The sequence below is a fragment of the Streptomyces sp. DSM 116795 genome (assembly GCF_055792905.1).
In genome coordinates this window covers 5954703-6012373 of record NZ_CM147707.1, presented here as the reverse complement: position 1 = coordinate 6012373, position 57671 = coordinate 5954703, and the positions used below count along the sequence as shown (strand labels likewise).

The window sequence follows — 57671 nt, the reverse complement described above, 5'->3', positions numbered from 1 at the left end:
TCATCGGCTTCCTGATCCTCGTGGGCTGCGGCGCCACCGCCCTCGCACGCGCCGGGCTCAGCCAGCGCCTGTCCAAACTCACCGCGAAGCACCGCAACATCACCTTCACCGCGGCATTCGTCGCAGCGGCCTGCTTCCCCTTCACCCAGAGCAGCGACCAGTACACCTCCGTCGCAGCCAACATCCTCATCTTCGCCACCGTCGCACTCGGCCTCAACGTCGTCGTCGGCCTCGCCGGCCTTCTCGACCTCGGATACGTGGCCTTCCTCGGCGTCGGCGCCTACGCGGCGGCGCTCGTCTCCGGATCCAACACCTCCGTACTCGGCGTCCACTTCCCCTTCTGGGCCGCCGTCCTCACCGGAGCAGGCGCGTCACTCGTCTTCGGCGTCGTCATCGGCGCCCCCACCCTGCGGCTGCACGGCGACTACCTCGCCATCGTCACCCTCGGGTTCGGCGAGATCTTCCGCATCGGCATGGAGAACCTCGACGGCTCCTCCGGACCGTCCGTCACCAACGGCGCCAACGGCATCGCCAACATTCCCGATCTGGTGATCTTCGGCTTCAACCTCGGCGAGGACCACACGGTCCTCGGCGTCGAACTCGGCCCCTTCGCCAACTACTACCTGCTGATGCTCCTCTTCACGATCATCATCGTGACGATCTTCCGCCGCGCCGACCGCTCCCGCATCGGCCGCGCCTGGGTAGCCGTACGCGAGGACGAGACAGCCGCACGCGCAATGGGCATCAACGGATTCCGCGTCAAGCTCATCGCCTTCGCACTCGGAGCCACCCTCGCCGGAATGGCCGGCACCGTACAGGCACACGTCACCTCGTCCGTGACACCCGAGCAGTACCAGTTCGTCGAAGTCGTACCGCCCAACTCCGCCTTCCTGCTCGCCGCGGTCATCCTCGGCGGCATGGGCACCGTGTCGGGACCCCTCATCGGCGCCTCACTGCTCTACCTCATCCCGGCCAAGCTCCAGTTCATCGGCGACTACCAACTCCTCCTCTTCGGACTCGCGTTGGTGCTCCTCATGCGCTACCGCCCCGAAGGCCTCATCGCGGACCGCCGCAAGAAGCTCGAATTCCACGAAACCGGCCAGCTCGACGTGCCCACCGGCGGCCCCGGCCTCAGCAAGACGGAGGCATAGACGATGACCACCACGACCACCACCGGCACACCGCAGACCCCACCCGCAGGACGCACCGACGTACTGCGGGCCAGCGGAGTCACCATGCGCTTCGGCGGGCTCACCGCCGTACGCAACGTCGACCTCAACGTCGACAGCGGCGAGATCGTCGGACTCATCGGCCCCAACGGCGCCGGCAAGACCACCTTCTTCAACTGCCTCACCGGCCTGTACATACCGACCGAGGGCCAAGTCGCCTACAAGGGGAAAGTGCTGCCGCACCGCTCCCACCTGGTCACCCAGGCAGGCATAGCCCGCACCTTCCAGAACATCCGCCTCTTCGCCAACATGACGGTCCTCGAGAACGTCCTCGTCGGCCGCCACACACGCACCAAGGAAGGCCTGCTCTCCGCACTCCTGCGCGGGCCGGGCTTCCGCAAAGCCGAACGCGGCTCCGAGGAACGCGCCATGGAACTCCTCGAGTTCACCGGCCTCGCCGACAAGCGCGAACACCTCGCCCGCAACCTCCCCTACGGCGAACAGCGCAAGCTCGAAATCGCCCGCGCGCTCGCCAGCGAACCAGGACTGCTGCTCCTCGACGAGCCCACCGCGGGCATGACCGCGAGCGAGACCAGCGCCACCCGCGACCTCGTCCTCGCCGTACGGGAAGGCGGCACAGCCGTACTCGTCATCGAGCACGACATGCGCTTCATCTTCAACCTCTGCGACCGCGTCACCGTCCTCGTCCAAGGCGAGAAACTCGTCGAAGGCTCACCCGAAGCAGTCCAGGCCGACGAACGCGTCATCGCCGCCTACCTCGGCACACCCTTCGAAGGGGAACCCGGCGAAGCCGAAGCCGCGGAGGTCCGCGAAGCAGAAACACGCGAAGCCGCAGCGCACGACGGCGAAGATACCGGGACGGGCGAGAACCCGAAGGGAGAGGGACCCTGATGCCACTCCTCGAAGTCGACGACCTCCGCGTCGCCTACGGCAAGATCGAAGCCGTCAAAGGCATCTCGTTCAGCGTCGAAGCCGGCCAGGTCGTCACGCTCATCGGCACCAACGGCGCGGGCAAGACAACCACCCTGCGCACCCTGTCCGGCCTGCTCAAACCCCTCGCCGGAAAGATCACCTTCGACGGCGAAGTGATCAACGACATGGGCGCACACAAGATCGTCGCCAAAGGGCTCGCACACTCCCCCGAAGGCCGCCGCATCTTCCCCCGCCTCACCATCGCCGAGAACCTCCAACTCGGCGCCTTCCTCCGCAAGGACGCCTCTGGCATCCAACGGGACATCGAACGCGCCTACACCCTCTTCCCCATCCTCGGAGAACGCCGCGGCCAAGCCGCCGGCACCCTCTCCGGAGGCGAACAGCAGATGCTCGCCATGGGCCGCGCCCTGATGTCCCAGCCCAAACTGCTCATGCTCGACGAACCCTCCATGGGCCTCTCGCCGATCATGATGCAGAAGATCATGGAGACCATCACCGAGCTCAAGGCACAGGGCACGACGATTCTCCTCGTCGAACAGAACGCCCAAGCGGCGCTCTCCCTCGCCGACCACGGCCACGTCATGGAGATCGGCACCATCGCCCTCTCCGGCACCGGCCAGGAACTCATGCACGACGAGTCCGTACGCAAGGCCTACCTCGGCGAGGACTGACCCCGACACGAAAACGGGGCCGCCCCAACCGGGACGGCCCCGTTTTCGCACGCTCGGCTACTTCTGTTCGGCTACTTCTGCTGATTCTGCCCCTTGCGCTCCTCGCCGTCCGCGATCACAGCCTCCGCGACCTGCTGCATCGACAGCCGCCGGTCCATCGACGTCTTCTGTATCCACCGGAACGCCGCCGGCTCCGTCAGCCCGTACTGCGTCTGCAGCACACTCTTCGCCCGGTCCACCAGCTTCCGCGTCTCCAGCCGCTGCGAGAGGTCCGCGACCTCCTTCTCCAGCGCCCGCAACTCCGTGAACCGCGACACCGCCATCTCGATCGCAGGCACCACATCGCTCTTGCTGAACGGCTTCACCAGATACGCCATCGCCCCCGCGTCCCGCGCCCGCTCCACAAGCTCACGCTGAGAGAACGCCGTCAGCATCAGCACCGGCGCGATGCTCTCCTCCGCGACCTGCTCCGCCGCCGAAATCCCGTCCAGCACCGGCATCTTCACATCGAAGATGCACAGATCCGGACGGTGCTCCCGGGTCAGCTCCACCGCGCTCCGGCCGTCACCGGCCTCGCCGACGACGGAGTAGCCCTCCTCCTCCAGCATCTCCTTGAGATCCATCCGGATCAGCGCCTCGTCCTCCGCGATCACCACTCGCGTGGTCAGCGGCGGCACATGCGCGTTCTCCTCCTCGGCACCGGAGGCGCCGGCGCCGGAGTCGTCAGGCTCGGGGATGTCCGCGGTGCTCACTGGGCTCCTCGTTTCCGCACAGGTGGGAGGTACGAGGGTAATCGAGTGCCTCCCGACAGCTGTCACCCGGTACACTCCTCATCGGAGCGACTCTGGCCGGGTTGGCGGAACGGCATACGCGGATGCCTCAAAAGCATCTGTCCGAGAGGGCATGCGGGTTCGAATCCCGCACCCGGCACCTTTCCCCTTGATCGGCCACTCTTTCGAGTGATCGATCAGCTGTTCCCAGCACACAAAGTCATGGGTCCTTTCACGCTGCGTACATGGAACAGCACAATCTTTCGGTGAAGAGCGAAGCTCTCGCCCTCCTCAGGCTGGGTGTCCGCAACTGGATCGTGGCAGACAGGTTCGGCGTGCCAAGAGGCACCGTCGGGTGGTGGCTGCACGAGGACCGCAAGGCACGCGGTGTCGTCGTCTTCGAGCGTCCCCACAGTTGCCCACGTTGCTTGAACCTGCCGATCGACCACCCTGCGTACGCCTATCTCCTGGGCCTCTACCTCGGCGACGGCCACATCGTCGCGAAGGGCAAGCAGAACCATCTGTCGATCTACTGCTGCGACGGCTATCCAGGCCTCATCGATGCTGCGCAGGATGCGATGCGGAAGGTGCTCACCGGGGCGAGCACGGGACGGCGCCCCAAGATCGGCTGCACGGAGGTGAAGTCGTACAGCAAGCACTGGACATGTCTCTTCCCGCAGCACGGCCCCGGAATGAAGCATCAGCGGCGCATCGTGCTCACTGACTGGCAGCGGGAAATCGTCGACGAATGCCCATGGGATCTCGTGCGCGGGCTGATTCACTCCGACGGTTGCCGCTTCACCAACTGGACAACCCGCATGGTCGGCGGGGAACGCAAGCGCTATGAGTATCCCCGCTACTACTTCACCAACAAGTCCGACGACATCAGGAAGATCTTCAGCGACACGCTGGACCGGCTCGGCGTCGAGTGGACGACTCTCGCCCGTGGGACCGACCCGTACAACATCTCCATAGCCCGACGCGCGTCCGTCGCGCTGATGGACGCGCACATCGGGCCCAAGTACTGAGCTTTTGCAACCTCCCACGTCACACAAGTAGCGCTTCCACTACTCCGTGTCCTCCGGCAGCAGGCGCTCCGGCAGCCCGAGCCGCGGGAACTGGTCGTCGTGGAATGTGACGATCTCGGTGATCGCCCCGCCGGTGACGCGCAGGACGTCGATCGTCAGCGGCAGGTACGCGCCCTCCCGCTTCCGCCAGAGATAGAAGGCGACGGCGGGCTGCCGGTTCACGGAGGTCAGGACGCCGCGCAGGCCCTTCATGCCCTCGAAGCCATCCTCGACCCAACTGTTCACCACCGTGTCGCGGCCGACGTGCAGGCCCGGCGTGGGCGGCATCGAGCAGCGGACGTCGTCCCGCAGCATGGCAGCGAGCCCGCCGACGTCCGTGGCCACGCTGAGGTCGGTAAAGCGGCGCACCAGCTCGCGCGTCCCGGTGTCCTCCTCGCCGCCGGTCCAGTCCTGCCGCTCGGCGGGCAGGTGCTCCCGCATGCCGGCGCGGGCCCGCTGCAGCGCGCTGTTCACGGAGTTGACGGAGTCCCCGAGGAGCTCCGCGACGTCCTTCGCCGGCCAGCCGAGCACGTCCCGCAGGATCAGCACGGCCCGCGGGCGCGGCGCGAGGTGCTGCACTGCGACCAGGTACGCCAGCTCGATCGTCTCCCGCGCGACGGCGACGGTCTCCGGCTCGTCCGCGTCACCCGCGGGCAGCTCGTCGAGCAGCCGGTCCGGGTATGGCTGCAGCCACAGCACCTCGCCGCCGGTCGCGGGCTCCGGGCGGCGCTTGGCCAGCAGGTCCAGGCAGGCGTTGGTGGCGATCCGGTACAGCCAGGCCCGGAACGTCGACCGCCCCTCGAAGGTCTCCCGTCGCCGCCAGGCACGGAGGAACGTCTCCTGCACGGTGTCCTCGGCGTCCTCGAACGACCCGAGCATCCGGTAGCAGTGCACGTGCAGCTCCCGCCGGTGCCGCTCCGCCAGGCCCGAGAACGTCGGCTCGTCGACCTCGCCCAGCCCGCTCACGCCCAGTTCCTCCAGCCGCGTGTCCGCACTCATCACGTCATCCTTCCGCAACGTCGTGTCCCGTCGTAGGTGTGACGGGTGCGGGCGCGACAACTCATCACCAGGTCGGTCGGCATGGCTGATCCAATGACGGAGCTCATCAATGTCCGGGCCTGCCACACCCGCCTTGACCGGCACGATCAGGTTGGAAGGCTCACGGAGCCGGAGCGGCGAATTACTGCGGTGCGCCCGGTGAAGCGGGTGCGGGAGCATGGCCCGCATGTCAGCACTGACGCGCGATGAGGCGCGGACGCGAGCCGGGCTCCTCGATGTGGAGCGGTATGTCATCGATCTGGATGTGACGTGCGGCGAGGAGGTGTTCGCGTCGGCCACGACCGTGCGGTTCTCCGTGAAGGAGGGCCGGGGCGGGGCGGATTCGTTCGTGGAGGTGCGGCCCGAGGAGTTGCTGAGCGCGGAGCTGGACGGAGTGGCGCTGGAACCGGCAGCCGCTTTCGCGGACGGCCGGCTGTGGCTGCGGGGCCTGGCGGAAGGGTTCCATGAGCTGCGTGTCGAGGCGCGGATGCCGTATTCGCGGGTCGGTGAGGGGATGCACCGGTTCACGGATCCGGCGGACGGTCGTGTGTATCTGTATTCGATGTGTTTCCTGGCGAATGCGCCGCTTGTGTTCGCGTGTTTCGACCAGCCGGATCTGAAGGCGGTCTTCGAGGTCGCGGTGACGGCGCCGGAGGAGTGGACGGTGCTGGGGAACGGTGTGGCGCGTAAGGCGGACGGGCGGCGTTGGGAGTGTGCGCCGACGCGGCCGGTGAGTACGTACATGGTTGCGGTGGTTGCGGGGCCGTACCACTCGGTGCGTACGGAGCATGCGGGGTTGCCGTTCGGTCTTCATGTGCGGCGTTCGCTGGCGGAGTTCATGGAGAGGGATGCCGAGGAGCTGCTGGACATCACGCGGCGGTGTTTCGACCGGTATCACGAGATTTTCGACGAGCCGTATCCGTTCGACTCCTACGATCAGGCGTTCGTGCCGGAGTTCAATGCCGGGGCGATGGAGAATCCGGGGCTGGTGACGTTTGCGGACACGTACGTGTTCCGGTCGGCGGTCACGGAGCTGGACAGGCGTACGCGTGGTGTGACGGTGGCGCACGAGATGGCGCACATGTGGTTCGGGGATCTGGTGACGTTGCGCTGGTGGGACGACATCTGGCTGAACGAGTCGTTCGCGGAGTACGTGGGTTATCAGACGTTGTTCGAGGCGACGCGCTTTTCGGGGATGTGGACCGATTTCGCGGCCGAGCGGAAGAGCTGGGGTTATGACGCGGATCAGCGTCAGTCGACTCATCCGGTGGCTCCGGTGGCGGAGTCGGTGCCGGACACTGCTTCGGCTCTGCTGAATTTCGACGGCATCTCGTACGCGAAGGGCGCGTCGGCGCTGCGTCAGTTGGTGGTGTGGCTGGGTGACAAGGATTTCCTGGCGGGTGTGAACAGGCATCTGTCGCGCCATCGTTTCGGGAATGCGTCGCTTGCGGATTTCATCGATGCGCTGGCGGGTGCGTCGGAGCGTGATGTGTACGGGTGGGCGGAGCGCTGGCTTCGTACGACGGGGGTGGACCGGTTGTCGCCGCGTGTTGCTGAGGGCAGCGGGCAGTGGTCGGTGGCGCTGCGCCATGAGGGGAGCCGTCCGCATCGTGTGGGGCTGGGTCTCTACGATGTGGCGCCCGCGGATCCGGCGCGCCTTGTGCTGCGGGAGCGTCTTGAGCGTGAAGTGGCGGCGGACGAGGCGGAGTCGGTGGTGGTCGCCGTGGGGCCGCGTCCGGATCTGCTGCTGGTGAACGACGGGGATCTGACGTACGCGAAGGTGCGCCTGGACGAGGTGTCGTGGGGGGCGGTGCGTGGTGCGCTGTCGGGTCTTCCGGATGCGTTGTCGCGTGCGGTGATCTGGAACGCGGCGCGGGACATGGTGCGGGACGGTGAGCTGCCGCCGGGTGAGTTCCTGGAGGTGGTGCGTGTTCATGCTCCGGCGGAGTCGGAGGTGGCGGTGCTGGAGGGCGTGCTGTCGTTCGCGTGTGGCACGGTCGCGGACCGGTTTCTGCCGGCGGCGGGGCGTGGTGCGGCGCTGGAGCTGCTGGGCGGGGTGTGCCGTGAGGTGTTGTCGGGCGCGGGGGCCGCGGGGGCGGCGGGGGCTGCGGCGGCCGTGGAGGGGCGGCCGGGCCCGGGCGGTGCCGGGGCGCGGGCCGGCGGGGAGGCTGCGGGGCTGCGGTTGACGGCGGTGCGCCGGTTCGTCGACTGCGCTGTGGATCCGGTGGAGTTGTACGGCTGGTGGGAGGCGGGTTCGGTGCCCGGGGGGCCGGTGCTGGACGCGGAGTTGAGGTGGCGGTTGCTGCTGCGTCTGTCGGTGCTGGGTGCGGTGGGTGGTGCGGAGATCGACGCGGAGCTGGCTGCTGATCCGAGTGCTGCGGGCGAGGAGGGTGCTGCCCGGTGCAGGGCGGCGTTGCCGGATGCGGCGGGGAAGGAGGCGGCGTGGGAGTCGATGTTCTTCTCGGACGGTCTGTCGAACTATCTGCTGCGGGCGACGGCGCAGGGTTTCTGGCAGGCGGAGCAGCGGGAGTTGCTGGAGGGCGGGGGTTTCGCGGAGCGGTATTTCGCGGATGCGGTGCCGGTGGCTGCGCGGCGTGGTGCTGCCGTGGCGGCGATCGTGGGGCGGTCGGCGTTTCCGCGTACGGTCGTTGAGGAGTCCCTGCTGCGTCGTGGGGCGGAGTGTGTCGAGGGGGAGGCGGTGACGCCGGCGTTGCGGCGGGAGTTGGTGGATCAGCTGGACGATCTGCGGCGTGCGTTGCGGGTGCGGGGACGCGCTTAGCGGCGGCAGCGGGGACGGGGACGGGACGCTGGGGCCGGGTGCGGTGCGGGTGCGGGTGCGGGTGCGGGGGGCCAACTGCCCCTGGTTCCGCGGGTGTCGGGTCGGGCAGGGTCTGAACGGCGGTCGGCTGCCGGAACCCGTCGGGGGCCTTGCGACTGATCCCGCCGGGCCCCGCTGGGCCCGGTCGGACGCTGCGTGTGGGCTCCGACGCACTTTTCTCAGGTCTTAACTTTAGCCTTGACCAACGATTGGTCCAGGCCTACGGTCCTCTCACCATCCTGACACTGTCGAGGAGTTGGACCCCCCATGTCCCCCACTTCCCACTCGCCGCACGGCGTCGAGGAACCCGGTAAGCCACCGGCCGCCGCGGACGCCTCCGCTTCACCGCAGCGGCCCGCTGTCCGCCGCCGTACGGTGCTGGCGACGCTGGCCGCCGCCGGGCTCGGCGGCCTCGGCGTGGCCGCCGCTCCCCGGGCCGCCTCCGCCTTCGGTCTCTCCGCGGGCTCCGCGGGTTCGGCCGCGGAGCCCGATTTCGGTCCGAACGTGGCCGTCTTCGGCCCGGACACCTCCGCGAAGGACATCCAGGCGAAGGTCGACTCGGTCTTCAAGGAGCAGGAGGAGGCCCAGTTCGGCAAGGCCCGCCATGCCTTCCTCTTCAAGCCGGGTTCGTACGAAGTCGACGTGAACGTGGGCTTCTTCACCCAGGTCGCGGGCCTGGGGCTGACCCCCGACGACGTGAAGGTCTCGGGCGCGGTGCACGCCGAGGCCGACTGGTTCGACGGGAACGCCACGCAGAACTTCTGGCGTTCGGCCGAGGGCATCTCGGTGACCCCGTCGGGCGGCAAGGACCGCTGGGCGGTCTCCCAGGCCGCTCCGTACCGCCGCATGCATGTGAAGGGCGACCTGGAGCTGGACGACGGCGGCTGGTCCAGCGGCGGCCTGATGGCCGACACCGTGGTGGACGGGCAGGTGCGTTCCGGTTCGCAGCAGCAGTGGCTCTCGCGCAACACCGAGTGGAAGAGCTGGGAGGGCTCGAACTGGAACATGGTGTTCGTGGGTGCGAAGAACGCCCCGAGCGGCGACGGCTTCCCATCACCCCCGTACACGACCGTCGAGGCGACGCCGAAGGTGCGCGAGAAGCCTTACCTGTACGTCGACGGGGACGGCGGCTACCGGGTGTTCGTGCCCGCGCTGCGCGAGGGCGCCACGGGCGCGAGCTGGTCCGGCGGCGCCCCGGAGGGCGAGTCCCTGCCTCTGGAGGACTTCCACATCGCGAAGGCCGGCGACGATTCGGCGGCGACCCTCAACGCGGCGCTCAAGGACGGCAAGCATCTGCTGCTGACGCCGGGCGTCTACGAGGTGTCCGAGCCGCTCGCGGTGACGAAGGCGGACACGGTCGTGCTGGGTCTCGGCCTGGCGACGCTCATGCCGGCGGGCGGCCACGCCGTGCTGAAGGTGGCTGACGTGGACGGCGTCAAACTCGCCGGGTTCCTCGTCGAGGCGGGCAAGGAGAATTCGCCGACGCTGATCGAGGTCGGCCCGGAGGGCGCGGACGCGGATCACGCCTCCAACCCGACGTCGCTGCACGATGTGTTCATACGCATCGGCGGTGCCGGCGCCGCGAAGTCCGAGATCAGCATGGTCGTCAACAGCTCCCACGTCATCGCCGACCATCTGTGGCTGTGGCGCGCGGACCACGGCGACGGCGTCGGCTGGGACACCAATCCGGCCGACACGGGACTGGTCGTCAACGGGAACGACGTGACGGCGTACGGGCTGTTCGCGGAGCACTACAAGAAGTACCAGGTGATCTGGAACGGCGAGGGGGGCCGCACCTACTTCTTCCAGAACGAGATGCCCTACGACCCGCCGGACCAGGGCTCCTGGATGAACGGTGACACCCGTGGCTACGCCGCGTACAAGGTCGCCGGTTCCGTCACCGACCACCAGGCGTTCGGGCTGGGGAGTTACTGCTTCTTCAACGTCGACGAGTCGGTGGTCGCCGACCGTTCGTTCGAGGTGCCGCAGGCCGAGGGCGTGAAGTTCCACCACATGACGTCGGTGTCTCTCGGTGGCACGGGCACGATCCAGCACGTCATCAACAACACGGGCGGCCCGGCGGATCCGTCCAGCAACGTGGCGACGGTGACGGCGTACCCCTAGGCCGCGTCCGCCGCCGCGCGGCACGGGCGTTCGCGTTCGGGTGCCGCAGGGGGAAGGCTCCCCGGGATGTGGGTCCCGGGGAGCCTTCGTCATGAGCGGAACCCGCGCCGCGGGGCCCACCGGGTTCGCGCGGGACGCCCGGTTCGCGGGGAGCGCCGGGCTCGCAGGGAGCACCCGGGACGGCCGCCCTCATGCTCCGGTCACAGAGATCACCCCTTCGGGCGAACAAGCCCCGTAACTGGATCAACAGGCCGGGCACGCACGTAGGTTAGGGCCACCTCACCACTCCTCCCGGTCCGGCGGCACCGCTTGTGTGCGCGCCGGACCGAGGGGTTGTGGGACCACGACGGCGAAGGATTCCCGCTCATGCCGCTCCCGCCCGCCTCCGCGTACACCGACGGTGCCCGTGCCCCGCTGCTCGCGGGTGGCACCGAAGGGCCCGCCGCGCTGCGTCCGTTGACGGGCGTAGTGATCGACGCGCTGGAGGAGGGGGCGGCGCGGCGCTGTGGCCCCCTGCCGCGCGGCGGGCCACGGCGGGTGACCGCCGCCGTCGGTGCGGCGCTGGGCGGCGGTGTGATCCCGGAACGGGGCACGGGCCCGCACGAGGCGCTGGATTCGCTGGTGCGGATGGTGGCGGAGGGCGCGGCCGATCCCGCTGATCCGTTGTGCGCGGCGCATCTGCACTGTCCTCCGCTCGCGGTGGCGGCGGCCGCCGATCTCGCTGCGAGCGCGCTCAATCCGTCGCTGGACTCGTGGGATCAGGCGCCCGCCGCTTCGGAGTTGGAGGCGCTCACCTGCCGCGCGCTGGCAGGGCTCGTGTACGGGGAGGCGTACGGGGACGGGTCCGGCGGCGGGCGTGACGGCGATGCCTCCGGCGGCAGCGGGGCCGCGCGTCCCGACGCGCTGGTGACGACCGGCGGCACCGAGTCGAATCAGCTCGGTGTGCTGCTGGCACGTGAGCGGCTCGGCCCGGATGTCCGCGTCGTCTGCGGTGCCAACGCACACCACAGCGTGCACCGTGCCGCCTGGCTGCTGGGGCTGCCCGAGCCGGTCCGTGTCCCGGCGCCCGGCGGGGTGCTCCGCCCCCGGGCGCTGCGCGCGGCGCTGTCGGCTCTGGGGCCGGGGGCTCCGGTCCTCGTGGTCGCGACGGCCGGGACGACCGATGCGGGAGCGGTCGATCCGCTGGACGAACTGGCAGGTGTGGCCGCGGAGTTCGGTGCTCGGCTGCATGTGGACGCCGCGTACGGCGGCATGCTGCTCTTCAGTACACAGCTGCGCGCTTCCCTCGCCGGTCTGGAGCGGGCGGACAGTGTGACCCTCGATCTGCACAAGCTGGGGTGGCAGCCGGTCGCCGCGGGGGTGTTCGTGGTGCCCGACGGGCGGGACCTTTCGCCGCTGGACCACCGCGCCGACTATCTCAACGCAGGTGACGACAGTGACGCCGGGCTTCCGGATCTGCTGGGCCGTTCGCTCCGTACGACGCGCCGCCCCGACGTCCTGAAGGTCGCCGTCACGCTGCGCGCCCTGGGCCGCAGCGGGCTGGCGGCTCTCGTGGAGCGTACGTGCGCGGTGGCGCGTTCGCTGGCCGAGATGGTCGCGGCCGACCGGCGGATGGAGCTCTTCGCGATGCCTGAGCTGTCGACCGTGCTGTTCCGTCCGGCGGGTGCGGACGGTGCGGCAGTGGCTTCGGTCAGGCGCCGTCTGCTGGCGGAGGGCCGGGCCGTGCTGGGCCGGGCCGACATGGGCGGCTTCGCGCCCGGCGGAGACAGCGGGAGCGGCGGAGACAGCCGTCGCGGTGCAGGCGCAGGCGCAGGCGCAGGCGAGGATCTCTGGCTGAAGGCCACCCTGCTCAACCCCTACGCCCGTCACAGCGATCTGGAGTCCCTGCTCAAGCTCGTGCGCGACGCGACGGCGGACGCCCCTGCGGAGCCGGCCCGCTCACTTCCCTCACCGTCCCCGCCTGAGCCCGCGGCCCCGCCGTCCCCCCGGCCCGGGCCCGCCCCGAGCAGCACCGGCGCCACCCGCACCACGAGCACCACCGCAAGGAGTCACCGGTCATGACGACAGCCGACGAACCGCGCACCGCCCGCCCCTCCCTGGCGGCCGAGCTGACGTCCACGGTGCCGGGGCAGCGCCGCCCGGACGGGGCCGGAGACGGCCCCGAGGGTCCGGCGCTGGATCTGGTGGGCATCGGCGTCGGGCCGTTCAACCTCTCCCTGGCAGCGCTCGCGCACGGCGTTCCCGGCCTGCGCACGGCGTTCTACGAGCAGAGCCAGGGCTTCCACTGGCATCCGGGCATGCTCATCGAGGGCGCCACGCTCCAAGTGCCCTTCCTGGCCGACCTGGTGACCCTGGCGGACCCGGCGAGCCCCTGGTCCTTCCTCAGCTTCCTCAAGGCGCAGGAGCGGCTCTTCCCGTTCTACTTCGCCGAGCGCTTCCACATCGAGCGGGCGGAGTACGACGCGTACTGCCGCTGGGTCTGCGAAGGCCTGGGCGACAGCATCCGTTTCGGGCACCGCGTGGACGCCGTGCGCTGGCATCCCGAACTGCGCCTGTTCGAGGTCGACTTCACACGGCAGGACGCCGACGGCCCAGCCGCGCAGGGCCGTTCGTATGCGCGGAACCTCGTACTCGGCGTCGGCACGGAGCCGCATGTGCCCGAGCCGCTGCGTGCGCTGGCCTCGTCGGTGGGTGCGGGTGCGCCGGTCATCCACTCCTCCGCCTATCTCGACCACCGTGAGCGGCTGCTGGAGGCGGGTCACGTCACGGTCGTCGGGTCGGGCCAGTCCGGCGCGGAGGTCTTCCTCGATCTGCTGCGGCGCCGGCCCGCGGGCCGGGAGGGGCTGCACTGGATCACGCGCAGCGCGGCGTTCGCGCCCATGGAGTACAGCAAGCTGGGCCTGGAGCACTTCACTCCGGACTACACGAGCTACTTCCACGGACTCCCCGAGTCCGTACGGGACGAGCTCGTCCCGCGCCAGTGGCAGCTGCACAAGGCGGTGGACCACGGCACGCTGGCCGCCGTACACGACGAGCTCTACCACCGCACGCTCGGCGGCGGCTGGCCGGACGCGGTGCTCACGCCCGGTGTGGCGGTCCGCACGGCGGGGCGCATCGGAGCGACGCGGGTGGAGCTGCATCTCGAACACACCGAGCAGGACATGCGCACGCGGCTGGCGACGGACGCGGTGGTGCTCGCGACGGGATACCGCGAGCGTCCGCTGGGCGGCGTGCTGGCGTCGCTGGAGCCGTGGCTGCAACGGGACGCGGCGGAGCGGATCCGGGTCGACGAGCACCACCGGCTGGTGACGGACCGGTCGGTCTCGGGCGCGGTCTATGTGCAGAACGCGGAGCGGCACACGCACGGTGTCGGTGCTCCCGATCTGGGGCTCGCGGCGCACCGCAGCGCCGTGATCCTCAACTCCCTGACGGGGCAGGAGCGTTACCGGCTTCCGCGGCGTACGGCCTTCACGACGTTCGGTCTGCGGCCGGAGGGTGCGCTGGCCAACGGCTCCCCCGGCGTGGCCGTGCGGGCGGACCGGGCGCACGCGGACTTCCGTCCGCTGCGCATGACGTAGGGGGCGGGACCGATTCCGTGGAGCCGCTGACAGAGCGGCACCGGCCTGCAAGACTGCTGGGATGTTCGATCACATTTCGATTCAGACACAGGACCCTGCAGCCTCGGCTGCCTTCTACGACACCGTCCTGGCACCGCTCGGCGCCGGCCGCGTTCTCGATTTCGGTGACGTCATCGGCTATGGCAGCTCCCGCCCGGTCTTCTGGCTCGGCCCCACGGACGCGACGACCGAGGCCCGCGAGGTGCACATCGCCTTCGCGGCGGCGGACCGCAGGACCGTCGACGCCTTCCACGAGGCCGCGGTGAAGGCGGGCGCGGTGGTGCTGCACGCGCCGCGGCTGTGGCCCGAGTACCACGACTCGTACTACGGCGCGTTCGTCCGCGACCCGGACGGCAACAACGTGGAAGCGGTCTGCCACCGGCCCGACGGGTCTGAGTGACGAACCGGCGGGCCCGGGTGACCCGCTGTGATCCCGGGCGCACGCAGGGACCGTTCTGCGAGAGTGACCGTATGACGAACACACCCGGTCACTCCGCAGCCGCCGGCCCTCTTCCCTACGGCACTCCCGAGGAGCCGCGGGTGGCCGTGCGCGGAGAGGCGAGTCTCGAGTTCGACCCGGAGATCGCCCGCATCACGGTCACGGTCAGTGCGCGCGGCACGGACCGGCGGGAGGCGCTGAAGTCGCTGACGCGCCGTAACTCCGAGGTGCTGGAGCTGATCAAGGGGTACGGCGAGGCCGTGGAGAAGCTCGCGACGGGCACGTTCTCCGTCTCGCCGGAGCTGCCGGAGAAGGGCCGCCGCGAGCGCGTACGGACCTACAACGGACGCGTGCAGATCACGGCCACCGTCGGCGACTTCACGGCGCTGGGCGAGATGACCACACGCCTCGCCGATCTCGAGCTGACCCGGGTGGACGGGCCGTGGTGGGCGCTGCGAGAGGACTCCCCCGCGCACCGTGAGGCCCGGCAGCAGGCGGTGCGGGAGGCGGTGACGCGGGCCCGGGAGTACGCGGCCGCGCTGGACGCGGATCTGGTCGCGCTGGTGGAGCTGGCCGATCCCGGCGCGGAGAACGCTCCTCCGTCCTCCCCTCCCCCGCCGCCCGGTGCGCGCGCCGCGGGTTACCGGGGCGCGCCGTCCGGGGAGGCGGCTCCGGCGCTGGATCTCGAACCGCAGCGGCAGCGGGTGCAGGCGCAGGTCACCGCCCGTTTCCTGATGAGCAGGCCCACGCTGTGAGCGCCGCCGCGGCACCCGGTGGCGCGGGTCGGTCCGGCCCGCCCGTGGGCCGTGGACCGCGGCCCGGGCGCCCCGTTTCCGGCGGTCGGTGAAAACCTGAAGGGCGCTCATCGGAGCAAGTACCCCCTCACTTTAGAAGTTGTCAATGGCCGTGTCGGTAAAGGACGTTGGCGAATCCGCCGGGAGCAGGTCTCTACCTGTGGGTAAGCCGTAGGCTCGTGGCATGCGCCGCGCAAGGATCGTCAGCACACTGGGCCCCGCCAGCAACTCGTACGAGCAGATCAAGGCACTGGTCGACGCCGGAATGGACGTGGCCAGGTTCAACATGAGCCATGGCTCGCACGCCGAGCACGAGGCGCGTTACCACCGCGTGCGCAAGGCCGCCGAGCAGACCGGCCGCTCCATCGGCGTCCTCGCCGATCTTCAAGGCCCGAAGATCCGTCTCGGCTGTTTCCGCGAGGGACCGGTACTGCTTGAACGCGGCGACGAATTCTCCATCTCGGTCGAGGAGGTGGACGGCGACCGCACCCGCTGCGGCACCACCTACCCCGGCCTGGCCTCGGACGTCTCACGCGGCGAACGCATCCTCGTCGACGACGGCCGGGTGACGCTGGAGGTGACCGCCGTCGAGGGCCCCGTGGTGCGGACCGTCGTCGTCGAGGGCGGCATGGTCTCCGACCACAAGGGCCTCAACCTCCCGGGCGTCGCCGTGTCCGTGCCGGCGCTGTCCGAGAAGGACGTCGAGGACCTGCGGTGGGCGCTGCGCACCGGCGCCGACATCATCGCGCTGTCGTTCGTACGAAGCGGCGACGACGTGAAGGAGGTCCACCGGATCATGGCGGAGGAGGGCCGGTACCTCCCCGTGATCGCGAAGCTGGAGAAGCCGCAGGGTGTGACGAACCTGGAGTCCGTCGTCGACGCCTTCGACGGGGTGATGGTGGCCCGCGGCGACCTCGGCGTCGAGATGCCGCTGGAGTCCGTGCCGCTGGTGCAGAAGCGCGCGATCAAGCTGTGCAGGCGCAACGCGAAGCCCGTCATCGTGGCCACGCAGATGCTGGAGTCGATGATCGAGGCGTCCCGGCCGACGCGCGCCGAGGTCTCGGACGTCGCGAACGCCGTCATGGACGGCACGGACGCGGTGATGCTCTCCGGCGAGACGAGCGTCGGCAAGCACGCGTCCGAGACGGTCAGGACGATGGGACGCATCGTCGAGGCGGCGGAGGAGGAGCTGCTCGCCAAGGGGCTGCCGCCGCTGACCGAGCACAGCAAGCCGCGCACCCAGGGCGGTGCGGTGGCACGCGCCGCGGCGGAGATGGGCGACTTCCTCGGCGCGAAGTACCTGGTGGCCTTCACGCAGTCCGGGGACACGGTGCGCCGTCTCTCCCGCTACCGCTCGCCGGTCCCTGTTCTTGCCTTCACCCCGGACCCGGCGACGCGCGCGCAGCTGAGCCTGACGTGGGGTGTCGAGGCCTTCTTCGGGCCGACGGTGCAGAGCACGGACGAGATGGTCGACCAGGTCGACGAGCAGCTGCTGAAGCTGGGGCGCTGCGAGAAGGGCGACCTGGTCGTCATCACAGCGGGCTCGCCGCCCGGCGTGGCCGGCTCCACGAACCTCGTACGCGTTCACCACATCGGCGAGGACGACGCCCCGGCGCGCTGACCACGGGACGGGACGGTCACGGGCCGCGGGTCGGCGCCCGGGGGCTCAGGTGCGGGCGATCGTCTCGTGGTGGCGGATCACCTCGGCGATGACGAAGTTGAGCAGTTTCTCCGCGAAGGCCGGATCGAGCTTCGCGCTGACGGCCAGCTCCCGCAGCCGTGCGATCTGACGGGCCTCGCGGGCGGGGTCGGCGGGAGGCAGGTCGTGGTCGGCCTTGAGGCGGCCGACGCGCTGTGTGCACTTGAAGCGTTCGGCGAGCATGTGCACCACCGCGGCGTCGATGTTGTCGATGCTGTCGCGCAGTGCGATCAGCTCGGCCCGCACCGACTCGTCGATGCCTCCGGTGGTGTCGCCGTCGCCGGAGCCCTTCTGGGAGCCGGAGCCGGTGTTCGCGCCCGTGTCCGCGCCGGGCCCCGTGTCCGCGCCGGGGCCGCTGGTCTCGCCGTGGGTCTTCGCCATGCCTGCCGTTCCAGGTCGCGGGGATGGTTGCCTGCTCCGACCCTATGCCGCCCGCGCCGGAGGGCTCGCGCCCGTACAGTGACAGTGACCGAGCGAACTCCGGGGGTGGTGTCGATGACGGCACAGGGCGCGCCGACGGGGCCTGCCGCAGACCCTGTCGAGCGCGGGTTCCCGCACCTGACGACCGTACGGGCCGCGATCACCGCGCTCTACAAACGCCTCTCGTGGGACACCGTGCGGATCTTCGACGTCAGCGTGCCGCCCGGCGATGTGTCCTTCTCCGACTCCGAGGATCTCTACGCGGGGGTGCAGCGCGTCGCCCGCGTCATGGTGCAGCAGTTCCGGCTGCCCGACGCCCGCATGATCGTCAGCTTCCGCGAGATGGAGCACGCGGCGCACGTCGAACTCGCCGCGGGCCCCGAGTACTTCATCGAGCTGAACGCCCGTTTCAAGCGTCACCGCCGCGACATCGGCGCCGCCCTCGCGCACGAGGTGATGCACGTGTATCTGCACCGCCTCGGCCTCGCCTTCCACGGCACGCGGACAACGAGATCCTCACCGACACCGCCACCACCTACCTCGGCGCGGGCTGGCTGCTGCTGGACGCCTTCCGGCAGGACCAGGTCTCCTCGCAGAAGCTGGGCTATCTCACGCCGGAGGAGTTCGGCTACGTCCTGGCGAAGCGCGCCGCTGTCTTCGGGGAGGGCCCCGAGGTGTGGTTCACGAGCCCGCAGGCGTATGAGGCGTACCTCAAGGGCAGCGGCATGGCCCGGTCCGACGAGGCACGGCCGCCGCTGGCCGCCTCGGGCTGGGCGGGCCGTCGCCGCTACGTCCGGGACCGGCGTCACGCACTGGCACACCCCGGCAGCACTCCGTATCCGCCGGACGCCGACGCCTACTCATACGTCTTCGAAAGCCGCTCGCCGCTGCGGGTGTCCTTCCCCTGCCCGACGTGCCAGCAGCGCATCCGCGTGCCGGTGCGCGGGAGGATGCGGGCGCGGTGCGGGCTGTGCCGCTCGGTGCTGGACTGCGACACCTGAATGCGCCTGTGCCGGTCCCGGAGGCCCGGCCCCGGAGACCCGGGAGCCCTGCCTGCTCGATCACCGGCTGACCCACCCGCACCCGCCCGCGCACGCCCGCAGGGCTCCAACGGCCGCCCCGTGAGCGGCAGTCGGCGCCCCGTGCGGGAGCCGGGGCGACCGGGCCGCCGACCGTGACGCGCCGGGCGCGCGGGCGGGGTCCCATGACGTACGTTCGGCGGTATGAGCCCTTCCATCGCCACCAACACCCGTGTCGAGCTGGCCGGCCTGCTCGACTTCGTACGCCCCCGTCACCGCGCGCTCCTCATCACGCGCCGCTCCGACGGCTCACCCCAGGCGTCACCGCTCACGTGCGGCGTGGACGACTCGGGAAGGATCGTCGTCTCGACATATCCCGAGCGTGCCAAGACCGCCAACGCCCGCCGCGATCCGCGGGTGAGCGTCCTCGTCCTCTCCGACGAGTGGAACGGCCCGTGGGTGCAGGTCGACGGCGACGCCGAGGTCATCGACGCCCCGGAGTCCGTGGAACCCCTCGTGGAGTACTTCCGCAACATCTCCGGCGAGCACCCCGACTGGGACGAGTACCGCTCCGCGATGCTCAAGCAGGGCAAGTCCCTGATCCGCGTGACGCCGCGGCACTGGGGGCCGATTGCGACAGGCGGCTTCCCTGCGCGGCTGGCTGACTGAGCGGCCGCCCCCGGCTCACTGCCAGGACGTATGCGGACGGTGACCGTCAGCCGGGTGCTCCGCCGCAGGTCGGCACCGCGTGCCGGTCTGTTCCGTCGGGCTGCGGGGTTGGCCCGCGCGGGTCAGAATCGAGAGGCGGGGGCCTTACGGGAGGCGGCTGCACCCCGGGGCCCGGTGTGCCCGGATGCCCGCTGCGCCCGAGTCGTACAGGGGAGTTGACGCAGAGATGACCACGACAGTGCCCATGGCCACGGTTTCGCCGTCACGGTCGCTTGGTGTACGCACCACGGGCCAGGACGAGCTGCCGCTGCCGCCCGGAGTGTGGCTGGAAGCGCCGCTGTGGCTGCTGGCGGGGGTCGAGGACGAGGAAGAGATCAGCTTCGAGCCGAACATCTGGCGGGGCATCGACTGACGGCACTGCTGAGGGCCTGCGCCCGGGACTGAACCCGGGCCAAGGCCAGGGCCAGGGCCAGAGCCGGTCCCGGGGACGGACCTGGACCCGGGCGGACGGCCCGGGCACCGCCCCGTCGAGCGGTCTCCTGAGAGCCGGTCACCGGCTGAACTCCTTGCGGAGACCGTCGAGGTACGAGCGGGTGTCCGGGAGCAGTTCGGCGGCGAGGCGCGACATGCGGGTGTAGGCCTCCAGGTGGGCCACCACGTCCGGCCGCTGGTCCAGATACACGGCGCTGGTCAGGCCGACCTCCGTGTAGACGATGTCCTGCAACTCCGGTTCCTGGAAACGGAAATAGGTCACGTGGCCGCCCGCCCCCGAGTGCGCGCCGGCCGCCAGCGGGAGGATGCGCAGGGTGATGCGGGGGTCCTGCGCCGCCTCCATCAGACGCTCGATCTGCGCGCGCATCACGGCCGGGCCGCCGACCTCCCGGCGCAGCGCGGCCTCCTCCAGCACCACCCACAGCGTCGGGGCGTCGGCCTTGGCGAGCAGCGCCTGTCTGCGCAGCCGCAGATCGACGCGGTGTTCGAGGGCGTCGTCCGGCTCGTAGGGGAATCCGGCGCGGATGACGGCACGGGCGTAGTCGCGGGTCTGCAACAGGCCGGTCATGTAGTGCGGTTCGTAGACGCGGATGACGCCGGCGGCCGTCTCCAGCGAGACGTAGGCACGGAACCAGTCGGGCAGGGCGGTCCTGTAGTCGTGCCACCAGCCGGGCTCGTTGGCCTGCGCTGCCATGTCGGTGAAGTCGCCGGCTTCCTCGTCGGAGACCTCGTAGAACCTGAGCAGCTCCCTCACGTAGGGGAGTTTCAGGCTCACTTGGGCGTTCTCGATGCGGCGGATCGTCAGATGGCTGACGCCCAGCGCCCTGGCCGCCTCCTCCAGCGAAGCGCCCCGGCTCTCCCGCAGCTCCTTGAGCCGCTTGCCGAGGACGATACGCAGCACCGTGGGCGCACTCTGGCCGCTCGGCAGTGCCTCGCTCACGCACAGGCTCCTGTCCGCGACGGGCACAGGAGAGCACGGACGGGTCCCGTCCAGGTGCCCTCAAGTCCCCCTGACCGCCGCGTAGTTGTGATGTCGATCGGAGAAAAGGACGAGGTCGACTCGAAACTATCAGAGCAGCCTGCGCACACGGCAGGCCCCGCACCAGGAAGGAGGGGTGCGGGGCCTGCCAGCCGGGAGCCACCGGCGTTCGGGCGGTCAGGGCCGGCGCGGCGCGCGTTCCACGCTGTCCTGACGCTGTCTCGGAGTCAGCCCTTCAGGAGCTTCTTTCCTGTGGCGGCGTCGACGACGGTGCGCTCGCCCAGTTCGCTCTTCAGCTCGACCTTCGTCTTGTCGGTCACGATCTGCTTGGTGCAGAAGTCGGCCTTCTTGTCCTTCTTCGACCAGCCCGAGACGATCACGAGCTTGTCGGTCTCGCGCACGTGCGCGCCGTACTTCGTCTCGCAGCCCCCGTGGCCCACGGTCACGGTCAGGGAGTCGTCCTTGCCCTTGACCGGTGGCTGGGCGGCCTCCAGCGGCAGCATGTCCCTGTGCCTGCCCTCGGTCTTGTCCACCTTCGGCCATTCCTGCTCGATCTGCGCGGCGCGCTTCTCGAAGCGGGTCTGCTTCTTCGGGGGGTCACTGCTCACGGTCTGCTCGCTGCCCCCGCACGCCGTCGCCGTGAGGGCCACGGCGACCATGGCCGGTGCCAGGACGAGCGCGGCCCTGCGTCGGGTGGTGACTGTCGTGCTGCGTCGCATCTTCTATCTACCTCCTGCTTCACCGCTCTGACGGAACCGGTGCTCAGCCGGTTCCGCCCGGGGGCGCTCCGGGCGGCCCCAGCGGTCTTTGCGCTGGTCAGCGCGGACGATGAGCGATCGCGAGCAGATGGGAACTCGCCGCCAGCAGGTCGGGATAGGGGTCGGCGGTCTCTGGGGAGAGGTCTCAGCGCAGGCCGACGGTGCGAAAGCTGCAGTTTCCGGTGGAGGAGTCGGGAGTGTTGGCCGTGCGGGCGGCCACGCGGTAGCGGTTGCAGTAGGACTCATGGCAAAGGTAGGAGCCCCCGCGCATCACGCGGCCTGCTCCGGTGGCGGGGCCCAGCGGGTTCTCGCTCGGCGAGCTGCGGTAGTACGTGGGCAGGAACCAGTCGCCGCACCACTCCCAGACGTTCCCGGCCGTCTCGTACAACCCGTAGCCGTTCGCGGGGAAGGACCGCACCGGTGCCGTGCCGAGGAAACCGTCCTCGCGGGTGTTCACCATCGGGAACGTGCCGTGCCAGATGTTGCACTGGTTCTGACCCCCCGGGGTGAGTTCGTCCCCCCACGCGTAACGCTTCCCCGCCAGGCCGCCCCGGGCGGCATACTCCCATTGGGCCTCCCTCGCCAGGCGCCGCCCGGTCCATGCGCAGTACGCCACCGCGTCGTTCCAGGACACGTGGACCACCGGATGGTCCGGTACCTCGGACCAGTGTGAGAACGGTCCGCACGGGTGCGCCCAGTCCGCACCCCGGACGTTGAACCACCACGGTGTGCCCTCGGCCACTCCCAGGACGTCCTTCGCATCGGCCTGCACCAGCATGTGGAACACGGCAGAGGTGCCGTACTGCTCGGCCTCGGTCCGGTAGCCGGTCGTCTCGGCGAATTCCGCGAACTGTTCGTTCGTCACGGTTGTCGCGTCGATCCGGAAACCGTCGAGGCTCACCTCGTGCACCGGCGTCTCCCCGTCGTTCGGGTAGCCCTCGCCGAACGCGTCCCCCATGCTGAAAACCCCGCCGGGAACGAAGACGTCGTCATGCGCTGCCTCCGGCCTCGAGGCGGAGCGATGCACGGCGGGAGCGGAGCGCCCGCCGGTCCCCGTTCGCTGAGGAGAACAGCAGCCCGGGTGGCCGCCAGTGCCTGCCATCGATTCCATGATTCCCCTCGTGATCAGCCGGCGGCGTCAGCGGCCGGCTCGCCTCGGAGCACGTAGAGGTCCTCGATCCTGTTGAACGGGAGGACGCCCACGCGGTCGGCCCAGACGGACCAGTCGGCCAGGAGTTCCTCGGCGAGACGGGGGTTCTTGGCTGTCACGTCGTGCAGCTCGGTCGGGTCCGCCGCGAGGTCGTACAGTTCCCACGGGTGGGGGTGTTCACGCACGAGCTTCCAATTGCCGCGCCGGATCGCTCCGTTCCCGCAGTGTTCCCAATAGAGCGTGGGTTCCCCGTCGTCCGGCGCCCGGTCGCCGCTGCGCAGGAGTTCCAGGAAACTGCTGCCCTCGGGCGGAGGGACGGGGCGGTCGCCGATCTCGGAGGGGTAGTCCACGCCGAGTGCGTCGAGAATGGTCGGCAGGACGTGGGTGAGTTGACGCGGATCGCGCATGATCCGTCCGGGCTCGAGCTTCCCGCCCAGCCAGTGGACTATGAACGGCGCCGCGATGCCGCCTTCGTGGGTCCATTTCTTGTAGAGCCGGAACGGGGTGTTGGACAGATTGGCCCACGGGCGCCCGTAGCTTGAGTAGGTGTCCTCGGGGCCCGGCACGATATCCACTTCGTTGCCCAGGCGGACGGGTTCACCGGTGCGGGTGTGGCTGCGGAAGATGTCTGTCCGGGACATGAACGTCTCCCGCGCCATGTGCGGGATCTCCTCCGGCGAAGCGCCGTTGTCGGAGAGGAAGACAAGGATTGTGTTCTCGAACTGGCCAAGTCGCTTGAGAGTGTCGAGGATCCGGCCCACGCCGCGGTCCATCCGGTCGACCTGTGCGGCGTAGACCTCCATGCGGCGCGTCTGCCAGTTCTTGTCTTCGACGTCTTCCCAGGCGGGCTCACAGGGGTCCCGGGGACTGAGCTCGGCGTCGGCCTCGACGATTCCCAACTGGATCTGGCGCTCCAGGCGTTCCTGGCGGAGGGCGTCCCAGCCGGCGTCGAATCGCCCCGCGTACTTCTGGATGTCCTCTTCGGAGGCGTGGAGGGGCCAGTGCGGAGCTGTGTAGGCGGTGTAGAGGAAGAAGGGCTGATCGGCGTCGACGGAACGCTCGATGAAGGACACGGCCTCGGAGGTGATGGCGTCCGTGTAGTAGTAGCCGGGGTCGTCGGCCTCGTGCTCTATGTTCTCCTCGCCGCGGGTGAGGGTGCCGGGGCTGTAGTAGCTGCCGCAGCCGGTGAGGGTGCCGTAGAAGTAGTCGAAGCCGCGCCGGGTGGGCCAGGCGTCGTTGGGGTTCCGCGCGTCAGCGGCGAGATGCCATTTGCCAGTCAGGGCGGTCGTGTAGCCGGCGTCCTTGAGGATTTCCGCCATGGTCGCGCAGCCGCGGTGCAGGTCACCTTTGTAACCCACGGGCGAGTCGTCCCCGGTGAGGACGCCGATGCCCGTCTGGTGGGGGTGCAGGCCGGTGAGGAGAGAAGCGCGGGACGGGCTGCAGCGGGCCGTGTTGTAGAACTGCGTCAGGCGGGCGCCGCCCTCGACGAGGGAGTCGATGTTCGGTGTCGAGATCTCGCCGCCGTAGCAGCCGAGGTCGGAGTACCCGAGGTCATCGACCAGGATCAGGACAACGTTGGGGCGGGGCATGTGAGTCCCTTCGTGGAGATCGCGCCGGGCTGCTGATCAGCCCTTGACGGCGCCCGCGGTCAGGCCTGCGACGACATAGCGGTTGGCGATGACGGTGATGATGATGATCGGCACAGCGGCCAGCGTTCCCTGGGCGGCCATCTGACCCCATGCGACCTCGTACGGCTGGACCAGCGAGGCGATACCGACCGTCAGCGGGGAGGTCGCTCCACCGGACGTCATCGTCAGCGCGAAGAGGAACTCGTTCCAGGCCATGATGCCGGTGAAGGTGCCGACTGCCGCGAGTCCGGGCTTGACGAGCGGCAGCATCACGGCACGGAAAGTGACTGCCTCGGAGGCGCCGTCGATCAGCGCGGCTGCGCGCAGGGAGCTGGGGACCGAGTCGAAGTAGACCTTCATCAGCAGGGCGGCGAACGGCATTTGGAAGACCGTGTTGAGCACGACCAGTCCGAGGGACCCGCCGATGAGTCCCAGGTGCGTCATTGTGGCGTACAGACCCGGGACGAGGACCATGGGCGGGACGAGCGGAATGAATCCGGCCAGGAGCAGCAAGGGGACGGTCACCCAACGGGGCAGGGTCAGTTGGGACAGGGCGTAGCCGGCGAGCGAGCCGAACACCAAGCACAGGAGCACGGTCCCGGCGACGATGATGAGGCTGTTGACCAGTTGCGCCAGCAGCGGATTCCCTGGCGCCAGGAGCTCGGTGAAGTTGCTCAGGCTGAAGCTGATCTTCACGCCGGAGCCGATGATGTCCTTCAAGGGCTGGAACGAAAGGACCAGCATCCAGAGGATGGGGGCCAGCGTTGCGGCGACGGCTGCGATGAGCACGAGTTCGGCCAGGGTGCCGATCGTGCCCCGGTGAGAGCGGCGGATCTCAGGCACGTGTTGCCTCCCGTCCTGTGACGAAGCGCCTGAGGAGGGCATAGATCCCTCCGATCAGCGCGAAGGCGATGATGATGGCGACGCCGATCGCGGCTCCGTACCCGAATTCCATGCGGTCGAAGAAGATCGTGCGGATGTTGAGGCTGATGAGGTTCGTCGCGTTACCGGGACCGCCGTGCGTGAGGAGATACATCTCGTCGAAGGCCTTCACACACATGACGAGCCGGATCGCCGCGACGACGATGAGGACCGGCCGGATCATGGGGAGGACGACTTTCCTGATCACTTCGGCCTCGTTGGCGCCATCCACACGGGCGGCTTCGAGAACCTCCGGGTCGACGGTCTGGAGGGAGGTGTAGACGAGCAGAAAGACCAACGGGGTCCAGTGCCAGACGTCCACGACGATGATCGCGACCATGGCCCCGATCGCCTCGCCGAGCCAGCTCTGCTGGGGCAGGCCCAGGGTGAGCAGAACCTTGTTGACGAGGCCGATGCTCGGGCTCAGCAGTAGCAGCCAGATCACGCTTACCACGACCGGGGCGATCACCGTCGGCCAGATGAGGACGCGCCGCGCGACCTGCCGCATGAAGGGTGCCCGGTCGAGCATGAGTGCCAGGAACGTGCCGGCCACCACGGAGAGAACGACGGCGGCAACGACGAAGACGATCGTCACGCCCACCACCGGGGCGGTGTCGGGGTCGGTGAAGATGCGGGCGAAGTTGCTCAAGCCGGCAGGCTCGTAGTGGAAACCGCCCTGCAGGATCTCCACGTTCGACAGCGCCATCCTGACCAGCTGGATCATCGGGTAGATCCCGAAGACGGCCAGGAACAAGGCGAACGGCGTCACTGCGAGCAGGCCGAAGCGGGACCACCGTCGCCTGCCCGGCCGAGTGGACGAGTCAGGAGGCGTGGCTGTCCGGTCAGGATTGCGGAGCGGCGCGGTGGTTGTCACTTCATGTACCCGGCGTCCTTGACGACCTTGGTCAGAGCGTCCTGAAGGGCGGCCATTCCGTCCTTGGGGGTGTCCTGGCCTGCGGCGATCCGGCTCAGGTACTTCTCTGTCTGAGCGGACATCGCGGGCCCGAACGTCCCCCGGACCGATGGCTCGACGTGCTTGATGGAAGCTTCAAGCGGCTTCAGATAGGCAGAAGCGGTCCCTGAGGACGCCTCGTCCGAAAGCACACTCTGGCGGGTCGGAATGCCGCCCGCCCGCGTGAACAGGGTCTGGGCCTCGTCGGAGAGAACCCACCTGATGTAGTCCAAGGCCGCCTTGGCCCTGGCGGCCGGGAGGCCCTTCGGGATGCACAGGCTCCACGTGCCGCTGGTCGGCGCCGGGGTTCCGGTCGAACCGGCCGGCACCTCGGCGAATCCGACAGCGTCGGCGATCTGGGACTTGTCCTTGCTCTGGAACTGACTCGCGGCTGCGGCCACGACGTGGGTCTGCAGCGCATGTCCCCCCTGCATGAGGGAGATGACCTCGGCCTGGCCGACTGTCTGCGGCTTGGCGGGACCGAGTTCGGCCAACTCGCGGTAGACGGTCGCGGCCTTGACTCCCGCCGACGAGTCGACCGTCGGGGTCCAGTCCTTGCCTTCGTCCTTGAACCAGGCGCCGCCATAGCTGTAGAAGACAGGCATGAACTCGTAGGTCACCGAGAGGCCGCTCGGCGTGGCCTGGGCCCGCGGAACGTACCCGTAGCGGATCTTTCCGGAGGCCACAGCCTTCTTCCCGTTGGCGATGGCCTCGTCCCATGTTTTCGGAACCGACAGACCCAGCTGCGAGTAGACGTCCTTCCGATAGACCAGGAGATCCATGTTGCCGTTGATCGGGTACCCCATGACCTTGCCCTGAGGACTCGAACTGCGCGTCGCAGCGTCCCAGTAGGGCAGATTCGCGTAGGTGATCACTTGAGGGTCGAGCTTGAAGTCGGGGTCGACGGCGTCGAAGGACTGAACCCACCCCTCGCTGAAGAACTGGCCTACGCCGAATTCATCGAGCTGGAAGACGTCGAACGGGGACTTGCTGCTCTGGACGGCGTTGGTCATCTGCGTGTACAGGCCGTCATAGGGAAACTCCCGGAGGGTGACCTTGATCCCCGTCTTCTCCTGGTACTTGGCGGCCAGCTTCCGGTAGGCGTCCAACCACGGTGCCTGCGAGGTCGGGACGATGAGCTCGGATACCTTCCCACCGGCGGAGTCACCGCCCCCTAGCGTCCCGCCGCCACTGCCGCACCCGGTGAGCCCACCCAGGAGTGGGACAGCGGTACCGGCACCCAGCATCTGAAGGAAGCGCCTGCGGCTGGCTTCGGGTGTGCGACCTTCGAACATAGCCAGAGCTCCTTTGAAGGCAGGCCAAGAGGAGTTTGGTATTGAGTCTGAACCGAACCTATGGACAGTGGTTCACGCATGTCAAGACATAAGAAGCGGCTATCCCACGAGCCAGGGCCGGAGGCAGAGGTCCCTGGTGGCGGACTCGATGCCGCCGGCCATGACGGCGGAGGTGCCGAGTGTCGAGACACAGACCTCAGTTCGGCTGTACTTGCCGCGAGCGCGTTCGTACTCCGCCCAGAATGACGGCATGAGCAGAGGCGCGAGCGCCGTGAGCCGGCCTCCGAGGATCACGGCACTGGGGTCGAAGATGCTCGTCAGGGAGTGGACGGCCTGGGCCAGTCTGACTCCCTGCCGTGCGACTTCCTCGCGCAGTGCCGCGTCCGGCCGCTGGAGCGCTTTGAGTATCCGCGGTACGAAGCCCGCCCCCTCGAGCGCCTGTCCGGCTCCGATGGCCAGGGCAAGCGGTCCGAGTCCGACGTAAGTCTCCAGGCACCCTTCCCTGCCGCAGAAGCACTCCCGGCCGGCCTGTTCGACGACCATGTGCCCGAACTCCGCGCCGACCCCGGAATCCCCCTGCAGGACCTCCGCGTTGTGCTGGAACGCACCGCCGATGCCGACGTCGCCGAAGAGCAGGAGGATGCCGTCCTCATCCGGCCAGCCCCCGGCCTTCCTCTCTGCCCAAATGGCCAGGTTCGCCAGGCGGTCGAGCGAGAAGGACACCCCGTCGCCGGTCTGCCGTTCGAGTTCCGCAAGGACCGGGACACTGCTGTCCCACCCGAGGGCCTGGGACCGGAGCACAAGGCCGGCCGAGGCATCGACGTAGGCAGGGCAACCGACGCTCACCCTGACAAGGCGGGTTCCCGCCGACGCGAGGAAGGCCCTTGCCTCCTCGACTGCCTTGGCGGCGGCCTCGAGGATCTGCTCAGGGCCCATCCGTGAGGAGTCCAGGTCGGCACGGCGCGAGAAGATCGTCCGGCCCTGCAGGGAGCTGCACTCCAAGGACGCGTGGTCGGCGTTGATGACCAATGCACCGACCGCGAGCCGGGTGTCGTCCATCTCAAGCGCCCGGGCCGGGCGACCGCCGGCCCGCCCCGCCGGGGTGAACCCGCTCTCCCGGACGAATCCCCGGTCCTGGAGCTCGGCGACGATGTCGAGGACCGTGACCCGTCCCAGGCCGGATTCAGCGACCAGGGCACTGCGAGTGAGCGGGGCGTGTTCACGTACGAGCTGCAGGACACGCGTCAGGTTGAAGCGGCGGATATCTGCGATCTTCGGCGGGAGCACGGGTCCAGCAGATCCGGCTTCCTCGTTGGCCGCGCCGAGAACTCCTGCCATCCCGTGCCTTCCTTTGATCAGTTCAATCTGCGTGACATACCAAACTTATCGCAAGAGCGGCCCCCCGGAGAGAGGCCGTCTTCGAACGCAGGGATTCCTCTCCCGGCTGGTTCGGGAAGATCCCCAGGAGCGGGTCTGCCGAGGAAGAGAGCCGTGACACTCGGCCTTGCCGGGACACCCCCTTGCGGCGGTATTGCCGGCGGCTGCCCTGGGTTCCGGCACCGGGCAGCGGTCAGACCTCGCTTGCGCAGCCGCTCTCTGACCTTTCGAGGCGCGTCCTCCACGGGCGAGCGCCGAGTTTCCAGCCGTCGGACTCAGCGGCGAGACCGCCGAATGCCGACAGCCTGATGCACAAGGGAAGTTGGGCACGGGCGACTACGCAGCCGCCTGGAACGGACCACAGACCCTTCGGGTTCCGCCGCCACGATCTCCGTCGCCGCGCCCCCGGACGCACCGCGGCGCCCGCCCCGGTCGGGAGGGGCGGGCGCCGCGGCCGTCCGTGGTGAAGCGGCGGTCGCCGGAGGGTTGGAGTGCCTGGTCAGACCGCCATCGCGCGGTCCGTCGGGCCGACGGGGGCCGGGAGCGCGCTCGTGCCCATGAGGTAGCGGTCCACGCCCTTGGCCGCCGAACGCCCCTCGGCGATGGCCCAGACGATGAGCGACTGGCCGCGCCCCGCGTCGCCGGCGACGAAGACGCCGTCGACGTTGGTGGCGTAGTTGCCGTCGCGAGCCACGTTGCCGCGCTCGTCGAGCTCGACGCCGAACTGCTCCACCAGGCCGTTCTCGCGATCCACACCGGTGAACCCCATGGCCAGGGTGACCAGTTGGGCCGGGATCTTCTGCTCCGTGCCGGGCTTCTGCTCCAGCTTGCCGTCCTTCATCTCCACCTCGATCAGGTGCAGCCACTGGACGTTGCCGTCCTCATCGCCCTCGAAGTGGGTGGTGCTCACGGAGTAGACCCGCTCGCCGCCCTCCTCGTGCGCGGAGGAGACCTTGTAGAGCATCGGGAAGGTCGGCCACGGCTGGTGCGGTGCCCGCTCCTCGCCCGGCTTGGGCATGATCTCCAGCTGGGTGACGGAGGCCGCGCCCTGGCGGTGTGCCGTACCGACGCAGTCGGCGCCGGTGTCTCCGCCGCCGATGACGACGACGTGCTTGCCCTCGGCGCTGACCGGGGTGACCGTCAGGTCGCCCTCCTGCACCTTGTTGGACAGCGGCAGGTACTCCATCGCCTGGTGGATGCCGCCGAGTTCGCGGCCGGGCACCGGCAGGTCGCGGGCGGTGGTGGCGCCCGCCGCGATGACGACCGCGTCGTGCCGCTTGCGCAGCTTCTTCGCGTCGATGTCGCGGCCGATCTCGACCTCCGTACGGAACTTGGTGCCCTCCGCGCGCATCTGCTCGATGCGCCGGTTGATGTGCCGCTTCTCCATCTTGAACTCGGGGATGCCGTAGCGCAGCAGCCCGCCGAGGCGGTCGGTGCGCTCGTAGACCACGGCCGTGTGCCCGGCGCGCGTCAGCTGCTGAGCCGCCGCGAGCCCGGCCGGTCCGGAGCCGATGACGGCGACGGTCTTGCCCGAGAGCCGCTCCGGGGGCTGCGGCGTGACATGGCCGTTGTCCCACGCCTTGTCGATGATGGTGACCTCGACGTTCTTGATGGTCACCGGCGGCTGGTTGATGCCCAGCACGCACGCCGACTCGCACGGCGCGGGGCACAGCCGCCCAGTGAACTCGGGGAAGTTGTTGGTCGCGTGCAGCCGCTCGCTCGCGGCCGACCAGTCCTCGCGGTAGGCGTAGTCGTTCCACTCCGGGATCAGGTTGCCCAGCGGGCAGCCCTGGTGGCAGAAGGGGATGCCGCAGTCCATGCAGCGCCCGGCCTGCTTGCTGACGATCGGCAGCAGCGAGCCCGGAACGTAGACCTCGTTCCAGTCCTTCACCCGCTCCTCGACGGGACGGGACTGCGCGACCTCACGGTCGGTGTTCAGGAAGCCCTTGGGGTCAGCCATTGATCGCCGCCTCCATCATCTTCTCGTGGGTCTCGGACTCGCTGAGTCCGGCTCGCTCGGCGGCGTCCTTGGCGGCGAGCACTGCCTTGTACGTGGCGGGGATGACCTTGCCGAAGCGCGTGAGGGCCGTGTCCCAGTCGGCGAGCAGGGCTTCGGCGACGGTCGAACCGGTCTCCTGGTGGTGGCGGCGCACGACGTCGTGGAGCCATGCCTTGTCCTCGTCGTCGAGGTCCTCGTGGCCGTAGACGGCGTCCCGCAGGCCCGCGTTGACGTTGTCCGGGTCGAGGTCGACGACGTACGCGATGCCGCCGGACATGCCGGCGCCGAAGTTGCGGCCCGTCTCCCCCAGTACGACGGCCGCGCCGCCCGTCATGTACTCGCAGCCGTGGTCGCCGACGCCCTCGGAGACGACGAGCGCACCGGAGTTGCGGACGCAGAAGCGCTCGCCCACCTTCCCGCGCAGGAACATCTCGCCGCCCGTCGCGCCGTAGGCGAGGGTGTTGCCGGCGATCGTGGAGAACTCGGCGAGGTGGTCGGCGCCGCGGTCCGGGCGGACCACCAGCCGGCCGCCGGAGAGACCCTTGCCGACGTAGTCGTTGGCGTCGCCCTCCAGGCGCAGCGTGACGCCGCGGGGCAGGAAGGCGCCGAAGGACTGGCCGGCCGAGCCGGTGAAGGTGATGTCGATGGTGTCGTCGGGCAGTCCGGCGCCGCCGAACTTCTTCGTCACCTCGTGTCCGAGCATCGTGCCGACGGTCCGGTTGATGTTGCGGATCGCCAACTGGCCGCGTACGGGCTGCGCGTCCTGACCTGAGTCGGCGGACAGCGCGTCGGCGGACAGCTTGATCAGCTCGATGTCGAGCGCCTTGGCCAGGCCGTGGTCCTGCTCGGTCACCTGGTGCATCACGGCGCCGTCGGGCAGGTCGGGGACGTGGAGCAGCGGCTCCAGATCCAGGCCCTGGGCCTTCCAGTGGTCCACGGCGCGGCTGACGTCGAGGAGTTCGGCGTGCCCGATGGCCTCGTCGAGGGTGCGGAAGCCAAGCTCGGCGAGGAGCTCGCGCACCTCTTCGGCGATGAACTGGAAGTAGTTCACGACGAATTCGGCCTTGCCGTTGTAGCGCTCGCGCAGCACCGGGTTCTGCGTGGCGATGCCGACCGGGCAGGTGTCCAGGTGGCACACACGCATCATGACGCAGCCGGAGACGACCAGCGGCGCCGTCGCGAAGCCGAACTCCTCGGCGCCGAGGAGCGCGGCGACGACCACGTCACGGCCGGTCTTCAGCTGTCCGTCGGTCTGTACGACGATGCGGTCGCGCAGCCCGTTGAGCAGCAGCGTCTGCTGCGTCTCGGCCAGGCCCAGCTCCCACGGTCCGCCCGCGTGCTTGAGCGAGGTGAGCGGGGAGGCGCCCGTGCCGCCGTCGTGACCGGAGATGAGCACCACGTCGGCGTGCGCCTTGGAGACGCCGGCGGCGACCGTGCCGACGCCGACCTCGGAGACGAGCTTGACGTGGATACGGGCTTGCGGGTTGGCGTTCTTCAGGTCGTGGATGAGCTGGGCGAGGTCCTCGATGGAGTAGATGTCGTGGTGCGGCGGCGGCGAGATGAGGCCCACGCCGGGTGTGGAGTGACGCGTCTTGGCGACCCACGGGTAGACCTTGGGGCCGGGGAGCTGCCCGCCCTCGCCGGGCTTGGCGCCCTGGGCCATCTTGATCTGGATGTCGTCGGAGTTGACGAGGTATTCGCTGGTGACGCCGAAGCGGCCGGAGGCGACCTGCTTGATCGCGGAGCGGCGTGCCGGGTCGTAGAGCCGTACGGCGTCCTCGCCGCCCTCACCGGTGTTGGACTTGCCGCCCAGCTGGTTCATGGCGATCGCGAGGGTCTCGTGCGCCTCCTGCGAGATGGAGCCGTAGGACATGGCGCCCGTGGAGAACCGCTTGACGATCTCGCCGACCGGCTCGACCTCCTCGATGGGGATCGAGGGGCGCTCGTCCTTGAGCTGGAAGAGCCCGCGCAGCGTCATCAGACGCTCGGACTGCTCGTCGACGCGCTGCGTGTACTGCTTGAAGATGTCGTAGCGGCGGGCGCGCGTGGAGTGCTGGAGGCGGAAGACCGTGTCCGGGTCGAACAGGTGCGGCTCGCCCTCGCGGCGCCACTGGTACTCGCCGCCGATCTCCAGCGCGCGGTGCGCCGCCGCGATGCCGGTGACCGGGTAGGCCTTGGCGTGCCGGGCGGCGACCTCCTTGGCGACGACGTCCAGTCCGGCGCCGCCGATCTTCGTCGTGGTGCCGTGGAAGTAGGTGTCGACGAAGGACTCGTCGAGGCCGACGGCCTCGAAGACCTGGGCGCCGCGGTAGGAGGCGACGGTGGAGATGCCCATCTTGGACATCACCTTCAGCACGCCCTTGCCGAGTGCCTTGATCAGGTTGCGGATGGCGTCCTCGGCCGGCATGTCGCCGGGCAGGAAGGTGCCGTCCCGTACGAGGTCCTCGACGGTCTCCATCGCCAGGTACGGGTTGACGGCGGCCGCGCCGTAGCCGATGAGCAGCGCGACGTGGTGCACCTCGCGGACGTCGCCGGCCTCGATCAGCAGGCCGACCTGGGTGCGCTGCTTGGTGCGGATCAGGTGGTGATGGACCGCGGAGGTCAGCAGCAGCGACGGGATCGGTGCGTGCTCGGCGTCGGAGTGGCGGTCGGAGAGCACGATCAGCCGGGCGCCGGCCTCGATGGCGGCGTCGGCCTCGGCGCAGATCTCCCTGATCCGCTCGGACAGGCCCCTGCCGCCCTCGTGCACCCGGTAGAGACCGGAGAGCGTCGTGGACTTGAAGCCCGGCAGGTCGCCGTCGGCATTGATGTGGATGAGCTTGGCCAGCTCGTCGTTGTCGATGACCGGGAAGGGCAGGGTCACGCTGCGGCAGGACGCGGCGTTCGGCTCCAGCAGATTGCCCTGCGGACCGAGCGAGGAGTGCAGGGAGGTGACGAGCTCCTCGCGGATGGCGTCCAGCGGCGGGTTGGTGACCTGCGCGAAGAGCTGCGTGAAGTAGTCGAAGATCAGCCGCGGACGGTCGGAGAGCGCGGCGATCGGCGAGTCGGTGCCCATCGAGCCGATCGGCTCCGCCGCGGTCCTGGCCATCGGCGCGAGCAGGACGCGCAGCTCCTCCTCGGTGTAGCCGAAGGTCTGCTGGCGGCGCGTGACGGAGGCGTGCGTGTGCACGATGTGCTCACGCTCGGGCAGGTCGGCCAGGTCGACGAGCCCGGCCTCCAGCCACTCCTCGTACGGCTGCTCGGACGCGAGCTGCTGCTTGATCTCGTCGTCCTCGATGATGCGGTGCTCGGCGGTGTCCACGAGGAACATGCGGCCGGGCTGGAGGCGCCCCTTGCGCACGACGCGGGAGGGGTCGATGTCGAGGACGCCGACTTCGGAGCCGAGGACGACGAGGCCTTCGTCGGTGACCCAGTAGCGGCCGGGGCGCAGCCCGTTGCGGTCCAGTACGGCGCCGACCTGGGTGCCGTCTGTGAAGGTGACGCAGGCGGGGCCGTCCCAGGGCTCCATCATCGTGGAGTGGTACTGGTAGAAGGCCCGGCGGGCGGGGCTCATCGAGTCGTGGTTCTCCCACGCCTCGGGCACCATCATCAGCACCGAGTGCGGCAGTGAACGTCCGCCCAGGTGCAGCAGCTCCAGCACCTCGTCGAAGGTGGCGGAGTCGGAGGCACCGGGGGTGTTGACGGGGAACGTCCGCTCCAGGGCCTTGCGCTGCTCGGCCTCGTCGCCGCCGCGTCCGAAGAGCTCGGAGGACAGCTGGGATTCGCGGGCGCGCATCCAGTTGCGGTTGCCCTGCACCGTGTTGATCTCGCCGTTGTGCGCGACGAAGCGGTACGGGTGCGCAAGCGGCCAGCTCGGGAAGGTGTTGGTGGAGAAGCGGGAGTGCACCAGCGCGATGGCGCTGGCGAAGCGGCGGTCGGACAGGTCGGGGAAGAAGGGCTCCAGCTGACCGGTGGTCAGCATCCCCTTGTAGACGAGGGTGCGGGCGGAGAGCGAGGGGAAGTAGATCCCGGTCTCCCGCTCGGCGCGCTTGCGCAGCACGAAGGCGAGACGGTCCAGCGCGATGCCCGTACGGGGGGCGCCGGTGTCCTGGTCCGTCGAGGCGTCCTTCACGAAGAGCTGCCGGAAGGACGGCATGGTGGCGCGGGCGCCCGGCCCGAGCAGCTCGGGGGCGACCGGCACCTCGCGCCAGCCGAGGACGGTCAGTCCCTCTTCGGACGCCAGTGTCTCGATCTGCGAGACGGCCTCGGCGGCCTCGGCTTCCCCGGCGGGAAGGAAGGCGATGCCGACGGCGTAGCTGCCGGCCTCGGGCAGCGGGAAGCCGGCGGTCTCGCGCAGGAAGGCGTCGGGGACCTGGAGCAGCAGACCCGCGCCGTCGCCGGTGTCGGGGTCGGAGCCGGTGGCGCCGCGGTGCTCCAGGTTGCGCAGTACGGTCAGCCCTTGCTGGACGAGGGCGTGACTGGGTTCACCGCTCAGGGTCGCCACGAAGCCGACACCGCAGGCGTCGTGCTCGTACCGGGGGTCGTACATGCCCTGCTTGGCAGGGTGGGCGGCCTGAAACGATGCACGCATCGGCTCTCCCGTCGTCGTGGCTTGGGGCCCCCGGCGAAGCGAGGGGCAGCTCCCCCGGCCGGAAGCCTGGGGGGCTCTTAGGTCGGTCCCCGAGGCTTCCGCCAGGGGGCCGAGGGACGACGTTGGCCCTCTGCAGAACAAATTTCCGTGAAGATTACATGGTGGACCACACCTCGAAAAAAAGGTGCGTCGTCTCGGATCGTGGGCGCAACGACCACATCGCGATACAAGGAGGGTTGGTCCCCAGGACCTGCGGCGGGGGTGCGGGTGGCCCCTGCGCAGCAGCTCGGCATGCGGCCCGTTGCGGGCGTCATTGCTCGCAGGCCTTCGGGCTTTTGCCCAGCTCCAGGTGGCCTGAAACCGTGAGGTAACAAGTAGATCGTACCGGGGGTGCCTCCGAACGGGCCACGGCTCATCCCACGGCCACACCGAAGGCGGCGCCCAGCCCGTACGTCACGGCCGCGGCCGCGGCGCCCAGCCCCAGCTGCCGCAGTCCGCTGAACCACCACTGCCGCGCGGTGACACGCGCCACCATCGCGCCGCAGGCGAAGAGCCCGGCGAGCGCCAGCACGACCGCGTACCACAGCGAGGTCGCGCCCAGCAGATACGGGAGGACGGGCAGCACGGCGCCGACCGAGAAGGACAGGAACGAGGAGACCGCCGCGGTCGTCGGCGAGGGCAGATCGCCCGGATCGACGCCGAGTTCCTCGCGGGCGTGCGTCTCCAGGGCCTGCTCCGGGTCCTCGTGGAGTTGCCGGGCGACCTCCGCGGCGAGCCGGGGCTCCACCCCGCGCGACTCGTACACCGCCGCGAGCTCCTTCAGCTCGTCCTCGGGGTGACGCCGCAGTTCACGGCGCTCGATCTCCAGCTCGGCCTGGACCAGTTCGCGCTGCGAGGCGACGGAGGTGTACTCGCCCGCGGCCATCGAGAAGGCACCCGCGACGAGCCCCGCCAGGCCGGAGATGACGATGACCCGGTTCGAGGCGTCGCTGCCCGCGACGCCCGCCACGAGACCGAGGTTGGAGACGAGCCCGTCCATGGCGCCGAAGACGGCCGGACGCAGCCATCCGCCGTTGATGTCCCTGTGGGTGTGGGTGTGCGCGTGTTCCGCGCCGTCCGCTGTGTCGCGCTCCATGACCGCCATGTCTTGTCCGCTCGTCCCTCTGCCGCAGTGGAGCCGTCCGCCCGCTCCGACCCTTTTCAGCACTTCGAAGGTATGCGCGAAATGACCACTCCCGCCAGCAAGGAAGGCCGAACTTACCTGGTGAGAGCGGGGTCGCTGCCGCGAGGCGGGGCGGGGTTGAGGCGCAGGGCCTGCGGCCGCGCCCACCCGCGGACGGCGAGAGCGCCGGGGGCTTCGGGCAGCAGTGATTGCCTCCCTTCCAGGACGGAGCCCCTGGGCCAGCCCCGGTCCCGGGTGACAGCGCCCCGCGGCCGGCACGGCTCGTGCGCCGCCCGGCGCCACAACCTCTACGCCCCGGCCCGCACCCGGGCATGGGCGACCGGACCAGAGACGGGACGTCCCGCGCGCTCGTTCCGCGGCCCGCGCCCACCCGGCGGACGGGAGCCGCAGAGGGCTTCGGGCAGCAGTGACCCTCTTCCGTTCCAGGATCAACGCCCCGCGCCGAGGCGACACGACCGCAGGCACCGGCGCGGCCGCGGTCGCGGGACGCGCGGCGGGGTCGCCGTGGCGGACCGCAAGCCGGAGCGGGGTCGCCCCGCGCGCGCACGGGCTGCGGCGTGCGGCACCCGGCGAGCCGGAGCCGAACCTGCCGGGACTCCGGCAGCGGTGCTCGCGCCCCCCTTCCAGGACCAACGCCCCGCGCCCGATGGCGACACGGCCGCAGGCGCCGGCGCAGCCGCGGTCGCGGGACGCGGGGCGCGTGTACTGAGCAACGCCGCCGACGCGTGCGCCGCACACACCGCCCGGCGGTGCGCGCATCAGGAAACACTTGACGCTCCGCTCATGCGCGGTCGGCGAGGGGCGGGCGCCGGCGAAGCCCGCGCCGCGCACCGCCGGACCGGACGGCGAGCGGAGCGATCGGCTCCGCACCTCCGCGAGGAGGACTGCGTACACAGGGGGTTGACGGCGGCTCTCCGTGGCCGCATGATGCCTGACCGTGGCTGTAAACGTTTCCAGTTCCCGTCTGCCCGTCCACGGCCCGGGCCGGACCAGGCCGGATCGCCTCGGACCGGTGTCAGCGTCAGGGTCGGCGCATCGAAGGGGCGGAGGGTCGTGGTGACAACAGGCGGACCTCCCACCGTCGAGACGATCGCCGAGCGCGCCGGGGTCTCCATCGCTTCGGTGTCCCGCGTACTCAACGGCCACGGGGCGCGGCCCGAGACCGTGCGCCGCGTGGAGCGCGCCGCTGCCGAGGTCGGCTACGTGCCCAACGCCGTGGCCCGCTCCCTCAAGGGCGGCCGCACCAAGCAGCTGACGTTCGCCATGCAGGACATCGGCAACCCCGTGTACGTCGCGATGGTCCGCCAGATCCAGACGATCACCAAGGCCCAGGGCTACCGGCTGCTCCTGCACTCGACCGACGCCGTCGCCGAGGACGAGCTCGCCGTCGTGCGCAGCCTCGCCGACCGTACGAGCGACGGGCTGATCCTCTGCCCCATCCGCATCACCCCCGAGCACATCGAGGCGCTGCGCACCGCCGCCCAGCCGGTCGTCGTGATCGGTTCGCTGCCCGAGGACGCCCCGGTCGACAGCGTGCGCGCCGACTCCGTCACCGGCGCCGAGCTGGCCGTACGGCACCTGGTGGCCACGGGCCGCCGCCGGATCGCGTTCATCAACGGGCCCGCCGACACCGTCCCCGGACACAACCGCAGCCTGGGCTACCGGCAGGCTCTCGACGCAAGCGGCCTGTCCCCCGATCCGGAGCTCGTCGTGACCACCGAATTCACCATCGAGGCGGGCGCCCGCTCCTTGCACCGGCTGCTGGAGCGGGAACCGGAACGGGAAGCTGCAGCGGGCGAGGACGCCGTCGACGCCGTCTTCTGCGCCAACGACCAGCTCGCGCTCGGCGCCTCGCAGGCACTGCACTCGCGGGGTCTGCGCATCCCCGAGGACGTCGCGGTCGTCGGCATGGACGACACCGTCCTGGTGCGGGCCGGCTGGCCGCCGCTGACCAGCGTCGACCTCGGCTCCGCGGAGCGCGGAAGGATCGCGGCGGAGATGCTGCTGGAGCGGATCTCCGGGACGGAGCCGGCCGCTCCGCCGCGCGTGCGGACCGTCACGCCCCGCCTGGTCGTGCGGGCCAGCTCCGCGCCGACCGCCCCGTCCGCCTCAGCGGGATCCGCCGAGCCCGCCGGGCCCTCAGGACCCGCAGGCTCCGCAGGACCTGCCGAACCCGCCGGACCCGCCCCCGAGGAGCTGACCCCGTGAGCGTCACCGCACCCGGCACCTCCGCCGGCACGGCGAGTGCCGGCACTCCGCCGCCCAGGTCGGCACCGGAGCGCAGAAGAGCCCTCGGCCTGGACCGCGACGCGTGGTTCCTGCTGCTGCCCGCCCTGCTGCCGATCCTGCTGCTCAGCGCGGGACCGCTGCTGTACGGGCTGTCGCTGGCCTTCACGAACGCGCAGTCGGGCCGTACGTCGCGGACCGAGTTCACGGGCCTCGCCAACTTCGCGGACCTCCGGCTGGACTCCCTCTTCTGGGACTCCTTCAAAATCGGCCTCGTCTGGGCCGTCTGCGTGACGGCGCTGCAGTTCCTGCTGGCGCTCGGCCTGGCCGTCCTGCTCAACCAGAATCTCCGCTTCCGCTGGCTGGCCCGTACGCTCGCGCTCGTACCGTGGGCGATGCCCGAGGTCGTCGTCGGCGTCATGTGGCGGCTGGTCTACAACCAGGACGCCGGCATCCTCAACGCCACGCTGCGCGACCTGCATCTGATATCCACGAACGTCGACTGGCTCGCGGGCATATCCCTCGCCCTCCCCGCGGTGATCGTGGTCGGCGTATGGGCGGGGATGCCGCAGACGACCGTCGTGCTGCTGGCCGGGCTGCAGAACGTACCGCTGGAGCTGCACGAGGCCGCCGCGCTGGACGGCGCCGGTCTGTGGCGCCGCTTCCGCTCCGTGACCTGGCCGGCGCTGAAGCCCGTCGTGCTCGCGATCACCGCACTCAACTTCATCTGGAACTTCAACTCCTTCGGCCTGGTCTACGTGCTCACCGGCGGAGGGCCGGGCGGCGCGACTCGGCTGCCGATGCTCTTCGCCTACGAAGAGGCCTTCCGTTACGGGCAGTTCGGCTACGCCGCGGCGATGGGCCTGGTGATGGTCGCCGTCATCGCCGTACTGCTGACGGTCTTCCTGCGCAACCGCCTGAAGGAGGACGAGCAGTGATCACCTCCCGGTCCGCCGTCGCACGCGCCGGCCAGTATCTGGCGCTGCTCTGCTATCTGGTCTTTCTCGCCTTCCCGCTGTTCTGGCTGGTGTCCACGGCCTTCAAGTCCCCGCAGGAACTGGGCTCGGTGGACGCGGCGTGGCTGCCGCGGAACCCCTCGCTGGACAGCTTCAGCGCCGCCTTCGAGCAGCAGCCGCTGGCGCGTTCGGCGCTCAACAGCGTGATCGTGGCGTCCTGCGCGGCGGCGGTGTCGGTGGCGATCGCCGTGCCGGCGGCGTACGTGATGGTCCGGTACCGCTCGGCGGTCAGCAAGGCGGCGACGGGCTGGATCCTGGTCAGCCAGATGTTCCCGTTCGTCCTGGTGATCATCCCGTTGTTCCTGGTGCTGAAGAGCTTCCACCTCATCAACTCCCTGGCGGGTCTGGTCCTCGTGTACGTGGTGTGGAACCTGCCGTTCGCGCTGTGGATGCTCCAGGGCTACGTACGTGCCGTGCCCGCCTCGCTGGAGGAGGCCGCCGCGATCGACGGCTGCGGCCGCTTCCGCACGCTGCTGAGCGTGGTCTTCCCGCTGCTCACCCCCGGGCTGGTGGCCACGGTGATGTTCTCCTTCGTCACCGCCTGGAACGAGTTCTTCTTCGCCCTGGTCCTGCTCAAGTCCCCGGAGAAGCAGACGATGTCCGTGATCCTCACCCACTTCATAGGCGCGGAGGGCGCCGCCGATCTGGGGCCGCTCGCCGCGGCCGCGCTCATGGCCACCCTCCCGAGCCTCCTGTTCTTCGCGCTGCTCCAGCGACGTCTGGTCAGCGGCGTCATGAGCGGGGCGGTGAAGGGCTGATGCGGCGCCGCGACTTCCTCGCCACGGCGGCGGCCGGAGCCGGCGCCCCCGCCCTGCTCGGCGCCTGCGCCTCTTCCACGGGCGGCGACTCGGGGACGCTGGACTATCTGAGCCTCGCCTGGCAGAAGGAGTCGATCGAGGTCAACAAGGCGCTGGTCGCCGAGTGGAACAAGCGCAACCCGTCGGTGAAGGTCCGCTATGTGCAGGGTTCCTGGGAGAGCGTCCACGATCAGTTGCTGACGTCCTTCGAGGGCGGCGAGGCGCCCGACATCATCCACGACGAGGCCAACGACCTCACCGACTTCGCGCACGGCGGCTATCTCGCCGATCTGCGCCCGCTGCTGCCCGGGGACCTCAAGCAGCAGATCTCCAAGGCCAATTGGGACACCGCCACCATCGCGGGCGGCGTCTACGGAGTGCCGTTCCTGCACGATCCGCGGGTGCTGATCGCCAACCGCGAGCTGCTGGAGAAGTCCGGTGTGCGGATGCCGACGGTCAGGCGGCCTTGGAGCTGGGACGAGTTCGAGGACGTGGCGAGGGAACTGACCCATTCCCGAGGCCACAGGCGCAGGTACGGCGTCGCCTGGTCGATGAAGGAACCCGTCAACCAGTCCGTGAACCTCGCGATGAGCACCGGCGGCGCCGTCTTCCACCGTGAGCGCGGCAAGGACGTCATACGCCTCGGCGAAGCCGACTCCCACGTCATCGAGCTGATCCACCGGCAGGTCAACGAGGACCGTACGGCGGCCAGAGGCAGCCTCGGCATGGCGGGTTCCGACACCCTCCCCGGCTTCTTCGCCGGACGGTACGCGATCGTGCCGCTCAACTTCTCCTTCCGGCAGCAGGTCCAGCAGCAGGCGCCGGACGGCTTCGAATGGGTGACGCTGCCGATGCCCGCCGGGCGCGCGGCGGCAGGCGGGGGACAGCTTCAGGGTGTGAGCCCGCAGACCCTGTCCGTCTCGCAGGACACTTCGCGGAAGAAGGCAGCCATGGCGTTCATCGCGTTCATGACCCGGCCCGACCACATGGCGCGCCTCGCCGAGGGCGACTGGCTGGTGCCCACCGGACGTGAGGCGCTGCGCGATCCCGCTCTCAACACCGACGAGCACGGCTGGAGCACCGGACTTCGCATCGCCTCGGACCTGCGCGCCTCGCCCGTGCTCGGCGTACGCGGCTATCCCGAATGGAAGGACAAGGTCGCCACCCCCGCGTTCCAGCAGTACTACGCGGGCGGGATCGGACTGCGGGCCCTCCGCGAAAAGCTCGTCGGCGACGGCAACCGCATCCTCGCCAGATACCAGCGCTGAACGACGCGACCTCCACCGGTCCGCAGCACCTGCCTGCATCCGGTCCGGGTCGGCACCCGCACCCGCACCGCCACAGCACAGAACGGCAGCCCGCACCATGAGCGCAGCCCCCGCCTCCTCCTCCGTCTCCTCCCCCGGCACCTGCTCCCGCTCCTCCGCCCCGGGCCCCACGGGCGCACGCCTCCCCCCGGCGGCGCTGCGCGAACGGGCCCGCGGCGGGATGCTCGGGCTCGCGGTCGGCGACGCGCTCGGCGCTCCCGCGGAGAACATGAAGCCCTCCCAGATCAGGGAGCGGTGGGGACGCATCGAGGGGTTCGTCGAGGAGGAGCCGTCGGGCACGGACGACACCGAGTACGCCATCTTCTCGGGGCTGATGCTCGCCGAGCACGGCTCGGACCTGACCCTCGCCCACGTCGAGGAGGCGTGGCACCGCTGGATCGCCAACCTCGACGAAGGCCCGTTCCGCGGCGCCGGGTTCAGCGAGCGCGGCACGCTGGAGAACCTGCGCCGGGGCCTTGCCGCTCCCATCTCCGCTCAGCACCGGCACGCCTGGAGCGACGGACTGGCCATGCGTGCCGCGCCGTTCGGCATCTTCGCCGCGGGACGCCCCGCCGAGGCCGCCCGTCTCGTCGCGCTCGACGGCACGGTCAGCCACGACGGCGAGGGCATCTACGGCGGGCAGGCCGTGGCCGCCGGTGTGGCGGCCGCGATGGTCGGCCGCAGCACCGACGTCGTGATCGCCGCGGCGCTCTCCGTCGTCCCGGAGGACAGCTGGACGGCCCGCTCCCTGCGGCGCGCAGTCGCCACCGCCCAGCGCGCCCGCAGCGACCGGGACGCCACCCGGCTCGGACGGGAGCGTGCCGTGCGCTCCGCCGTCGTGATCGGCGGCTACCCGTGGATGGACCTGGCTCCGGAGGCCGTCGGCCTGGCCTTCGGCGCGTTCGCCGTCGCACGCGGCGACTTCAGGGACTCCGTGCTGACCGCCGTCAACATGGGCCGCGACGCCGATACGACGGCTGCCGTCGCCGGCGCGCTCGCGGGGGCCCTCGGCGGAGCGGGCGCCGTACCGGAGGAGTGGGCGGCGGCCGTCGGACCGGCACGAGGCAGCTGTCTGCCGTCGATGGCGGGCTATCACGTCCTGGACGTTGCGGAGTTGCTCACTCCGTCCCCTCCGCCTTCGCCGCCGCTCCCCTGCCGGGACGACGACGGGGGACGCGGCGATGAGTGAGGCCGGAACCGACGGCAGAGTCGTCAGGGCCCGCGGACAGCACCAGCCCCGGAGCGGTTCCGCGGGGCCCCTGGCCGGTGCCGGTGCCAGTGCCGGTGCCGTGGCCGCCGCCTCCGGCGCACCACGCGGCGAGGAGACGGCGGAAGACCCGCACCGCATCGAAGGGCTGCTCCTCGGGATCGCCGCCGGTGACGCGGCCGGCTGGCCGGCCGCCCGGCACCGCGCCTCGCGGATGCCCGAGTGGACGCGGCGGCTCACGCGCGAACTGGACACCTTCGCCGAGCACAACGCCACCACCACCCTCCCGGTCCCCATCGCCCTGAACCAGCCGCCTGAACCGCTGCGGCTGGGCCCGTCCGACGACGCCGAATGGGCCGCGTTCACCGCCGAGTCGGTGCTCACCGCCGCCGGGGCGCTCCTGAGCGACCTGGGGCGGGACCGGCGGATGCGCGCCGCCTTGGACCTGGCCTGGAACGAGCTGGCGGGCGAGGTCGCCGCCGCCGCGGGCCGCGCCCCGGAGGTGGAGTCCGCGGTGCTGCCGCTGCGCGCCCGCATCTCCGTACGGGCGGGGCTGGGGAACCTCGCGACGGGCCTGCGCCCCCCGGCGACCGGCCACGACAACCCGCACTACTTCGACGACGCGGCATGCGTGCGCGCGTCCGTGCTGGCGACTGTGCACCCCGGAAATCCGGCCGCCGCGGCCGACCTCGCCGAGTGCGACGCCCGCTACACGCAGGACGGTGACGGCGTGCACGGCGCCCGCGCCATGGCGGCCGCCGTCGCCGAGGCGCTGGGCGGTGCGGACGCCGAGGCCTGCGTCGCGGCGGCGCTGGAGCAGCTGCCCTCCGGTACGGAGATCCGCCGCAACGCACGGCACGCCGTACGCCTCGCCCGCGAGGCCGCCGCCGACCGCGCCGGCAGGCCGGGCAGCGCCTTCGCCCTGGTGCCCGTGCTGGAGCACGAGATCGTCGACCACATCTACAGCTACGGCATCGCCGCCGCGGAGACCGTGCCCGTCGCGCTCGCGCTGTCCCTCGCGGGCGGCTCGGTCGCGGAGGCGGTGCCGGCGGCGGCGTGTTTGTCGCGGGTCGCGGACTCCGCTCCCGCGCTGGCGGGCGCCCTGACCGGGGCGATCGGCGGCGGGGCGGGCATCCCAGCCGGCTGGCGGGAGGCCTGCCGCACGCTCTCCGGCTGTGCGCTGCCGCGGCTGGCCGGAAGAGACCTCGTCGAGCTCGCCGAACTCCTCGCGCGTACCGAACTGACCACGCCCGAGGGCACTTCCGTGGAAGGAACGAACCGCGCATGACGCCCACGCCCACGTCCACGCCCGCCTCCACTCCGACGTCCGCAGCGACCCCGGCGTCCTCGCCCACGCTGGAGGACCGCGCCACCGGCTGCCTGGTGGGAGCCGCGGTCGGGGACGCCCTCGGCGGGCCCGTCGAAGGCTGGAGCCCGGAGCAGATCGTGGAGCGCCACGGCGGACGGGTGCAGGGCATCGTCGGCCCCTTCTACGAGGACTGGCGCAACGCCCGGCCCATCGCCCCGTACCACAAGGGCGACGGACACGTCACCGACGACACCCTCATGACGCACGCCCTGGTGCGGGTCTACGAGAAGGTGCGCGACCACCTCGACGCGTACGACATCGCCGAGCGTCTCGTGCCCGACCTGATGGGCAGTCCGCGCTGGATTCCCGAACTCGAAGCCGAGGCGCTGCCGTTGCAGCGCATCTTCCTCGCGGAGAAGTGGATCGTCGCACGGCTCCACTACGGACACGCCGATCCGCGTGAGGCGGGCGTCGGCAACATCGTCAACTGCGGTGCCGCGATGTACATGGCGCCGGTGGGCGTCGTCAACGCCGGTAATCCGGCGGCTGCTTACGCCGAGGCGCTGGACGTCGCCGCCGCACACCAGTCCTCGTACGGGAGGGAGGCAGCCGGGGTGTTCGCGGCGGCGGTCGCCTCCGCGTGCAGGCCCGGCGCGACGCCGCAGTCGGTCGTCGAGGACGCGCTGGCACTGGCGAAGGACGGCACCCGGGAGGCGGTCGCGGCGGTGTGCGAAGTGGCCGCGCGGCACAGCGACTTCGAGGCTGCGCTGAAGCCGCTGCGGGACGCCGTCGCACCGTACGACACGGTCGGCCCGGAGTACCGCAGCCCGTCACTCGGTGCGCGCCGCCCCTCCCGGCTGCACTCCATCGAGGAACTCCCGGTCGCCCTGGGCATGTTGCTCGTCGGCGGCGGCGACTTCCGCCGTACGGTGCTCGGTTCGGTCAACTACGGCCGGGACTGCGACTCCATCGCCACCATGAGCGGCGCCCTGGTCGGCGCGATGCGGGGTGCGGCGGCCGTCCCCGAGGAGTGGAGCGCGGAGGTCGCCCGCGCCAGCAGGCTCGACCTGCACACCCCGGCGGTGTCCCTCGCCGTGGTCGCCCGAGAGGTCTTCGGCCGTGACGAGGAGCGCCGCCGCGCCCACGAGGCCGCCTTCCGGGCGATCGCAGCGGACACGGCGGGTTCCGCGGACACGGCGGGTTCCGCGGACACGGCAGATTCCACGGACACGGCGGATTCCGCGGACACGGCGAAGGCGGCAGCCACGGCAGGGCCCGCAGAGGCCGCCAAGCGGACCGGTGGGGAGTCGTGATGCGGCTGACGTGGGTGCAGCCCGAGGATCTGCTCGGGCACGAGCTGCGGCAGGCCGCCGAGGACGGCCGCGACGCGTCGGCCGTCGAGCGCGTGTGGCGCGACGCGGGCGGCGCGGGCGCGCCGGAGCGGGCCGGAGCGTCTGAGGTCCCCGCGGACCGGCGGCTGCGGACGACAGCCCTGCGGCTGCTCGACGAACTCGCCCTGCTTCCCTCACCGTTGGCCGCCGACGAGCCCACGGATCTCGCCGCGATCAAGGCCGCCTGCGAGTCCTGGCCCACCCCGGCGGGCCGCGGCGGCTCCGCCGGCCCGTGGCCGGACAGCCGCGGACCTGAGGCGCCGGATCGGGCCACCGCCCCGGAGCGTGAACGGCCGGGCAGCAGCCTGCGCGACCGTCTGGAAGCGGCCTGGCTGGGCCGTGCGGCGGGCTGTCTGCTCGGCAAGCCCGTCGAGAAGATGACGCTCGCGGGCATCCGCGAGGTCGCCCGCGCCACGGGCAACTGGCCGCTGGACGGCTGGTTCACTCAGGCCGGCCTCCCCGAGGCGACGGCACGGCGCCACCCCTGGAACCGGCGCAGTGCCCCCACGTCCCTCGCCGAGAACATCGACGGCATGCCGGAGGACGACGACCTCAACTACCCCCTGCTGGGGCTGTTGTTGCTACAGCGCCACGGCCACGGCTTCAGCGCCGCCGACGCCGCCGCGCTCTGGCTGGACGAGCTGCCCGCGGGCCGTACGTTCACCGCGGAGCGCGTCGCGTACCGCAACCTCCTCGACGGCCTGGTGCCTCCGGAGACCGGACGCCACCACAACCCCTTCCGCGAGTGGATCGGTGCGCAGATCCGCGCCGACGTCTTCGGCTGGACGCACCCCGGCGACCCGGCGACCGCGGCCGAACTGGCCTGGCGCGACGCCACGTTGAGCCACACCGGCAACGGCGTGTACGGGGAGATGTTCGCCGCCGCCGTCATCGCGGAGGCGGCCTCGGGCGCCGAACCGGACGTGCTGGCCTGCCTCCGTACGGGCCTGCGCGTCGTGCCGGCGCGCTCCCGCCTCGCCCGCGCCGTCACCTTCGGAATCGACACGGCGCTCGCCGAACCGACCGGCACCGCCGCCGGGTTCGAGTCCGTCGTCGACCGGCTCCACGAGGAGTACGGACACCACCACTGGGTGCACGTCCTGCCCAACGCCGCGCTGCTCGCCGCCGCGCTCACCCACGCCGGCGGCGACTTCACCGGCTCCGTCTGCCGTGCCGTGTCGGGTGGCTGGGACACCGACTCGGTGGGTGCGACCGCGGGCTCCGTCGCCGGACTCCTCGCGGGCTCGCCCGGCGCACTGCCCGCACGCTGGACCGCCCCGCTGAAGAACCGCCTGGCCACGAGCGTCGGCGGCTTCGACGGCACCGGCTTCGGCACCCTTGCCCGCCTCACCTGCGATCTCGCACTCCCACTCCCCCGTACGTCCACGGACCGACAGGAGATCTCCGCACCGTGACTCCCACGACGCCGACGCCGACGCCGACGCCACCGCCGCCGGCCCCTGCCGCACCGGCCATCGCGGTGCTGGGCAGCACCAACATGGACCTCGTCGCGTACGTCGCGACCGCACCGCGGCGCGGCGAGACCGTCACCGGCCACGCCTTCCGCACCGTCCCCGGCGGAAAGGGCGCCAACCAGGCCGTGGCCGCGGCCCGTTCGGGCGGTGCCGTCTCGATGATCGGCGCGGTCGGCGAGGACGACTTCGGGGTGCGCCTGCGGTCGTCGCTCACAGAGGCGGGCGTGGACACCGGCGGCCTGCGCACCGTCGGAGGCGAGAGCGGCACCGCGCACATCGTGGTGGACGACGAAGGAGGCAACGCCATCGTCGTCGTACCGGGCGCCAACGGCACCGTCGACGCTCTCGCCCAGGGCGACGAGCGCCGCATCGCCGCCGCCGACGCGTTGCTCCTGCAGCTGGAGATCCCCCTGACGGGCGTACTCGCGGCGGCACGCGCGGCACGCGAGCACGGCGTACGCGTGATCCTCACTCCCGCCCCCGCGCAGCCCCTGCCCCCTGACCTCCTCGCCGTCACCGACCTGTTGGTCCCCAACGAACACGAAGCAGCCGTCCTCACCGGCAAGTCCGACCCGCACGACGCGGCGTCCGCCCTGCTCGCCCTCGTTCCCGAGGCCGTCATCACGCTCGGCGCGAAGGGCTCGCTGTACGCCGTACGGGACGCGGAGCCGGTGCATGTGCCGGCGCCCCGCGTGAAGGCCGAGGACACAACCGCCGCCGGGGACACCTTCGTCGGCGCGCTGGCCGTGGCCCGCGGCGAGGGCCGCCCCATGCCGGACGCCCTGGCCTGGGCGTCCGCCGCCGCGGCCTTGTCCGTACAGCGACCGGGAGCGTCCGCGTCCATGCCGCAGCGCGCCGAGACCGACGCCTTCGCCGCCGAGCTCCTGGAAGGCCGGCCAACCGATGAAGCAGACGGCCCGATGAACCGGACACCCCGATGAAGGACGTGTACGACATGCACGACGCGACCGGCCCCTCCGGCTCCTCCGGCGCCATCGACTCCTCCGGCGCCACCGCCCCGGATTCGGCCGCGGCGGCGCCCGCCCCGCCCGCGCCGCTGGAGGGACTCCGCGTCCTCGACCTCGCCACCCTCTTCGCCGGTCCCCTCGCGGCCACCATGCTCGGCGACTTCGGCGCCGACGTGCTCAAGATCGAGCATCCGCGCAGGCCCGACCCGTCGCGCGGACACGGGCCCGCCAAGGACGGCGTCGGCCTGTGGTGGAAGCTGCTCGGCCGCAACAAACGGAATCTCACCCTCGACCTGTCCACCCCCGGCGGCCGTGACGTACTGCTGCGTCTCGCCGCCGGAGCCGACGTCGTCATCGAGAACTTCCGTCCCGGGACCCTGGAGAAGTGGGACCTGGGCTGGGATCAGCTCTCGGCCGCCAATCCGCGCCTGGTGCTCGCCCGAGTCACGGGCTTCGGGCAGTTCGGTCCGTACGCGCGGCGGCCCGGTTTCGGCACCCTCGCCGAGGCGATGAGCGGCTTCGCCGCCGTCACCGGCGAGCCGGACGGGCCGCCGACGCTGCCGCCGTTCGGGCTCGCGGACTCCATCGCCGCCCTGGCCACCTCGTACGCCGTGATGACGGCACTGCACAGCCGGGAACGCACGGGTGAGGGACAGGTCGTCGACATGGCGATCATCGAGCCGATGCTGACGGTCCTGGGCCCGCAGCCCATCTGGTACGACCAGCTCGGCTATGTGCAGCCGCGCACCGGAAACCGGTCCGCGAACAACGCGCCCCGCAACACCTACCGCACCGCCGACGGCGCGTGGCTTGCCGTCTCGACCTCCGCGCAGTCCGTCGCGGAGCGGGTGCTGCGCCTGGTCGGGCACCCGGAGTTCCTCGACGAGCCGTGGTTCGCCACGGGCGCCGGGCGGGCAGCGCACGCCGACGAGCTGGACGAGGTGGTCGGCGGCTGGATCGCGCGGCACGGCCGTGACGAGGTGGTCGCCGCGTTCGAGCAGGCCGAGGCGGCCGTCGCGACCGTCAACGACATCCGCGGCGTGATGGACGACGAGCAGTACCGGGCCCTCGGCTCGATCACCGAGGTCGAGGACGACGAACTGGGCAAGGTCCGCATGCAGAACGTCCTCTTCCGGCTCTCGCGGACGCCGGGCGCCGTCAGATGGGCGGGACGGCCGCACGGCAGTGACACGGACACCGTCCTCGACGAACTCGGCCTGAGCGAGCGGGAGATCGCCGCGCTGCGGGACGGCGGCGCGCTGTGAGCGGCGGCCAGCTGCGGGACGCGGCCGACGGCAAGCCGGACGGCCGGGCGAAACCGCTCCCCCTGACCTGGCTCTACGCGCCGGGCGACCGGCCGGACGTCGTACGCAAGGCACTCACCTCGGGTGCCGACGTGGTGATCGTCGACCTGGAGGACGCGGTCGCCCCCGACCGGAAGGCGTACGCGCTGCGTGCCACGGCCGAGCTGCTCGGCGATCCGCGTCCCGGGCCAGTCCCCGTCCATGTACGCGTGAACGCCCTGGACGGTCCGCATTCCGCCGCGGAGGTCCGTACGCTCGCCGCCCTGCCCGGACTGGCGGCGCTGCGGCTGCCGAAGGTGGACGGCGCCGCGGACGTCGTACGTGTCGCGCAGTGGGCGCGGGCCGCACACCCCGGGGAGCGGGAGGCGGTTCCGTCCGCGGCAGGCGTTCCGCCGCTCTACGCGCTGCTCGAATCCGCCCTGGGCATCGAGAACGCCTTCACCGTCGCCACCGCCCATCCCGCCGTACGCGGCATCGCGCTGGGCGAGGCCGATCTGCGGGCGGTGCTGGGCGTGACCGGGGAGGCGGGCCTCGCCTGGCCACGGAGCCGGGCGGTGGTGGCCGCTCACGCGGCAGGGCTGGATCCGCCGCCGCAGTCCGTCTACCCGGACGTCTCCGACTCGGAAGGGCTCGCCAGGTCCTGCGCCGCGGGCCGCAGCCTGGGCTTTGTCGGACGCACCGCCATCCACCCGTGCCAGCTGGAGGTCATCGAGCGGGCGTATCTGCCCACCCGTCAGGAGGTGGAGGCCGCGGAGGAGGTCCTGAAGGCCGCGGCCACCGGCGCGGGCGCGCTGGCGCTTCCGGACGGACGGTTCGTCGACGCGGCGGTCGTCGCGGGCGCCCAGCGGACGCTCGCCCTCGCCAGACGCCGCCCCTGACGTGGACGACCCGTGCCGGTGGCCTTGGCGGCTTCCGGCACGGGTCGTCGTGCGATTCCGGGGGTGCCTCAGGTGGCTCCGCCGGACCTCTCCGGCGCGGACACCGCGGAGGGCGGGCCGCTGCCCGTCCCGTCGCCCCCGGCTTCACCGGTGCTCTTCGCGGAGGCGGGCGAGGCGGGGGCGCCCTTGTCCTTGCCGCTGCTCTTGCCGCCGGACGAGGAGCCGTCGCCCGGGGCCTCCGGCTCGACGATCTCCTCACGGCCGGGCCGCGTCCGCGCGGAGATGACGATGCCGACGACGGCGGCCACGAAGACGACGATCGACGTCCAGTCGTTGAGCCGCAGCCCGGCGATCTCATGGGCGTCGTCGACGCGCAGGTACTCGATCCAGAAGCGGCCGACGGTGTAGGCGGCGATGTACAGCCCGAGGACCCGGCCGTGCCCGAGCTTGAAGCGGCGGTCCGCCCAGATCACCAGGGCCGCGACGCCAACGCACCACAGGGACTCGTACAGGAACGTCGGGTGGTAGGTGACGAGGTTCGGGGTGTCGATGGGCCGGTGCTGGGCGTCGATCTCGAGCGCCCAGGGGAGATCCGTGGCCCGCCCGTACAGCTCCTGGTTGAACCAGTTTCCCCACCGGCCGATGGCCTGCGCGAGCGCGACGCCCGGAGCCACCGCGTCCGCGTACGCCGGCAGCGGGATCCCGCGCCTGCGGCAGCCGATCCATGCGCCCAGCGCACCGAGCGCGACGGCGCCCCAGATCCCGAGGCCGCCGTCCCAGATCTTGAAGGCGTCGACCCAGTTGCGGCCTTCGCCGAAGTAGAGCTGGTAGTCGGTGATGACGTGGTAGAGACGTCCACCGACCAGGCCGAACGGCACAGCCCACACGGCGATGTCGGCGACCGTGCCGACACGGCCGCCGCGCGCGACCCAGCGGCGGCCGCCGAGCCACACGGCGACGAAGACGCCGAGGATGATGCAGAAGGCGTAGCCGCGCAGCGGAACCGGGCCGAGATGAATCTCGCCGGCCGAGGGGCTGGGGATGAATGCAAGGATCTCCATGGCGGTCCCGACGCTACATTGCCCTGCCTCGCCATCGGCAATGCACCCTGTGCAACAGCTCCATAACGGCCGATCGGCGCAGGCCCGGGGCCCGGCCGTCCGCGCGGCCTCCCCGACCAGGACGCCGGTCCTGTCCTGGCCGGGGACGCGGACGAGACCTTCGCCACACCCACGGCCCGGCCGAGCGGGCCACCGCGCGGCCGCAAACCCCTGGCGCCCTGACGGCCGGCTGGGCAGGGGCGGGTCCGTATCCGGACGGCCCAGGGCCCACTCCGGTCCGGCTGAAGGCGTCGGCGCCGGGGGTTCCGCCCGACGGCCGGCCCGCGGGCCGAAGGTCTCACCGCGCCCGAGTGGCGGCGGGCCGACGATGCCGGTGGCCGAGGACCAGACCCCCGCCCCCACGCGCCGCCAGCCGCATCCGGCAGACCGGAGACCCCAGCGCCGCCCCCGGAACCACCCCGGACCGACGACGGGCGCACCCGTCGCCGGTCCGCACACCCCGGCGCGGCCCATCGGGCGCCACAGGTACCCGGCATCCCCGCGCCCCGCCGGCAAGTCGGGCGCACGGAAGCGACGGCCGGAGGCCGGGCGACGGGCGCCGGCGCGCAGCTCCCGCGCCGGGCGCACCGAACCCGCGGCCGAACCCGCGGCCGCGTCAACTCTTCGCCGTGACCTTTTCCTTCAGCGACGCCGGGGTCAGCGGCTCGCTGCGGCCGTAGACGCTCTCCCCGTCGAGCAGCACCGTGGGCGTCGACTGGTGGCCGGAGTTCTTGAAATCGGCGCCTGTCTTCTTCACCCAGTCCTTGTGCGTGCTGTCCTCGACGCAATCGCGGAAGCGCGGGCCGTCCAGGCCGTCGACCTTCCCGGCGAGCTTGATGAGCTGCTTGTCGCTGCTGAACGCGTCGTCCTGCTCGGGCGGCTGGTTCCGGTACAGCACGTCGTGGAACTCACGGAACCTGCCCGAATCCCGCGCGCACGCCGCCGCGTTCGCCGCGCGATGCGAACCCTTGCCGCCCAGGTTGTCGTCGATGATCGTCACGAGGTGGTACTCGGTCCTGAGCTTGCCCTGCTTCTCCAGACTCCGGATCGTGCCGCGGAACTGCTTCTCGAACTGGGCGCAGGCCGGGCAGCGGAAGTCCTCGTAGACGGTGAGCGTCGCCGGGGCCTCCCGCTCGCCCACGGCGATGGGCTTGGCGTCGTCGGCACCGCCGCCCTTTGAGGTCTGCTGTGCCACCAGCGCGCCCACTCCGGCGCCGACGGCCAGCAGCGCGACGACCACGCCGCCCACCTTGAGCTGCCTGCCCCGCTTCTGCGATGTGCGCTGCCGTTCGCGTGCGGCCCTCATTCGCTCGGTGGCGGCGCGGTTCCCCTGGTGGCGTTCTTCGTTCTTCTTCTGGCTCTTCACACCGTGAGCCAACGAACGGGAGGCCGGGCCGCCTGCGCGACCGCCCCGCGTTTCGCCCGAAAGAGCGAGACGCGGGGCGGTCGCAGCACACGCGGGGCCGTTACGGAGTCGGCCGCCGCCGTACGCCCGCGGCGAGTTCGGCCGTCAGCGTACGTACGTCCTCCAGCCCGGAGCCCAGGTCGTCCGGGTGCGCGAGCAGCTTCTTCACGAAGGCCGAACCGACGATGACGCCGTCCGCGAAGGCTGCGACCTCCTCCGCCTGGGCGGCGTCGGAGACGCCGAGCCCGACGCAGACGGGCAGCCGCGTCGTCGCCCGCGTACGGTCCACGAGCTGCTGCGCCTCACGGCCCACCGACTCCCTGGTCCCGGTGACGCCCATCAGCGAAGCGGCGTACACGAAGCCGCTGCCCGCCGCCGTGATCTTCGCCAGCCGCTCGTCCTTGCTGCTCGGCGCGACGACGAACACCGTTGCCAGCCCGTGCTGTTCGGCGGCCTTGCGCCAGCCCTCCGACTCCTCCACGGGGAGGTCCGGCAGGATGCAGCCGGCGCCGCCCGCGGCGGCCAGTTCGGCGGCGAAGCGCTCCACGCCGTAGCGGTCCACCGGGTTCCAGTACGTCATGCACAGCACCGGCTTGCCCGTGGCGGCGTGTGCCTCGCGCACCGTACGGATGACGTCCGCGATGCGGACGCCGCCGCGCAGCGCGATGTCGTCGGCGGTCTGGATGACGGGGCCGTCCAACACGGGGTCGCTGTGCGGCAGCCCGACCTCGACGATGTCGCAGCCGCTCTCCAGCAGTGCGACGCAGGCCTCGATGCCGCCGTCGACGGTGGGGAACCCGGCGGGCAGATAGCCCACGAGGGCCGCCCGGTTCTCCGCGCGGGCACCGGCCAGCACGGAATCCAGCAGCTCGATTCCGCCCGAAGCCGCGCCCGCCGCCGTCGCCCGCGCCGTCGGCGTTGCCGATTCCGCGGGCGAACCTGCCCCGGCCGTCACTCCGTTCACTTCCGCGCTCACTTGTCCGCCCCCTCGTCGTACAGGCCGAAGTAACGCGCGGCGGTGTCCATGTCCTTGTCGCCGCGCCCGGAGAGATTCACCAGGATCAGCCCGTCGGGGCCGAGTTCCCTGCCCAGCTCCAGCGCGCCGGCGAGGGCGTGTGCGCTCTCGATCGCCGGAATGATGCCTTCCGCCTCGGACAGCAGGCGCAGCGCACGCATGGCTTCGTCGTCGGTCACGGGACGGTAGTCCCCGCGTCCCGACTGCTTCAGATACGCGTGCTCCGGCCCGATGCCCGGGTAGTCCAGGCCGGCCGAGATCGAGTACGGCTCGGTGATCTGCCCCTCGTCGTCCTGCAGTACGAAGCTGCGCGAGCCGTGCAGGATGCCCGGCTCGCCGACGGACAGCGTCGCGGCGTGCTCTCCGGACTCCACGCCGTGCCCGGCCGCTTCGAGGCCGACGAGGCGTACGTCCTCGTCGTTCAGGAACGCGTGGAAGAGCCCGATGGCGTTGGAGCCGCCGCCCACGCACGCGGCGACGGCGTCCGGCAGCCGCCCGGCCCGCTCCAGGATCTGGCGGCGCGCCTCCACGCCGATCACACGGTGGAAGTCGCGCACGAGCAGCGGGAAGGGATGCGGGCCCGCGACCGTGCCGAAGAGGTAGTGGGTGCGGTCGACGTTGGCGACCCAGTCGCGGAACGCCTCGTTGATGGCGTCCTTGAGCGTGCGGCTGCCCGACGCGACAGGTACGACCTCGGCGCCGAGCATGCGCATCCGGGCCACGTTCAGCGCCTGGCGCTGTGTGTCGATCTCGCCCATGTAGACGGTGCATTCGAGGCCGAAGAGGGCGCAGGCGGTGGCGGTGGCCACGCCGTGCTGCCCGGCGCCGGTCTCGGCGATGACGCGGGTCTTGCCCATGCGCTTGGTCAGCAGGGCCTGGCCGAGCACGTTGTTGATCTTGTGCGAGCCGGTGTGGTTGAGGTCCTCGCGCTTGAGGAAGACCCGGGCGCCGCCCGCCTGTTCGGCGAAGCGCGACACCTCGGTCAGCGGGCTGGGACGGCCGGTGTAGTTGACCATCAGGTCTTCGAGTTCGGCGGTGAAGGCCGGGTCGGCCTTCGCCTTCTCGTACTCGACGGCCACCTCGTCGACGGCGGCGACGAGCGCCTCCGGAATGAACTTGCCGCCGAAGGCGCCGAAATAGCCTCCGGGATCGGGGACCCGGCCCTCGGGGTCGGGGACAAAGTAGTCGGACATCCGACGTGCTCCTCATGAAGTGCCGATGTGCAGATGTACGCAGGTGCGCAAGTACGGACGGTCGGTGGCACGCGCGTGCGGCAGCGCTGCGGCGGCGGTCCGCGCCCTCACGGGCGCCGGCTCGGCCGGTGCGACTCGGCAGCCGGCAGCTCAGGAGCTGGGCGGCCGGGAACTCAGAGGCCTGGCAACTCACCGGCTCGGCCGGCGAATCGGCGGCTCAGCGGTCCGTCCGGCAGGCAGCCGTCCACGCGGGTGCGGGCGAGCGCCATCGGCGGCCGTTGATCTGCCCCGGTTCACAGCCGATGTGGTAGCGCACACGCCGCCCGTGCACCCGGCGCGCGGGAGCCCGGCACCCGCGCGGCCGGCAGCCCCGCGCCAGCGCCGCGTACGGGCCGCGCGGATGCCGGAGCCGTTCGGGGGCGGCGGTCGTGCGGGGGAACATGCGGAGGTCAGCCCCTCCCGTGCCCGTGCCGCAGCGCGGGGTGGGCTCCGGCCGCGACGAGGTCCGCGACGGCCGACTTCGGGTCCTTGCCGGTGACCAGCGACTCGCCGACGAGCACCGCGTCAGCACCGTCGTTGGCGTACGCGATCAGGTCGTGCGGCCCGCGTACACCCGACTCCGCGACCTTGACGATGTGAGCGGGGAGCTCCGGCGCGATGCGGGCGAAGTTGCCGCGGTCGACCTCGAGCGTCTTGAGATTACGCGCATTGATCCCGATGATCCGGGCTCCGGCGTCGAGAGCGCGCTGGGCCTCGTCCTCGTCGTGCGCCTCGACCAGCGGGGTCAGCCCGATCGACTCGGCACGCTCGATCAGCGAGACCAGGGGCTGCTGCTCCAGCGCGGCGACGATCAGCAGCACCATGTCGGCGCCGTGCGCCCGGGCCTCCCACAACTGGTAGGCGGAGAAGACGAAGTCCTTGCGCAGCACGGGGATGTCGACCTTGGCGCGTACGGCTTCGAGGTCCGCGAGCGAACCGCCGAACCGCCGCTGCTCGGTGAGTACCGAGATGACGGAGGCGCCGCCCGTCTCGTAGTCGACCGCCAGCGCTGCCGGGTCCGCGATCGCGGCAAGCGCGCCCTTGGAAGGGCTGGAGCGCTTCACCTCGCAGATGACCGGCACGCCCTCGCCCCTCAGGGCCGCGGCGCCGTCCTTCGCGGGAGGACCGGCGGCGGCGCGCTCCTTGAGCTCGTCGAGGCTGACGCGCGCCTGCCGCTCGGCAAGGTCCTCACGCACGCCTTCGATGATCTCGTCGAGCACACTCACCGAGCGGCCTCCTTCGGGGTCGGGTCCGGCCTCCGCGCGGCGGGCGGGGCAACGGTCAGATCGGGCACTGCGATGCTATCGGGCGGGAGCCGGAGGACTCACATCCGCCTGGCTGGAATTCCGTATTCCGGACAAATCGCCCCCTCATGTGCGGCGCCGCGTTTCCCGTACGTACGAGGCAGGCGTCACGGCGAGAGCGCGGCTCCGACGGGCAGGTTGCGTACCACCGTGAAGGCGAGCGCGAGGACGCCCAGCGCCCACCAGTGCGTGCTGCGCAGGGGCACCGTCACGGGCCGGGAGCGCACCACGCGCACCACCCAGAAGACCATGAAGACCGCGAAGGCGGCGAACGCGGCCACCGCGAGGGCGTTCGCACCGAGCGCGGCGGCGAAGTCGCCGTGCACGACGGCGTGGGCGCTGCGCAGGCCGCCGCAGCCGGGGCAGTAGACGCCGGTGAAGTACAGCAGCGGGCAGACCGGATAGTGGCCGGGCTCGCCCGGGTCCACGGCCCCCACGTACGCGAAAGCCGCGCCGACGGTCACGAGAGTGCCGGCCGGCGCGGCGAGGCGGGACACCGGAGCAGTGCTCCGGCGTCCCGCCGGCACGGGCTCCTGCCCGCTCAGGAGGACTGCTCCTGCGGCTGTGACGACTTGCCGGTGCGGCCTGCCTCCCTGGGCTGGCCGAGGCCGGCGGCCCTCATCAGCAGTCCGACGACGCCGCCTGCGGCAACCACGACAAGGCCGGCCACGAAGCCGATCGGCTCGGCCATCAACGTGTAGATACCGGAGATGCAGAAGCCGATGAAGCTGATCGTCACGCCCGTCCACGCGGCCAGGGTGTGGCCGTGGCTGTTGCCCGCCATGTGTGTGCTCCTCGTAGTTCAACCGACTGGGCCATGCTCCCCCTCATTCTTCCCGGTGCCTGCGGAGACCGCCGAACCAGGGGTGCACAGAGGGGCAGGGGCCTGGTTCCGCCGGGGAGTTCGCCGGGACTCGGGCGCCGTCGGACGGGCGCCGTCGGACGCCCTCAGGCGCCGCCTCCGCCTGCGCCGTCGGTGCGGGAGCTGCCCCCGGTGGGCCCGGTGGGGTCCTCGCCGCGGTCGAGGGCGTTCCACAGGTCCTCGGGACGGTCCGGGTCCACCGGCGCGGGCGCGGCACCGCGAGAAGCGCCAGGACCGCGAGGACCGCGCGGGGTGCGACCGGTCCGCTCGTAGCGTGCGCTCCCCGACATCGAGGGCCACGCC

Annotated in this window: 47 protein-coding genes, 1 tRNA gene and 1 pseudogene (2 of these 49 cut by a window edge); 26 read left to right on the top strand and 23 right to left on the bottom strand. The window is 70.9% G+C overall.

What is annotated here, in order from left to right; all coding sequences use genetic code 11:
* The 3 genes in view from ACSMXX_RS25915 to ACSMXX_RS25905 are tightly spaced (at most 3 nt apart) and all read left to right on the top strand, a layout consistent with a single transcriptional unit that may run on beyond the window.
* Positions 1 to 1151, top strand: partial view of a branched-chain amino acid ABC transporter permease gene (locus ACSMXX_RS25915; RefSeq protein WP_473181095.1) — the 3' portion only. It extends 682 nt beyond the left edge of the window; 1151 of the gene's 1833 nt are visible here — the last part of the coding sequence; its start codon lies beyond the left edge, outside the window; the stop codon is at positions 1149 to 1151.
* Positions 1152 to 1154: 3 nt separating this feature from the next.
* Complete coding sequence (locus tag ACSMXX_RS25910; protein ID WP_473181094.1) at positions 1155 to 2081, top strand: ABC transporter ATP-binding protein; 927 nt, start codon at positions 1155 to 1157, stop codon at positions 2079 to 2081.
* The gene (locus tag ACSMXX_RS25905; RefSeq protein ID WP_473184971.1) at positions 2078 to 2794 is read left to right on the top strand and encodes an ABC transporter ATP-binding protein; all 717 of its coding nucleotides are present in this window, start codon (positions 2078 to 2080) and stop codon (positions 2792 to 2794) included. The genes ACSMXX_RS25910 and ACSMXX_RS25905 overlap by 4 nt, the downstream gene beginning before the upstream one ends.
* Positions 2795 to 2865: 71 nt before the next feature.
* Here ACSMXX_RS25905 and ACSMXX_RS25900 read toward each other — a convergent pair whose 3' ends face one another.
* Positions 2866 to 3531, bottom strand: a complete 666-nt coding sequence (locus ACSMXX_RS25900; RefSeq protein WP_473184970.1) for an ANTAR domain-containing response regulator — start codon at positions 3529 to 3531, stop codon at positions 2866 to 2868.
* A 110-nt stretch (positions 3532 to 3641) separates the two neighbouring features.
* Between ACSMXX_RS25900 and ACSMXX_RS25895 the strand changes: the two genes are divergently transcribed.
* A tRNA-Leu gene (locus ACSMXX_RS25895) sits at positions 3642 to 3724 on the top strand.
* Between the two features lie 85 nt (positions 3725 to 3809).
* A complete protein-coding gene (locus ACSMXX_RS25890; protein ID WP_473181093.1) occupies positions 3810 to 4592 on the top strand; it encodes a helix-turn-helix domain-containing protein in 783 nt (260 codons plus the stop codon).
* 39 nt (positions 4593 to 4631) lie between these two features.
* Here ACSMXX_RS25890 and ACSMXX_RS25885 read toward each other — a convergent pair whose 3' ends face one another.
* The gene (locus ACSMXX_RS25885) at positions 4632 to 5630 is read right to left on the bottom strand and encodes an RNA polymerase subunit sigma-70 (protein ID WP_473181092.1); all 999 of its coding nucleotides are present in this window, start codon (positions 5628 to 5630) and stop codon (positions 4632 to 4634) included.
* Between the two features lie 226 nt (positions 5631 to 5856).
* Here ACSMXX_RS25885 and pepN point away from each other — a divergent pair, with 226 nt between their 5' ends.
* From pepN to pyk, 7 genes are all read left to right on the top strand, one after another.
* Positions 5857 to 8448, top strand: coding sequence for an aminopeptidase N (gene pepN / locus ACSMXX_RS25880; RefSeq protein ID WP_473181091.1), 2592 nt, complete (start codon positions 5857 to 5859; stop codon positions 8446 to 8448).
* Between the two features lie 306 nt (positions 8449 to 8754).
* Positions 8755 to 10611, top strand: coding sequence for a coagulation factor 5/8 type domain-containing protein (locus ACSMXX_RS25875; RefSeq protein WP_473181090.1), 1857 nt, complete (start codon positions 8755 to 8757; stop codon positions 10609 to 10611).
* A gap of 366 nt (positions 10612 to 10977) precedes the next feature.
* Positions 10978 to 12672, top strand: a complete 1695-nt coding sequence (locus ACSMXX_RS25870) for a pyridoxal phosphate-dependent decarboxylase family protein (RefSeq protein ID WP_473181089.1) — start codon at positions 10978 to 10980, stop codon at positions 12670 to 12672.
* The gene (locus ACSMXX_RS25865) at positions 12669 to 14189 is read left to right on the top strand and encodes a lysine N(6)-hydroxylase/L-ornithine N(5)-oxygenase family protein (protein ID WP_473181088.1); all 1521 of its coding nucleotides are present in this window, start codon (positions 12669 to 12671) and stop codon (positions 14187 to 14189) included. The genes ACSMXX_RS25870 and ACSMXX_RS25865 overlap by 4 nt, the downstream gene beginning before the upstream one ends.
* A 61-nt stretch (positions 14190 to 14250) precedes the next feature.
* The gene (locus tag ACSMXX_RS25860) at positions 14251 to 14628 is read left to right on the top strand and encodes a VOC family protein (RefSeq protein ID WP_473181087.1); all 378 of its coding nucleotides are present in this window, start codon (positions 14251 to 14253) and stop codon (positions 14626 to 14628) included.
* Positions 14629 to 14699: 71 nt separating this feature from the next.
* The gene (locus tag ACSMXX_RS25855; RefSeq protein ID WP_473181086.1) at positions 14700 to 15422 is read left to right on the top strand and encodes an SIMPL domain-containing protein; all 723 of its coding nucleotides are present in this window, start codon (positions 14700 to 14702) and stop codon (positions 15420 to 15422) included.
* Between the two features lie 223 nt (positions 15423 to 15645).
* Positions 15646 to 17082 carry a pyruvate kinase gene (gene pyk, locus ACSMXX_RS25850; RefSeq protein WP_473181085.1) on the top strand — a complete coding sequence of 479 codons (1437 nt, stop codon included), beginning with the start codon at positions 15646 to 15648 and terminating at the stop codon, positions 17080 to 17082.
* A 45-nt stretch (positions 17083 to 17127) separates the two neighbouring features.
* On the opposite strand, the gene ACSMXX_RS25845 is transcribed toward pyk, so the two are convergent.
* Positions 17128 to 17541, bottom strand: a complete 414-nt coding sequence (locus ACSMXX_RS25845) for a chorismate mutase (RefSeq protein ID WP_473181084.1) — start codon at positions 17539 to 17541, stop codon at positions 17128 to 17130.
* A gap of 114 nt (positions 17542 to 17655) precedes the next feature.
* Between ACSMXX_RS25845 and ACSMXX_RS25840 the strand changes: the two are divergent.
* From ACSMXX_RS25840 to ACSMXX_RS25830, 3 genes and pseudogenes are all read left to right on the top strand, one after another.
* A pseudogene (locus ACSMXX_RS25840) lies at positions 17656 to 18581 on the top strand (hypothetical protein).
* A 222-nt stretch (positions 18582 to 18803) separates the two neighbouring features.
* On the top strand, positions 18804 to 19268 hold the full coding sequence (locus ACSMXX_RS25835) for a PPOX class F420-dependent oxidoreductase (protein ID WP_473181083.1): 465 nt from the start codon (positions 18804 to 18806) through the stop codon (positions 19266 to 19268).
* Between the two features lie 226 nt (positions 19269 to 19494).
* Positions 19495 to 19680, top strand: coding sequence for a hypothetical protein (locus ACSMXX_RS25830; protein ID WP_473181082.1), 186 nt, complete (start codon positions 19495 to 19497; stop codon positions 19678 to 19680).
* Positions 19681 to 19818: 138 nt separating this feature from the next.
* Here ACSMXX_RS25830 and ACSMXX_RS25825 read toward each other — a convergent pair whose 3' ends face one another.
* The 11 genes from ACSMXX_RS25825 to ACSMXX_RS25775 form a co-directional block, all read right to left on the bottom strand.
* Positions 19819 to 20700, bottom strand: coding sequence for a helix-turn-helix domain-containing protein (locus ACSMXX_RS25825; protein WP_473181081.1), 882 nt, complete (start codon positions 20698 to 20700; stop codon positions 19819 to 19821).
* Positions 20701 to 20966: 266 nt separating this feature from the next.
* Positions 20967 to 21458 (bottom strand): hypothetical protein, encoded by a 492-nt coding sequence (locus ACSMXX_RS25820; protein WP_473181080.1) that lies wholly within the window; start codon positions 21456 to 21458, stop codon positions 20967 to 20969.
* Between the two features lie 184 nt (positions 21459 to 21642).
* Positions 21643 to 22599, bottom strand: coding sequence for a formylglycine-generating enzyme family protein (locus ACSMXX_RS25815; protein ID WP_473181079.1), 957 nt, complete (start codon positions 22597 to 22599; stop codon positions 21643 to 21645).
* 23 nt (positions 22600 to 22622) lie between these two features.
* Entirely contained in the window at positions 22623 to 24236 is a 1614-nt protein-coding gene (locus tag ACSMXX_RS25810; protein ID WP_473181078.1) for an arylsulfatase, read from the bottom strand.
* Between the two features lie 36 nt (positions 24237 to 24272).
* The gene (locus ACSMXX_RS25805) at positions 24273 to 25118 is read right to left on the bottom strand and encodes a carbohydrate ABC transporter permease (RefSeq protein WP_473181077.1); all 846 of its coding nucleotides are present in this window, start codon (positions 25116 to 25118) and stop codon (positions 24273 to 24275) included.
* Complete coding sequence (locus tag ACSMXX_RS25800) at positions 25111 to 25965, bottom strand: carbohydrate ABC transporter permease (protein WP_473181076.1); 855 nt, start codon at positions 25963 to 25965, stop codon at positions 25111 to 25113. Before ACSMXX_RS25800 ends, ACSMXX_RS25805 begins: the two co-directional genes overlap by 8 nt.
* 101 nt (positions 25966 to 26066) lie before the next feature.
* Entirely contained in the window at positions 26067 to 27257 is a 1191-nt protein-coding gene (locus tag ACSMXX_RS25795; RefSeq protein ID WP_473181075.1) for an extracellular solute-binding protein, read from the bottom strand.
* A 285-nt stretch (positions 27258 to 27542) separates the two neighbouring features.
* Positions 27543 to 28781: an ROK family protein gene (locus tag ACSMXX_RS25790; protein ID WP_473181074.1), complete on the bottom strand. Its 1239-nt coding sequence runs from the start codon at positions 28779 to 28781 to the stop codon at positions 27543 to 27545.
* Positions 28782 to 29319: 538 nt separating this feature from the next.
* Positions 29320 to 30780, bottom strand: a complete 1461-nt coding sequence (locus ACSMXX_RS25785) for a glutamate synthase subunit beta (protein ID WP_473181073.1) — start codon at positions 30778 to 30780, stop codon at positions 29320 to 29322.
* The gene (gltB, locus tag ACSMXX_RS25780; protein ID WP_473181072.1) at positions 30773 to 35389 is read right to left on the bottom strand and encodes a glutamate synthase large subunit; all 4617 of its coding nucleotides are present in this window, start codon (positions 35387 to 35389) and stop codon (positions 30773 to 30775) included. The genes ACSMXX_RS25785 and gltB overlap by 8 nt, the downstream gene beginning before the upstream one ends.
* 412 nt (positions 35390 to 35801) lie before the next feature.
* Positions 35802 to 36533 carry a VIT1/CCC1 transporter family protein gene (locus tag ACSMXX_RS25775; RefSeq protein ID WP_473181071.1) on the bottom strand — a complete coding sequence of 244 codons (732 nt, stop codon included), beginning with the start codon at positions 36531 to 36533 and terminating at the stop codon, positions 35802 to 35804.
* A gap of 1092 nt (positions 36534 to 37625) precedes the next feature.
* Between ACSMXX_RS25775 and ACSMXX_RS25770 the strand changes: the two genes are divergently transcribed.
* The 11 genes from ACSMXX_RS25770 to ACSMXX_RS25720 all read left to right on the top strand — a co-directional run bounded on the left by ACSMXX_RS25770 (position 37626) and on the right by ACSMXX_RS25720 (position 50450).
* Positions 37626 to 38780: a LacI family DNA-binding transcriptional regulator gene (locus ACSMXX_RS25770; RefSeq protein ID WP_473181070.1), complete on the top strand. Its 1155-nt coding sequence runs from the start codon at positions 37626 to 37628 to the stop codon at positions 38778 to 38780.
* Complete coding sequence (locus tag ACSMXX_RS25765) at positions 38777 to 39736, top strand: carbohydrate ABC transporter permease (protein ID WP_473181069.1); 960 nt, start codon at positions 38777 to 38779, stop codon at positions 39734 to 39736. Before ACSMXX_RS25770 ends, ACSMXX_RS25765 begins: the two co-directional genes overlap by 4 nt.
* The gene (locus ACSMXX_RS25760) at positions 39733 to 40572 is read left to right on the top strand and encodes a carbohydrate ABC transporter permease (protein WP_473181068.1); all 840 of its coding nucleotides are present in this window, start codon (positions 39733 to 39735) and stop codon (positions 40570 to 40572) included. Before ACSMXX_RS25765 ends, ACSMXX_RS25760 begins: the two co-directional genes overlap by 4 nt.
* A complete protein-coding gene (locus tag ACSMXX_RS25755; RefSeq protein ID WP_473181067.1) occupies positions 40572 to 41879 on the top strand; it encodes an ABC transporter substrate-binding protein in 1308 nt (435 codons plus the stop codon). Before ACSMXX_RS25760 ends, ACSMXX_RS25755 begins: the two co-directional genes overlap by 1 nt.
* A 220-nt stretch (positions 41880 to 42099) precedes the next feature.
* On the top strand, positions 42100 to 43107 hold the full coding sequence (locus ACSMXX_RS25750; RefSeq protein WP_473184969.1) for an ADP-ribosylglycohydrolase family protein: 1008 nt from the start codon (positions 42100 to 42102) through the stop codon (positions 43105 to 43107).
* Positions 43100 to 44413, top strand: coding sequence for an ADP-ribosylglycohydrolase family protein (locus ACSMXX_RS25745; protein WP_473181066.1), 1314 nt, complete (start codon positions 43100 to 43102; stop codon positions 44411 to 44413). Before ACSMXX_RS25750 ends, ACSMXX_RS25745 begins: the two co-directional genes overlap by 8 nt.
* On the top strand, positions 44410 to 45747 hold the full coding sequence (locus tag ACSMXX_RS25740) for an ADP-ribosylglycohydrolase family protein (protein WP_473181065.1): 1338 nt from the start codon (positions 44410 to 44412) through the stop codon (positions 45745 to 45747). Before ACSMXX_RS25745 ends, ACSMXX_RS25740 begins: the two co-directional genes overlap by 4 nt.
* A complete protein-coding gene (locus tag ACSMXX_RS25735; RefSeq protein WP_473181064.1) occupies positions 45747 to 47240 on the top strand; it encodes an ADP-ribosylglycohydrolase family protein in 1494 nt (497 codons plus the stop codon). Before ACSMXX_RS25740 ends, ACSMXX_RS25735 begins: the two co-directional genes overlap by 1 nt.
* 59 nt (positions 47241 to 47299) lie before the next feature.
* The gene (rbsK, locus tag ACSMXX_RS25730; protein ID WP_473184968.1) at positions 47300 to 48241 is read left to right on the top strand and encodes a ribokinase; all 942 of its coding nucleotides are present in this window, start codon (positions 47300 to 47302) and stop codon (positions 48239 to 48241) included.
* A gap of 14 nt (positions 48242 to 48255) precedes the next feature.
* A complete protein-coding gene (locus ACSMXX_RS25725; RefSeq protein WP_473181063.1) occupies positions 48256 to 49533 on the top strand; it encodes a CaiB/BaiF CoA transferase family protein in 1278 nt (425 codons plus the stop codon).
* Positions 49530 to 50450, top strand: coding sequence for an HpcH/HpaI aldolase/citrate lyase family protein (locus ACSMXX_RS25720; RefSeq protein WP_473181062.1), 921 nt, complete (start codon positions 49530 to 49532; stop codon positions 50448 to 50450). Before ACSMXX_RS25725 ends, ACSMXX_RS25720 begins: the two co-directional genes overlap by 4 nt.
* Before the next feature lie 68 nt (positions 50451 to 50518).
* On the opposite strand, the gene lgt is transcribed toward ACSMXX_RS25720, so the two are convergent.
* The 9 genes from lgt to ACSMXX_RS25675 form a co-directional block, all read right to left on the bottom strand.
* Entirely contained in the window at positions 50519 to 51511 is a 993-nt protein-coding gene (gene lgt, locus ACSMXX_RS25715) for a prolipoprotein diacylglyceryl transferase (protein WP_473181061.1), read from the bottom strand.
* A gap of 655 nt (positions 51512 to 52166) precedes the next feature.
* Positions 52167 to 52916 (bottom strand): DsbA family protein, encoded by a 750-nt coding sequence (locus tag ACSMXX_RS25710; protein WP_473181060.1) that lies wholly within the window; start codon positions 52914 to 52916, stop codon positions 52167 to 52169.
* Between the two features lie 100 nt (positions 52917 to 53016).
* Positions 53017 to 53829, bottom strand: coding sequence for a tryptophan synthase subunit alpha (gene trpA, locus ACSMXX_RS25705; protein WP_473184967.1), 813 nt, complete (start codon positions 53827 to 53829; stop codon positions 53017 to 53019).
* A 98-nt stretch (positions 53830 to 53927) separates the two neighbouring features.
* The gene (gene trpB / locus ACSMXX_RS25700) at positions 53928 to 55163 is read right to left on the bottom strand and encodes a tryptophan synthase subunit beta (protein ID WP_473181059.1); all 1236 of its coding nucleotides are present in this window, start codon (positions 55161 to 55163) and stop codon (positions 53928 to 53930) included.
* 217 nt (positions 55164 to 55380) lie between these two features.
* Entirely contained in the window at positions 55381 to 55605 is a 225-nt protein-coding gene (trpM, locus tag ACSMXX_RS25695; protein ID WP_473181058.1) for a tryptophan biosynthesis modulator TrpM, read from the bottom strand.
* Positions 55606 to 55612: 7 nt separating this feature from the next.
* Positions 55613 to 56428, bottom strand: a complete 816-nt coding sequence (gene trpC / locus ACSMXX_RS25690) for an indole-3-glycerol phosphate synthase TrpC (RefSeq protein WP_473181057.1) — start codon at positions 56426 to 56428, stop codon at positions 55613 to 55615.
* A 185-nt stretch (positions 56429 to 56613) separates the two neighbouring features.
* Positions 56614 to 57003 carry a DUF2752 domain-containing protein gene (locus ACSMXX_RS25685; protein ID WP_473181056.1) on the bottom strand — a complete coding sequence of 130 codons (390 nt, stop codon included), beginning with the start codon at positions 57001 to 57003 and terminating at the stop codon, positions 56614 to 56616.
* 44 nt (positions 57004 to 57047) lie between these two features.
* Positions 57048 to 57290 carry an HGxxPAAW family protein gene (locus ACSMXX_RS25680; RefSeq protein ID WP_473181055.1) on the bottom strand — a complete coding sequence of 81 codons (243 nt, stop codon included), beginning with the start codon at positions 57288 to 57290 and terminating at the stop codon, positions 57048 to 57050.
* A 164-nt stretch (positions 57291 to 57454) separates the two neighbouring features.
* Positions 57455 to 57671 carry the 3' portion of a TIGR02234 family membrane protein gene (locus ACSMXX_RS25675; RefSeq protein ID WP_473181054.1) on the bottom strand. The gene runs 572 nt beyond the window's last position, so the window shows 217 of its 789 coding nt (coding positions 573-789); the start codon falls outside the window, past its right edge — the gene reads right to left on this strand; it ends in the stop codon at positions 57455 to 57457.

Excerpts from the sequence above, each read along its gene's own strand:
- ACSMXX_RS25910 (WP_473181094.1), top strand. The coding sequence starts at position 1,155 with ATGACCACCACGACCACCACCGGCACACCGCAGACCCCACCCGCAGGA.
- ACSMXX_RS25890 (WP_473181093.1), top strand. The coding sequence starts at position 3,810 with ATGGAACAGCACAATCTTTCGGTGAAGAGCGAAGCTCTCGCCCTCCTC.
- ACSMXX_RS25885 (WP_473181092.1), bottom strand. The coding sequence starts at position 5,630 with ATGAGTGCGGACACGCGGCTGGAGGAACTGGGCGTGAGCGGGCTGGGC.
- pepN (WP_473181091.1), top strand. The coding sequence starts at position 5,857 with ATGTCAGCACTGACGCGCGATGAGGCGCGGACGCGAGCCGGGCTCCTC.
- ACSMXX_RS25875 (WP_473181090.1), top strand. The coding sequence starts at position 8,755 with ATGTCCCCCACTTCCCACTCGCCGCACGGCGTCGAGGAACCCGGTAAG.
- ACSMXX_RS25870 (WP_473181089.1), top strand. The coding sequence starts at position 10,978 with ATGCCGCTCCCGCCCGCCTCCGCGTACACCGACGGTGCCCGTGCCCCG.
- ACSMXX_RS25865 (WP_473181088.1), top strand. The coding sequence starts at position 12,669 with ATGACGACAGCCGACGAACCGCGCACCGCCCGCCCCTCCCTGGCGGCC.
- ACSMXX_RS25860 (WP_473181087.1), top strand. The coding sequence starts at position 14,251 with ATGTTCGATCACATTTCGATTCAGACACAGGACCCTGCAGCCTCGGCT.
- ACSMXX_RS25855 (WP_473181086.1), top strand. The coding sequence starts at position 14,700 with ATGACGAACACACCCGGTCACTCCGCAGCCGCCGGCCCTCTTCCCTAC.
- pyk (WP_473181085.1), top strand. The coding sequence starts at position 15,646 with ATGCGCCGCGCAAGGATCGTCAGCACACTGGGCCCCGCCAGCAACTCG.
- ACSMXX_RS25845 (WP_473181084.1), bottom strand. The coding sequence starts at position 17,541 with ATGGCGAAGACCCACGGCGAGACCAGCGGCCCCGGCGCGGACACGGGG.
- ACSMXX_RS25835 (WP_473181083.1), top strand. The coding sequence starts at position 18,804 with ATGAGCCCTTCCATCGCCACCAACACCCGTGTCGAGCTGGCCGGCCTG.
- ACSMXX_RS25830 (WP_473181082.1), top strand. The coding sequence starts at position 19,495 with ATGACCACGACAGTGCCCATGGCCACGGTTTCGCCGTCACGGTCGCTT.
- ACSMXX_RS25820 (WP_473181080.1), bottom strand. The coding sequence starts at position 21,458 with ATGCGACGCAGCACGACAGTCACCACCCGACGCAGGGCCGCGCTCGTC.
- ACSMXX_RS25815 (WP_473181079.1), bottom strand. The coding sequence starts at position 22,599 with ATGGCAGGCACTGGCGGCCACCCGGGCTGCTGTTCTCCTCAGCGAACG.
- ACSMXX_RS25810 (WP_473181078.1), bottom strand. The coding sequence starts at position 24,236 with ATGCCCCGCCCCAACGTTGTCCTGATCCTGGTCGATGACCTCGGGTAC.
- ACSMXX_RS25790 (WP_473181074.1), bottom strand. The coding sequence starts at position 28,781 with ATGGCAGGAGTTCTCGGCGCGGCCAACGAGGAAGCCGGATCTGCTGGA.
- ACSMXX_RS25785 (WP_473181073.1), bottom strand. The coding sequence starts at position 30,780 with ATGGCTGACCCCAAGGGCTTCCTGAACACCGACCGTGAGGTCGCGCAG.
- gltB (WP_473181072.1), bottom strand. The coding sequence starts at position 35,389 with ATGCGTGCATCGTTTCAGGCCGCCCACCCTGCCAAGCAGGGCATGTAC.
- ACSMXX_RS25775 (WP_473181071.1), bottom strand. The coding sequence starts at position 36,533 with ATGGCGGTCATGGAGCGCGACACAGCGGACGGCGCGGAACACGCGCAC.
- ACSMXX_RS25755 (WP_473181067.1), top strand. The coding sequence starts at position 40,572 with ATGCGGCGCCGCGACTTCCTCGCCACGGCGGCGGCCGGAGCCGGCGCC.
- ACSMXX_RS25750 (WP_473184969.1), top strand. The coding sequence starts at position 42,100 with ATGCTCGGGCTCGCGGTCGGCGACGCGCTCGGCGCTCCCGCGGAGAAC.
- ACSMXX_RS25745 (WP_473181066.1), top strand. The coding sequence starts at position 43,100 with ATGAGTGAGGCCGGAACCGACGGCAGAGTCGTCAGGGCCCGCGGACAG.
- ACSMXX_RS25740 (WP_473181065.1), top strand. The coding sequence starts at position 44,410 with ATGACGCCCACGCCCACGTCCACGCCCGCCTCCACTCCGACGTCCGCA.
- ACSMXX_RS25735 (WP_473181064.1), top strand. The coding sequence starts at position 45,747 with ATGCGGCTGACGTGGGTGCAGCCCGAGGATCTGCTCGGGCACGAGCTG.
- ACSMXX_RS25725 (WP_473181063.1), top strand. The coding sequence starts at position 48,256 with ATGCACGACGCGACCGGCCCCTCCGGCTCCTCCGGCGCCATCGACTCC.
- lgt (WP_473181061.1), bottom strand. The coding sequence starts at position 51,511 with ATGGAGATCCTTGCATTCATCCCCAGCCCCTCGGCCGGCGAGATTCAT.
- trpB (WP_473181059.1), bottom strand. The coding sequence starts at position 55,163 with ATGTCCGACTACTTTGTCCCCGACCCCGAGGGCCGGGTCCCCGATCCC.
- trpM (WP_473181058.1), bottom strand. The coding sequence starts at position 55,605 with ATGTTCCCCCGCACGACCGCCGCCCCCGAACGGCTCCGGCATCCGCGC.
- ACSMXX_RS25680 (WP_473181055.1), bottom strand. The coding sequence starts at position 57,290 with ATGGCGGGCAACAGCCACGGCCACACCCTGGCCGCGTGGACGGGCGTG.